Raw genomic sequence first — 56,348 nt, 5'->3', positions numbered from 1 at the left:
TTCTTGAGCTGGGCGTCGATTCGTCGGAGCGCGGCCAAAAGGTGCCGGGCGATGTCACGTCGGCAGGCGTCGGTTGCGTTTGCCGGACGCACGCCTCGTAGGGCTGTGGCGGCTTTGTCGGCGGACAGGCCGGTGGGCGCGCCGCCAGGGACCAGGTCCCGCAGGAGCCCGTGCAGGCGGTTGAGGATGCGGGTGCGTTCGTGGGTGAGGTCGTCGCGGTGCTCGGTCAGCAGCCGCAAGATGGTGCTCTGATCCTCGGGTTGCACGGGATTGAGCCGGTGGTGGTGCAGGGCGACTCGGGCGACGCTGGCAGCGTCGGTGGCGTCGGTCTTGCGGCCGCCGCCGGTGGTCAGTAGCCGTGCCCGGGCGGCGAGGGTTGCGGGGACGTCGACGACGTTCGCGCCGGCGGCGGCCAACCCCAACCCAAGAGGGGCGGCAATCGACTGGGATGCCCCGATCAGCGCCAAGGAACATGCGGATCTGAGCCGACCGGCGCACTGGACGCTATGGCTGCAGGCCCTCGCGTCTGCCCCCGAGTCAACAGTCAGGGACACGGCCACCGGTGCTGTTGGGGTCGGTCTCTTCGTAACGTGGGTGCCGGCAGTCCGACGCTCAGGCCCCGGCGGCCGATGCAGGTGACAGGGTGTGGGAGGCGTGGGGTGCACGGCGACTACGGCGTGTTCCTCGGGTCGGACGTCGGCAAGGACGGTCACCACGCGGTCGGGTTAACCTCGGACGGCAGACGGCTGCACGACGCGGCGTCGCCGAACACTGAGGTCAGGCTGAGCAGCTGCTCGACGAGCTCGGCCGCCACGGCCGGGATTCCGGTGGTGGTCGACCAGCCGTCCTCGATCGGTGCCCTGCCGGTCGCAGTTGCCCGGGCGTGCGGTCGCGCCCTCTTCCTCGCCGCGTTCATCCGCGCCTACTACGACTGCAAACGCGCCGAAGGCAAACGCCACAACGCCGCCCTCATCCGTCTCGTGTGGTGTCGGTCGACCGAGGCGCAAGGCGATGCGCCCGGCCATCCCGGCAAGCGTGGCGACGAACGAGACACAGCGCAATCGGCGGCCACCCTTCCCGACGCCCCCACGCGGCGATCGCGGCACAGCAGCGGTGGCAGGCGGCAGAGGCATAAAGCCACATCGGACGGCCAGCCTGGGATGGCAACCAAGCTGACCGTCCGAGCGGGTCATGCCCGTCGTGCCGCCACCGGCAGCGACGCTGCTACTGCCGATCGCGCATGCCAGACACAGTCCCGACGGTGCCTGGCCCTGCGCGGTCCACCGTCAGCCGGTCTGCGCCGGCGCCGGGCACCTTACGTCGGCGCGCGGCAGATCACCGCTGGTCAGGTAGCGGTTTGCCCGGTCCTTGAGACAGTCGCCGCCGAAGAACGGATACAGCTCGTGACCGCGGGAGTCCTCGACAACGAGGCGGGATCCGCGCAGCGCGGTGGCGACCGCACGGACGTTCGACAGTGGGACGATCGAGTTGCGGGTCGCACCGAGAACCAGTACAGGCGGAGTGTGCCGACTGCCCAGCGTCACCCGGTTGTCCTTGCGCGACGACCAGAACGCGCAGGGGAAGATGTTGGCGGCGGCGACGCCGAAGTTCGGGAACGGCGGCACGTACCTCTGCAGGTCCCGCCAGTACGACTCGACATTGCTCCGCCAGGGGCTCTCGGCGCACATGTACGCGGTGCTCACGGCAGTGTGGTTGTCGATTGGCACACCCAACACGCCGGGGCGGACGGTGGGGTAGAGCCCCCACTGCACGGGTGGCGCATCGCCGCGGCGGATCGCGGACAGATTGGCCGCCATCCGCCACTCGAACGCCTCGAAGAAGACGCCGAGGATCGTGTAGTAGACCAGTTCATCACCCGTCCACCAACGGCCACCGGCGTACCATGGAGCGTTTTCCCACATCTCCGCCACATTCCGCTCGACCTGCGCCGCCGTGTCGCCCAGACCGAACTCGTCGTCACGGTCGGCAATCCAGGCGGAGAACTCATCGAGACCGTCCTCCATCAACGCGATTCGCTCAAGCCTCGACGACTGCCACAGCTTGGTCGGGTCGAGCGGATTGTCCAGCACGAACCGGTCGGTCTGGCGCGGGAAGAGGGTGGCGTAGATGGCACCGACAGTGCCCAGGGCATCCGCACCGAGGAAGCTGATCCGCCGTTCGCCAAGGGCGGTCCGGATGACGTCCATGTCTCGGGCGATGTTCTCCAGGGTGGCGTGCGGCAGCGCCCAGCCGGCGTGCTTCTGGCAGTCCCGGGCGTACTGGCGTGCCTCGACCACATGCAGCTCGAACTCGGACCGGGACTGGGCGCCCCGATTCCAGAACCCCTCCGGCTCCTCGCTCGGATACCCACAGGTGATCGGGGTGCTCTGCTCCAGGAAGCGCACGTCGAACCCGATGAGGTCGTAGCGCGCCCGCACCTCGGGCGCCATGAGGACCGCATAGTCCTCGGGCAGGTAAATCCCGCCGCCCTGGCCTGGTCCGCCACGGGCACTGAGCAGCACGCCGCGCCGCTTGGCCGGGTCGGTGGCAGGCAGCCGCGAGACCATCACCTCGATCTTGCGTCCCCGCGGGTTGCGGTGGTCCAGCGGTACCTTCACACGAGCGCAGCGCAGCTCGGTGGTGCTGCTGCCGGCGCAGGCGCCCCACTTCAGTCGCTGCGCCGGCGGCTGGGCAGCACCCGGCGCGGCCGATGCCGGTGCGATCAGGGATGCGCCCAACAGCACCGCGGCCAACGCGGCGCCGAGCACGGATCTCCAACGGGTCATTTGGTTCCTCCTGTCTGGATCCATCAGTCAGCGGCGGCGCCGCGACCTCACGGAGTCATCTGGGCCGGACATCCGGCTACCGGTCACCGGTAGGCCCAAGCGTTGATGGCGACGAGTTCGGCGTAAGGACCGGACCCGGCGCTGAGAGTCGCGTGGTCGCCGGTCTCGACGACCCGTCCGTCCCGCACCACGATGATGAGGTCTGCCGTCCGGACGGTGGAGAACCGATGGGAGACCAACAGGGTGATCGCCCCGGTTTCCTGGCTGACCCGGCTTGCCTGCTCGGCGTAGTGCTCGAACATGGCTAGCTCGGCTTCCGGGTCCATTGCCGTGGTGGGCTCGTCGAGCACCAGCAGCAACGGCGCCGGACGGGCCAGCGCGCGGGCCAGGGCCACCTTCTGCCACTGGCCGCCGGACAGTTCTGCGCCGCTGCCACCCTTGCCGAGCACCGTGTCGAGGCCGTCGGGTAGTTGGCGCAGCACGTCGTCGGCCCGGGCCAGCCGCAGCGCGTCGCGTACCGGCTGATCGGCGAAACCGCTGTCCAGATCGCCTATACCGACGGCGTGGCGGGTCCGAAACTCGTAGCGCACCGCGTCCTGGAAGGCGACGGAGATGCGCTCGCGCCACCCGTCGGGCCGGAGCCGGTGCAGGTCCTCATGGTCGAGGAGGATGCGGCCGCCACTCGGGCGGTACAACCCGCAGAGCAGCTTCACCAGGGTCGACTTGCCGGCGCCGTTCTCCCCCACCACCGCCACCGTGCTGCCGGCCGGCAGCGTCACCGTGACGTCGCGCAGCACCGTCCTGCCGGTTCCGGGGTAACTGAACGAGACGTCCTGCAGGGCGATGCCGTGCCGCAGCCGGTCCGGCGCAGGCAGGTCGCCGGGGTCAGCGTCGCGCACGGCGGCGCGCAGCTGCGCCATCCGACCGTAGAGCGCCGCCATCCGTTGCAGATCGCGTAGGAGGGTGACGGTGGCGGTCACCTGCTGGTTGATCTGGGCGGCGAGGACCACGACCAGGATGACGTCGCCGACGCCGCGCCGGCCGTCAACGGCGGCCCGGACGAGCAGCAGTACGGAGCCGACGTAGGCCAGCGCGAACGTCACCTGACCGGCGGTACGTAGCACGACCGCTCGCAGGTCGGCCCGAAACAGCCGGGCGGTCACGTCCGACCAATGGCCGGCGTGCCGGCGGCGCAACTCGTCGGCGAGCCCGAACACCCGCAGCTCGCTGGCCGAGGGCAGTTGAGTGGTCAGGTTGAACAGGTGCAGCGCCGTGCGGGTGGTCTCCGCCGTGTCCGTCTTCGCCTTGTCCACCAGGTACTCAGCCCGCCGACTCAGGTAGAGCGACGGAACCGCCGCCAGCGGCAGCAGCAGAAGAAGCGGGTGCATCCGTACCAGCAGCACCACGGTGATGCCCACGGCGATCGCCAGGCCGAGGCCGTTGAGCAGCGCTTCCAGCCCTCGGCCGAACTGCCGGATCTCACGTTGCAGCACGGTCACCGTGTCGCTGGTCGCCGCATGCTCGTGATGGGCGATCCCGACCGAGCCGTTGGAAAGGGTGATGAGCTGCTCGTCGAAGTCGAGTTCGGCCTGTTCGGCCAGTTCGACGTAGGCAAGGTGGGCGAAGTGGCCGAAGGTGACGGTGGCAAACGCCAGGACGCCGGCAAGCAGCCCGGCCAGCAGCACCACACGTGTGTTCCCGGCGACCACCGCGTCGGTCATCGAGCCCAGCACCAGCGCGAGCAGTGGCGCCGCCGACGCGCCCGCCACGACGAAGAAGATCGCGGTAACCGTCTTGCCGCGGTGCATCCGCCACGCCGTGGCGAGCATCCGCCAGCTACCGGCGAACGTCGCGCTCACCTGAGCACCTCCCGGGCATCGACGTCGTCCGAGGGAGCCTCCTCCGGACCCAGCACCCGGTCGGACTGCATCCGGAACAGCCGCGCGTACCGGCCGCCGGTTGCCATCAACTCCTCGTGGCTGCCCCGCTCGACCACCCGCCCGTGTTCGAGGACGACGATCACGTCGGCATGTCGGACGGTGGAGAACCGATGGGAGATCAGCAGGCTGGTGACGCCTCGGGTCAACTCGGCGAACTGGTCGAAGAAGCGTGCCTCGGCGCGCACGTCGAGGTTCGCGGTGGGTTCGTCAAGGACCACGATCGGCGCGCCGTGCTGGACGGCGAAGATCGCCCGGGCCAACGCCACCCGCTGCCATTGACCGCCGGAGAGCTCCGCTCCGTCGGCGATGTGTCGCGCCAGCGGGGTGTCCAGGCCGGCGGGAAGCCGGTCCAGATCGTCGGTCAGTCCCACGGACGCGACGGCCCTACGCACCCCGGCCCGGTCGTCACGGTGATGGACCGCGCCGAAGGCGATGTTGTCGGCGACCGAGGTCTCGTATCGCAGGAAGTCCTGGAAGATGACGCCGATCGCGGCACGCCACTCGGAGACGGGAAACGAGCGGATGTCCACCCCATCGGCCCGGATCACGCCACCGGTCGGCTCGTAGAGCCGGGCCAGAAGCTTGACCAGCGTGGTCTTGCCGGCACCGTTGACGCCGACGATCGCCGTACACTTCCCGACCGGGATCCGCAGGTCCAGTTCATCAAGGACCGCGCGGTCCTGGCCGGGGTAGCGGAAGCTCACCCGGTCGAAGTGCAGTTCCCCGCGTAGCGACGGCAGCGGACGCGTTGGCACCGGCGGGGTGGCGGGCCCGGTCGCCGCCAGACGACCCACGAAGCGGCGTACGTCGTCGTAGGCGGAGATACCGACGGCGGTCTGCACGTCGGCCTCGGCGTAGTAGCTGCCGAGCGCGATCGCGCCCAGCGTCGCCTGCACCACGAGGGCGAACTGCGTGAGCGTCAGCGTCGCGGGGGCGGCCACGCCCACCGCCGCAAACACCGCGACGCCTACCGCGAGGCTCGGCCCGGCGAAGATCAGGTACCGCCAAAGCAGGATCCGCCGACGGTAGGCCCACAGCGGTCGCAGCCACATCAGGTACACCCGGCGGTACGTCGCGGTCAGCCAGCCGACGAGGCCGAACACCCGGATTTCCTTGCCTGCGAGGGGTTCGACAGCAAGCCCTCGCAGGTAGTGCACCCGGCGCTCGGCGCGGCTCAACCGCTGCCGCGCCTCGGCATAGCGACTCAGCCCGCCCCGGGTGCTGTGTCGCACCAGCAGCACCGACAGGATCAGACCCGCCGCCGCGAGCCAGGAGAACGCCACACCGATCACCACGGCGTACGCAAGCAACTGTGTGTACCGGGCCAGCAGGGCGAGCAGACCCGCGCACGCATCGCCCGGCGTCTGCACGGCGAACTGCAGTTTCAGCGCCGCCACCCGCAGCCGGTCCTGGTTCTGCTCGTCCTCCAGAGGCGCGATGCCCACCGGGGACAGCGCCGCCGCCATCAACTCGTCGTGCACCTGCTGATCGACCCGGCGGCTCAACAGATCCCCGAGCGAGGTCCGCAGGGGGGTGATCACCTGCTGCGCGACGAAGGCCAGGGCCGCTCCGAGGAAGACCGTCACCAGCGAGTCCCAGGCCGCGGAGTTCAGGCCGCCGCTGACGGCCGCCGGAACCTGCCCGAGCAGGATGCTGGTCGCCACGATGAACAGCACGGGCAGCACACCCAGCAGCAGGTTGGTCAGGACCAGGACGGTAACCAGGACGGCACCACCCCGACGCAGCAGGCGCACGGTCTGCCAACGGGCACGCAGCAGGTTCGCTGGATTGCTGGCCATCGTGTCGGGGCTCTCATGCAAGGGCACCTCGACCGGGAGATCCAGCCTGTGATCGCGCACCACACCTCCAGCTCGCCCTGGTCCGCCCACGCTCCGGAGGCGCGGGTGCGGTGGTGCGCCGGACGGGCAGCGAACCCGCCGACCGGACGCGAGTCCGTTCAGCCGTCGTCGCCGGGGCCGACATCACCTCCAGCCCGGCGACCCTGACCGACGGCGAACGGCGTACGGAGCGGGTAGGACGGGCCTAGCGTCCATGCTGGAGGGCAGGGGACAGAGCCCGCATCTTTCAACATGCGTTTGGGCCAGCGGTCAGGCGCCGGAGTGCCGACGGTGGCGGTGCAGCTCGGCCAGCCGGCGGCGGGCGTACACCGGCTCGGCCCGCCAGCACGTCGCCGTCTCCCACGCGAGGCCGGCGGCACGCAACTGCGCCCGGTCGCCCGGCCACGGCGTCGTCACCTCGTCGGGCAGGAGGGCGTAGTCGAACCAGGGCACGTCCACCCGTGCCTCGTCCCAATCCAGCAGCGTAACCCGGGCGCCGTCGACCAGCACGTTGGTGGGGCCGACGTCGCCGTGCACCACGCAACGCGGTCCCTGCTGCACCGGCAGCCAGGCTGACCGCACCAGCCGGGCCACCGAAGCAGGCATCGCGTCCAGCCGCACGTCTCCACCCCGTCCCGCGTCGAGCAGCATCCCGCTGGCGGCGAACCCGGGGCGCTGCGGCCAGCCGGTCGTCGCCGTGTGCAGCACCGCGAGCTGGTCGACGACCCGCCGCCAGTCGGCGGGTCCGGCCGGATGCCGGCCGGGGACGAATTCGCTGACCAGCATCCCGTCGACGTGCCGACGGCCGTCGTCGGTGGGTACCAGCTCCGGTGCCGCCACCCCGCGGTCACGCAGATGCTCCAGCAGGTCCAGCTCCCAATCCAGGGCGGCGCGGGACCGGATCGAGCGGCGGACCACCAGCGGAACCCCGGCCCGCTCGGCGAGCATCACCACGTTGCGGTGCCCGCCGGGCAGTGGGCGGAGAAGCTCAACGCCTGCCCACGCCGCAAGCCCGCTCCATCCCTCGCCGGGCGCAGAGTCGTCCACATTGCCTCCCTCGTCGTCAGTCATGACGGCCCACGCTAGCCGAGCAGGATCGGACGGGGCCGGGCCGCGACCCCGCCGGTTGGGGCAACCCTCGTGCTGCCCGCATGGGTACGCCCGCACGGGCAGATGTCACTTGCCCGCATCGATGGAAACACTGAGAGGCATGAGTATCGAGGCGGCTCCAGACACGGAGCTGTTCGGCGTCGCCCGGACCGCCCGTTGGACCGCGGCAGCGCGGGCGCGGGAATCGGCGCGCCCGGACCGACTCTTCGACGACCCGTTCGCCGCTCTGCTCGCCGGCACCGACGGGGACACCCTGCTGCGACACTTCCACACCGAGCGATCCGCTCCCGATGGCAACCCGGTGCTGCCGATCCGTACCCGGTGGTTCGACGACTTCCTGCGCGCCAGCGTCACCCCCCAGTGCCAGGTGGTCGGTCTGGGCGCCGGCCTGGACACCCGCGCATACCGGCTGAACTGGCCACCGGGTGTCGTGGTGTTCGAGGTGGACCAGGGAACGGTACTGAGGTACAAGCGACAGCGGCTCTCCCAGGCCGTCGACGTGCCGCGGTGCGAGCGCCGGACCGTCGCGGCCGACTTCACGGGTGAGTGGGGGTCGGCGCTGCTCGACGCCGGTTTCGACCCGACGGCGCCGACCGTGTGGTTCGCCGAGGGGCTGTTGTTCTACCTGCCGGCGCCGGTGGCCGCCGCGGTGGCGACCCAGGCTGCCGACCTCTCCACTGGTGGCAGCCGAATCGCGGTGGACCTCATCGGTACGGGGATCTTCCGGATGCGCTACATGCGACCGTTCCTCGACAAGCTGGCCGACTCCGGCAGCCCGTGGCTATTCGGCACGGACGCCCCAGCCGAGTTCCTCCGGCAGGCCGGTTGGAACGTTGAACAGGTTACCGAGCCCGGCACGGCTGGAACCGACTACGGACGCTGGCCGCAGGGCGCACCGCCGGTGGACTTCCCGAACCTGCCGCGCAGCTATCTCGTCACCGCCAGCCGTCGCCCCGACGGTCCTGGCCCCACATCCGCCGGTGCCGCTGCGCCGTCGGACGTCCATCGCTGAGACAGGAGTTGGTCCCGATGCCCGTCCAGTTCTCCGGAGAGACGCATGGCTGTTACTCCGACTCGCTCCAGATGGCCCTCGGCGACGAGGGTCCCGGCGAGGCCGTGATCGAGGTGCTGACCGGGTCGGCCTTCGGCATGTACCTACACCACGACGGACGTCCCTTCTTCGCCCCGGGCGGCTGGAACCCGGAGAAGGGCATCGCCAACGTGCTGGACCTGCTCGGTTGGACGTGCGAGCGGATCGTAGGCTCTCCGGACGAGGTGCTCCGGGCGCTGGAGAAGGTGGACGACCAGCACCGGGCGATGGCCGGCCCGGTGGAGATGGGACTGCTTCCGCACCATCCGGGGCTGGGTCAGCCCATCGGGGTCGACCACTATCTGGTGGTCGTCGGCTTCGACGGGGAGAACGTCGTGATCCACGACCCGCGCGCTCACCCGTACACCGTGCTGCCGGTGCAGAAGCTGCTCGACGCTTGGCGCACCAAGACGCTGTCCTACACCGTCCCGGACTTCAATCTGCGCACCGCATTCCGGCGGGTACGCGAGGTCGACACTGCCGAGGCGTTGCGCCGACTGCTGCCGATCGCCGCCGACCTGGTCGCACCGGATGCCTCCGCGGAGGCGGCCGAGGGCGCGGCGAAGGTGCTCGACGGCGGCCTGAGCACCCCACTCTTCTTCCATCTGGCCGACTTCATGGTGTGCGCTGGCGCACGACGACGCAACGACGCGGCCGTGATGTTCGGCCGGCACGGCTACACCCGAGTCGCGGAGGTGTTGGACCAGCAGGCCCGGCTCATCGGTTCGATGGAGTACCCACTGGTGGCCGGGGACTACGCCGTCGCCGCGAAGACGATGCGCGAGCTCGCGCCCACATTCATCGCATTGGAGACCGAACTGCGGGCGGCGGTCCGGGCGTGAGGCACGGCACAGCGGCAGGGGCACGTCCGCACCCGGACGGGACCCTCGTCCGAGGAACGGGAGGCTGACGATGCACGCGATCCTGCTCGTGGGGGGCCGAGGCACCCGCCTCATGCCACACACCAGCAACCGCCCCAAGGCACTGATGCCGATGGGACAGCACTCCCTGCTGGAGATCAGCCTGCGCCGGCTGCACGCCTGCGGGTTCACCCGGGCGACGCTGTGCGTCTCGCACCTGGGCTCGATGATCCGGTCCGCGATCGGCGACGGATCCCAGCTCGGCCTGCGGGTGGACTACTGCACCGACGAACGACCGTTGGGGACCGCAGCACCGCTGCTGCTCGTGCCGGACTGGACCGAGCCCGCCGTGGTGATGAACGGCGACCTGCTGACCTCACTCGACTTCGGGGACCTGCATCGGCGACACGTGGCCAGCGGCGCCGGATTCACTGTGGCGTACCAACGCTACTGGGTCTCCACCGGGGTCGGGCTGCTGCGCACCGACGGTGACCGGATCCGACGGGTGCACGAGAAGCCGACCTTCGAGTGGAGCGTCTGCTGCGGAATCTACGTGGCCGACCCGGACGTCCGGTCGTACATCCGTGCCGGCGAGCCGACCGACATGCCCGCCCTCATCAACGCGCTGACCGGCGCCGGCAGACCGGTAAACGGCTATGCCTTCAACGAGTCCTGGCACGATGTGGGCACGCCCGCCCGCTATGAGCAGGCGCGAGCGGACTTCCTGGCGGATCCCGACCGCTACCTGCGGTTGACGCCGTCCGCGCCAACGGCGGACCGGTCTCGCCCCGAACTCGATGTCGTCTTTCTTGACGAGCCGGTGACAGGCGGCGCCACGATCGAGACGTGGACGTGAGCGGCGGCACCGGCGAGGTCCTCGTGGTCTTCGACGGCTACGGGCAAGCACGGGCAGGAGCGGAGCGGATGGCGGTGCGCGCGGCGGCGGGCCTGGCCGCACGATCGCGGCGGGTGACGGCGCTGGCGTCCACCGCCCATTCGGAGAGCGTGGCCAGTCTGCGCACGGCCGGTGTGCCGCTTTACAACGACGCCGCCCAACTGCTCCAGGACCGTCCAGACTTCGCCCCGTCGGTGGTGCACGCCTTCGACCTGGCCCGCCCCGACGCACCGGCCGAGGCGGTGCGGCTGGCGCGCCGGTACGGCGCCCGACTGGTCCTGACCCCCTGTTCGGCACCACAGGTGTGGCCCGACCCTGTCCTGGCCGGCGAGGTCTGTCGGGCCGCCGACGTGGTCTTCGCCCTGACGGTCACGGAGATGACCGCGCTGAGCGATCTGGGTGTGCGGGGCGATCAGCTCCGCCGGCTGCCGTCCGCCTCGGATCTCACCGGGCCGGTCGACACCGCAGAGTTTCGACGCCGCCACGGCATCGACGGGCCGTTCGTACTCTTCGTCGGGCGGCGGATGGTCAGCAAGGGGTACCGGACACTGCTGGAGGCGATGGCCACGGTGTGGCACCGGTTGCCCGCTACCCGGTTCGTCTTCATCGGTCCGGACGTCGATCCCGACGCGTCCGCCCACTTCGCCGCCCACGCCGATCCGCGCCTGCACGACCTGGGAACGGTCGACGAGCAGACCAAACACGACGCGATCGCGGCCTGCGAACTACTCTGCCTGCCCAGCGTCGCGGACGTGTTTCCGCTGGTCTTCGTCGAGGCCTGGACCTGCGGCCGGCCGGTGGTCAGCGGAGCGTTCGCCGGCGCGCACCAGGTGGTGCGTGAGGGTGTGGACGGGCTCGTCGTACCGCCAGGTCCAGAGAGCGTGGCCGCCGCGCTGATCGAGCTGCTCGCCAACGACGTTCGACGCAGGCGGCTCGGGGCCGCGGGCCGGCGGCGCGCCGAGCGGTCGTTCGGCTGGGATCGGGTCATCGACGCATACGAGTCGAGCTACGCGCCCCCGCCCAGCCCGGCCGCACCGACTGCGCTACCACGGTGAGCGGCACCAACCACCTGCCCACCGCCTGAAAGGACGCACCGATGAGCGCACCGACCGCCCCGCGTTGGCGGGTCACCCTGGCCGACAACACCGTCGACGAGCAGGAGATCGCCGCGGTCACCGAGGTTCTGCGCTCGCGCTGGCTCTCGGCCGGCGCGCAGACCGCTGCCTTCGAGCGGGAGTTCGCCGACCGGATCGGCGCCGACGACGCGGTCGCGGTCAGCAGTGGTACGGCCGCGCTGCACCTGGCGGTGATGGCCCTCGACCTGGGACCGGCCGATGAGGTGATCATGCCGGCGTTGACGTTCGTGGCCTCCGCCGCGGTGGTGGCGCTGGCCGGCGCCACCCCGGTTCTCGCCGACGTGTGCGCCCCGGACGACCTCACCGTGGATCCGGTGGACGTGGCGCGGCTAATCACCGCACGGACCCGAGCCGTCGTCGCGATGCACTACGCCGGCTACCCGGCGGACCTGGCCGCGCTGCGGATGGTCTGCGACCGGCACGGCGCGGTCCTGATCGAGGACGCCGCACACGCCCCGGTCGTCGAGTACGACGGGCGGATGCTCGGGACGCACGGTGACATCGGCTGCTTCAGCTTCTTCGCCACCAAGAACGTCACCAGCGGCGAGGGTGGCATGGTGCTCGCCCGCGACCAGGCGGTCCGGGACCGGATCCGGCTGGCCCGCTCACACCACCTGACCACCTCCACCTGGGACCGGCTCAGCACGGGCGACGCCAGCTACGACGTCGCCGGGATCGGGCTGAACTACCGGCCGACGGAGGTCTCGGCCGCGTTGGGGCGAGTCCAGTTGGGCCGGCTCGACCGGGACCGGCAGCGGCGCCGGGAACTGGTCGCGACGTACCGGGAGGTGCTCGCGGCGGCACCCGAGCTGGTGCTGCCGTTCGCCGGGAGGACCGGCGACTCCGCGCTGCACCTGATGCCGGTCGTGCTGCCCGAGGGGACCGACCGGGGCGCGGTACGCGAGGTACTCGCCGCCGCCGGCATCCAGACCTCGGTGCACTATCCCCCGGTGCACCACCTGTCGGCCTACCGGGACAGCGCGGGCGCGGGTCGTTCGGCGCTGACCGTGACCGACGCGGTGGCGCCGCGGCTGCTGTCGCTGCCGCTGCACAGCCGGATGTCCGACGACGACGCCGTACTGGCCGGGCGGGCGCTGCTGAGTTGTCTGCGGGAGCGCTGAATGGCGCCGCCCGCACCCGGGACACCTCCGCGCTGCCGGTCCCAGCCCGACCAACCGAACCCCCATCGACTGGACGGAGCACATCATGATCTCCCCACCCACTGCCGCCTCGGTCGAGGCGACCATCATCCGGCTGCTGATCGAGATGACACGGATCGATGCGGCGAGGCTGACCGGCGACACCAGGATCTTCATGGAGCTCGGCCTGAACTCGGCCATGATCCTCGAACTGTTGATGCGGCTGGAGGAAGACCTCGGCCGGCCGATGGTCGGCCAGGTGGACTGGTTGCACATGGAGACCGTCGCCGACCTGGCGGGGTTCGTCGCCGGACGGCAGGACGACGGCGCGTCCCGGTCCTGAACCGGGTGGTGCCAGCTCCGGCTGTCGGGGCCGGCACCACCGCGGATCCTCAGGCGTAGTTGTGCACCAGCACCTGCGCGACGCAGACCGGTACCCGGCGCCGATCCGTCTCGAAGGTCAGGCTCAGGGCCAGCCGGACGCCGCTGCGCAGCGGCCGGACCTCACGCAGCCGGACCCCCGCCCGGATCCGGGAGCCGACGAGCACGGGCGACAGGAAGCGGACCCGGTCACAGCCGTAGTTCACCTTCATGCGTACGCCCTCGGGGACGAGTACCTGCTCCAGTACCCGGGAGGTCAGGGCGAGGATGAGGAACCCGTGGACGACGGTGCCGCCGAACGGGCCGTCGGCGGCCCGCTTCGGATCGACGTGAATCCACTGGTGGTCGCCGATCGCCTCGGCGAAGCGGTCCACCTGTTCCTGGTCGATCGACATCCACTCGCTGAAGCCGAGATGCTGCCCCACCAGATCGCGCAGGGGCTCGGCCTCGCTACCGACAATGATCATGTTGCCCTCTCCTCGGGTCGGGTGATCGGACGGCCAGGGGTCACCGGGTCACTGGACGAGGAAGTAGGCCGGCCCCAGCCGCTCAGGCGCCGACGCACCGCCGGTCGCGCCCACATGGCGCAGGAACGGGACATCCAGGCCCAGGTCCACCCGCCAGTACGCGTCGCCGGGGCTGCGGTGGGCGGGCCAGTCGTCGCCGAGCAGTCCCCAGCCCACCAGCGTGTGGAGGAAGAACGGGTCCGCCGGCCACCAGCGGCCCTCGGCGTCCCGCAGCTCCAGCCAGTGGTGCCGGTTGGCGAAAGGGCGCGACAGGCACAGTCCGGTGGCCGCCCGGACCGGCACGCCGAGTTCGCCGCCCCGGGAAACCAGGTGGCGCACTGCGAGGGTGCAGTCGGCCAGGCCGGTCTCCCGCACGAATCCGAGATCGGTGGTGAGTCCCGGTGGCAGCAGGTGGAACCGCAGCTGCGCCGCCTCGGCGAAGAGGCGCCGTTGCCCGGGAGTGGGCGCCGTGGGTGCGGCGGCCGGGGCGAGGTCGAGGTCGACCTCGAACCGGGCCGCCTCGGGTCGCCGGGTCGCGACGACCTGCGGCGCGGACGTCACCGCCGGGTCCAGGTGGAAAGAACAGCCGGTGCAGTGCTCCCGTGCCGGGCAGTACGCGCGCACGATCACCGTACGGCGCGTGGTGGCCGCGGCCCCGTTGGCCCGCAGAGCCGCCGCCATCGCCTCGTACGTGGACCGCTGTGGTGACCGCACACCCAGCTGAAGTGCCGCGTTACGCAAGTCGTACCGGTCGAAGAGCAGGCCGTCGGCGTTCGACGAGTGCGGGAAACCCAGCTCGACCAGCTGCTCCAGGCAGGCCCGGGGCAGCCGGTGGAACTGGGCCGCGTGCTCCAGCGACGTCTCAAAGGCCCGATGCTCGTCGGGTACCCGGCTGGCCTGTCGCACCACGGACTCGAGCGTCGTCGAGGTAACGGCCTGTTCGGGGGTGGACATCGGCGTCCTACCGGGCGGGCTTGCGGGCGAGGAACAGTCCGTTGCCGGGTGCGCTGCGCACCGCGTGGAACTCCACGTCGACCAGCCCGGCGGCGGTGAGCCAGTCGCGTACCTCGTCGAGCGGGTACGTCTGCTGGCCGACGCTGTTGAACATGCTCAGCGCCATCATGGCGCCGAAGCTACGTCCGATCGGACCCAGTTCCGGGGCGGGGAACTGGTCGAGAAGCACCAGCAGGCCGCCGGGCTGCAGGGCGGCGGCGGTGCGGGCGACCAGTTCCCGATTCTGGCGGTGGCTCTTGGAGTGGATGACGTTGAACAGCAGCGCCATGGAGGTGCTGCCCAGGTCGTCGGTGAAGAAGTCGCCGGCCCGGAAGTCGATCCGGTCGGCCATGTCGTTCTCGACGATGGCCCGGTTGGCGAGCCGTTGCATCTCCGGGATCTCGAAGATGGTCGCGCGCAGCTGTGGGTGCCGGCGGCAGATCGCGATGCTGTAGAGCCCGTAGCCGCCACCGAGATCCAGCAGGTGCCCCGCCGGATCCGGCACCGGTATCCGCTCCAGCACCTCGTCGATGTTCATGTTGGTGAGGGCCACCATGCCGTCCTGGAACACCCGCCACTCCTTGGCCAGCCAGCGCGGCGTACGCGGCTGCTCCGGCTCGAACGCAAGGGTCAGGTCGCCGCGCAGGCGGCTCTCAAGGTTCGCCCAGTCAGTGAAGACGATCTTCTCGAAGTACGGGATGCCCATGCTGATCATCGGCAGTAACTCGTTGGTCGTGTCGGTGGCCGCGTACCGGTCACCGACCTGGGAGACGTAGCCCAGGCAGTCGAGACAGTCGAGCAGGAACGCCGTGCCGCGGGGATCGAGGCCCGCCCGGTCGGCCACCTGCTCGGCGGTCAGCTCCTCGTCGGCGAGCGCCGCCAGCACACCGGTGCGGAAGGCCAGGGTGACGGCCCGGAAACCCCAGGCCGAGAGCATGTCGAACATGAAGGCGGGCACCGCGTTCTCGGCTCCGGCCAGGGACCGCTCGCCGGGGACAGTGATGGGCATGGTGGTCTCCAATCGATGAAGCATCCCCGCTCGGCGGCGGACGCGGGTCAGTGCGGGGCTGGCTGTTCGTGGACGGACGCAACGTCGTCGGGTCGCAGCTCGCGCGGCCCGGCGAGCAGCCGCCAGTCCTTGCCGTCGAGGACCACCTCCTGGCACACCGGTCGGCCGGCGGGCGGCTGCCAACGCAGTTGGACGCGGCGCACGGTCGGCGCGTGGTTGACCAACAGCACCTCGTGCGGGTCGCCGGCCCGCCCGGGCAGGATTTCCACGTCCGGATCGGCGCAGTCGACCTCGGGCGCCAGCCCCGCCAGCGTGGCGACCTGCCGGTACAGGCCCTCCCAGGCGGCGGCGGTGAGCCGACCGGGCACGTCGAGCTGGCGCTCGAACGGAGCCGCGCAGAACACCACCTGACCGGCGCCGACCGCGTTGCGTACCAGGGCCGGGGTGCCGTCCGGGTAGCGACCGAGCACCTGCCCGGTGGTCACCGAAAGCACCGACGGCCGGACTCCGGCACCGGCCCAGTCGATCGCCCACCGATCGGCGTCCCACTCGACGTACTCGCGTCCGGCCGCGAGCAGGGTGTAGTCGACCGGTTCGGCACCGGCCAGGTCGGACCCCGGAAACCCGTGCAGGTGGTCGGCCATCGAGTAGTACACGGTCGCGCCGTGGCGGGCCGCGCCGGCCAGCCGGTCCAGGTCGGTCAGGGTGACGTGACCGACCGACGGGCAGACCACCAGCCGGTAGCCGGTCAGGTCACCGGCGACGATGTCGACGTCCAGGTGTGCCCGTTTGAGCAGGAGGTAGGCGTAGAAGGTGGCCACCGTGCCGACCCCCGTGTCCAGGTACGACCCGCCGTCGACGCGGGCCCGTTCCGGCAGGTAGAGCGCGACCGGAGCCCGGCGCGGGCCGGGTCGCAGCCGGGAAGCCGCCCGCAGCGCCCGGCGTAGCCCGGCCATCGCCGGCCGGGGTGTCCCGTCGAGCCGGTGCAGACCCACGAAGCGCTCACCGGGTCGCTGCTGGTAGGGCTCCGCAGTGGAGGCGATGTCCTGCCAGCACCAGGCCAGCACGCCGGCAGCGCCGTTGCCCAGGGCGGAGGCCGTGGCGGCACGCAGGTAGGCCGCCGTGGTGGCCTCGTCGGTGCCGTAGCTGGTCAGCTCGTCGACGAGCGGCACCCCGAACGCCCGCGCGTAGCGGACCAGGAACGGCACCAGGCTGGTCGCCTTGTAGCAGCTGGTCGACTCGATCGACACCGGCGCCCAGGTGGGGAAGCCGTGCAGCGCGATCAGGTCCAGCCCGGTGGCGTTGTCCGGACCGAACGGCGCGGCGCCGAGCACCCCGGAGGCGTCGTTGGCCTGTGTCACCAGCAACCCGGGAAGCTCCGCGCGCAACGTCTCGGCCAGCCCGGTCTGCCATGCGGCGACGGTTTCCCGGGGCAGCCGGGCGGCACCGGGGTCGACGTTGGCGATCTCGTCACCGAGGTCCACGGCCAGCACGTTGCCGGCCCCGCGTAACGCGAGGGCTACCCGCCGGGCGTAGGCCCGTTGCCGCTCCAGCAGTTGCGCGTCGTCGAAAAAGCCACGGCCCGGCCGCCAGGACAACTCCAGGCGCTGCCCATTCATCCAGATCGTCAACAGGGAGAGCACACAGGCCAACCCGGCTTCGGCGGCCAGGTCGACGGCGGTACGCAGCCGGTCGAGGACGACCGGGTCGTGCCGGCCGGGCGCCGGTTCGAAGTCCCGCCAGAACAGGAAGAGCCGTACGGTGTTCAGTCCCGCGTCGACCATCGCCCGGAAGTCGCGGCGCAGGGCCGATGGATCCCAGTCGGTCCAGATCCGGCAGCCGGCCGCCGACGGGTGGTAGTCGACCCCGGCGACGGAGAACGGTGCGCCGTCGCGCCACAGCTCACCGTCGCGGATCTCGAAGCTCATGAGTGGTCCCTGACGAGCGCCGGCGCGGCGGGGGTCGGGTCGGCGGTGAGGGTGGCCGCGTACCAGTCGAAGGTCTGCCGCAGCCCTCGGTCCAGGTTGACGCGAGGTGCGTACCCGAGGGTGCCTCGCAGCCGGCCGAGGTCGGGTAGCCGCCGGTCCGGGGAGCCGGGCGGGGGGTCGAAGACCTCGAAGGTGGGGGTATAGCCGGCCAGTCGGCTGACACGCTCGGCCAGTTCCCGGATCACGATCTCCTCGGTGTCGTTGCCGATGTTGGCCACGACCGGTTCGGAGCCGGGCAGGCGGGTCAGGCCGATAGTCGCGTCGACGGCGTCGTCGATGTGACAGAAGGCGCGGGTCTGGGTCGCCCCGTAGATGGGGAAGGGATCCTTGCGGGCCAGTGCCCGGGCCACGAAGTGGGGTATCACGTGGTCGTGCCCCATCCGGGGACCGTAGATGTTGTGGTAGCGGCCGATCCTTACCGGAAACAGGTCGGCGCACTGGCGCAGCAGCGTCTCGGCGACGATCTTGCTGAGCCCGTAGGAGGCCCGGGGCAGCGACGGGTCGGGCAGTACGAAGGGCACGTCCTCCGGCACCGGGAACGGCGCCAAGCCGAGGCGGGCGGCGCCGTCGGCGACCTCGCTCGTGGAGCTGAGGTAGACCCGCCCGGGTGGGCGACGCCGGCACCAGTCGATCAGGTTCAGCACGGCCCGCAGGTTCACGTTGAGTGCCAGCGACGGGTTCTCGCTGTTCTGCCGTACCCCGACGACCGCGGCCAGGTGGTAGACCTCGTCGAAGTCGTCGATCAGCAGGTCCGCGGGGATCGGGGTGGTCAGGTCGTGCCGGACCAGGCGGGCGTCGGCGCGGACCTGGTCGAGGTCCCGGTCGGCCCGGCCACGGGACAGGTCGTCGAGTAGGGTCACGTCCGCTCCGTCGCGCAGCAGACGGCGGGCGAGGTGCAGGCCGACGAAACCGGCTCCGCCGGTGATCAGGATCCGGTCAGCCACGGCCCAGCCCCCGGTAGTCCACCTCGGCCACCCCGGACAGCGACGACGCCAGGTCGCCCCAGACGTCGACCACCAGCGCGGGACGGTTCATGGTGCGACGCAGCAGCGCGGCGTCGATCTCGGCGCGGTAGCGCGGGTGGTCCACCAGGAGCACCAGGGCGTCTGCGCCGGCCAAACCGTCGGCGAGGGACATCGGGATGTACCCGAGCCCGGCGGTGACGGTGTCGGAGACCAGGTAGTCGTGGCCGGCCAGCAGCCGCACCCGCTCGCGCAGGCCGTCCGCGACGACCGTGGCGGCCGAGCCCCGCACGTCGTCGGTCTCCGGCCGGCCCTTGTAGGCCATCCCGCAGACCAGGACCTTCGCGTCGGCCGGCACCCGGCCGGTGGCGGCCAGGGCCTTGAGAACCCGTTCGGTCACCAGGTGCGGCACCTGCTCGTTGACGGCGCGGGCGGCGGCCACCAGCGTCGGGTGGTATCCGGCGGTTCCGGCCGAGTACATCAGCAGGTACGGGTCCTTGGTCAGGCAGCTGCCACCGACGAACCCGGGCCGGGCCAGGTCGGGCCGGGGATAGTTCAGGTTCGCGGCGGCGATGACCTCGGTGGCGTCCACGCCGAGCGCCTCGGCGATCATCGCCAGCTCGTTGCCGAAGCCGTACAGCAGGTCGGTGTGGGCGTTGCAGGCCAGCTTGACCAGCTCGGCCGTCTCCAGATCGGCGGTGCCGACCTGTTCGGGAGTGAGCCGGGCGAACAGCCGCCGGGCACGGTCGGCGGAGCGGTCGTCCAAACCGCCGACGACCTGCGGAAGGCTGGCCAGTTCGGCCAGCGCGCGGCCCTGAATGGTGCGTTCGGGGCAGAAGGCGAGCAGCGGCTCGTCGACCCGGGCGCGCAGCAGCGGCAGCAGGACGCGCCGGGTCGTCCCGACCGGGACGGTGCTGCGCACCACGACGAGGGTGTCCGCGGTGGTGGCGGCGGCGGCGGTCTCAGCGGCGGCGGTGAAGTGGCGCAGGTCCGGCCGGCCGGTGCCGGTGTCGAGCGGGGTGCCGACACAGATGACGATCGCGGACGGCGTGACGCCGGCCAACGTGTCGGTGACGGTCAGCCGGTCCGCCGGCAGGCTGCGCAGCAGTTCGTCGACACCGGGCTCGAACAGTGCCGGTGTTCCGGCCCGCAACGCCGCCCGGGTCCTCGGGTCGGCCTCCACGCCGACGACGGACACGCCCGCCCGGGCCAGGCTCACCGCCAGGGTCAGGCCGACGTACCCGAGGCCGATGACGGCGACGGGGCCGTCCGGCCCGTCGGCGGGAGTCCACGGTCGTGGGAACGTGGGGTGGGTCATCTCAAACCTCGCTTCCGATCGGTACGGCGGTCACGGCCGCGATGACGGCCTGCCGGTCGACCTTGCCCATCGCGGTCCGGGGCAGCCGGTCCAGCGGATGGAGTTCGTGCGGCACCTCGTACGGGGCCAGACCACGCGCCCGGCAGTGTTCGGCGAGGTCCGCCCGGTCGGTGCCGGGTCCGAGCACCACCGCCGCGTGCACCCGCTGCTCCCCGTCGGCGTCGGTCAGGCCGAAGACGAAGGCCTCCCGCACCTCGGGGTGCTCGCCGAGGATCCGCGCCACCCGCGTCGGGTTGACCTTGCGGCCGCCGACGTTGACGAAGGTGTCCTTGCGGCCGAGCAGGTGCAGCCGGCCGTCGGCGTCGAGGCGGGCCAGGTCACCGGTGTCGTAGAACCCGTCCGGTGTGCACACCGGACCGGACCCGCCGAGATAGCCGTGGAACAGCGTCGGCGTGTACACCGACAGCTGGCCGGCGCCGGTCGGGTCGTCCGGCTCCGCGCGGGTCAGCCGCAGCCGTACCCCGGGCACCGGTACGCCGACCGACGGGTCGGGCAGCTCGCCGTCGAGGTCCGGCTGGTAGCTGATCAGGCCGGTTTCGGTGCTGCCGTAGAACTGGCGCACCGGTACACCGAGCACCGCGCGCGCCCGGACGCCGAGGTCGGCGGAAAGTGGTCCGCCCGACGACACCGCGGCCCGCAGCCGGGCCGGCGTGGGGCGGCGGTGCATGACCGGGGTGAGCAGCCGGTACACCTGCGGGGTGCCGAACAGCACGGTCGCCTCGGCGGCGAGCATGTCGGCGAGCCGACCCGGCTGGAACCGCTGCGTGGTACGCAGTTCGGCGCCGGAGACGATCGCCGCGGTGAGCGCGCCGACCAGGCCGAACGAGTGCGCCAACGGCACCGCGGCGACGACCACGTCGGCCGGGGTCAGGTCGAGGATCTGGCGGTAGGTGTGCCCGCCCTGCCACACGTTGGCCAGCGAATGACGAACGATCTTGGGTTCGCCGGCCGAACCGGAGGTCAGCTGGAGCACCTCGCCGAGGCGGCGGGCCCGGGGTGCGCTGGCTTCGTCGGGCTGGGCCCGGCAGCGCTCGTAGCGCAGGAAGGCGATCCCCGCGGGCTGGGTGCCGGCGGCGCGGGCCGGGCCGACCACGGTCCGTACGCCCGGGTTGCGGCTGGGCGCGAGCAGGTCGGCCAGGTGGGAGCTGACCTCCTCGACCGGCAGTACGTCCACACCGGCGGCGGTCAGCCCGATCAGGGTCGCCGCGCTGGCCGGGGTGTTGTCCACGATCAGCAGCACCGGGGCGGCCGGCTCCAGCGTCGCGGCGAAGCCCCGCACGGCGGACGCGGCGTCGTGCAGCTGCGCCCAGGTGGCGAGGTGGCCGCCGGTCGCCGTCGCGGTCCGCAGGGCCGCCGCATCGGCGCGCTCGTCGCTGCGTCGGCGCAGCTCGGTCAGCAGCTCGCCCGGGGCCGCACCGGTGCCGTCAATGACGCTGCCCTCCGCCGACCGGCCCCGGCACTGTCGCGTGGGCGGCGCAGACCGCCGCCAACCCGGCCGGGGTCGCGTCCTCGAAGATGGTCTCCAACAGAGTGGATCGCAGCGCCTCGGCGGCCTCCGGCCCGGCCGGCCGGCAGACGTCGACGAGTCGTTGCAGCACGTCGACGGCTCGGACGGAGTCGCCGCCGCAGTCGAAGAAGTCCTCGTCGGGGGCGAGCGGGTCGCGCAGCAGCGCCTCGCCCATCAGCTCACCAATCGTGGCGCTGACATCGGGTTGTCCGTTGCGCATATCGTCCCCGATCAGTTCGTGGTGGTGGGTGCACTCGGCGCCGGTGGCCGGGTGGGCGCGCCCCGACGCCGTATGCGTGCCCGGCCTCCCCGGGCGCCGTGCCACCAAGGTTCGCCCGCGCCGGGCTAGGGCAGAAGACGCGACTGAGCGCGCCACTGCCCTGCGCGAACGGGTATGGCGCAGGGGCGTCGACCGGTGTTCCGGTAGCTGCCCGCCCTGACCGTCCGAGCGCCCGTTGGCGGCTTGTCCTGGGCGGTACAGCGCCAAGAATGGCCAGGGACGGCAGAACCCGGGAGGCGGTGGCATGGCAGACGATGTCGACGTGCAGGGAGTGCGGTACGAGGAACTCGCGGCGCGGTACGGCACCCCGCTGTATGTATACGACTCGGCGGTGCTGGATGCCCAGTTCAGCCAGCTGCGGGCGGCGCTGGATCCCCGACTAGACTTCTTCTTCTCCCTGAAGGCAAACCCCAATGTGGCGATCTGCGCCCGGCTCGCCGGCCTCGGCGCGCACGCCGAGGTCTCGTCCCTCACCGAACTGCTCACCGCCCGCCGGGCCGGGGTGCGCCCGGAGAACATCATCTTCCTCGGCCCGGGTAAGAGCGCCGAGGAGTTGCAGGCCTGCCTGGCCCAGCGGATCCACGCGATCGTCTGCGAGTCCCTCGGTGAGCTGCGGCTCATCGACAGCCTGGCCCGGGCGGCGGGCACGATCGCTCCGGTGGCGCTACGGGTCAATCCGAACTTCAGCGTCAAGGGTTCGGGCCTGACCATGGGCGGACGGCCACGGCAGTTCGGCATCGACGAGGACGAGCTGATGCGGCAGAACGGGCTGAGCAGCCGCTACCCCGGTGTCCGGCTGATGGGCGTACACGTCTACATGGGGACCCGCATCCTCGACCCAGGGGTGGTCGCGGACAACAGCCGGCGCATCTTCGAGCTGGCCGAGCGGCTCTCCGCGCGGCTCGACTTCCCGCTGGAACTGGTCGACGTCGGCGGCGGTCTGGGGGTCGCGTACTTCGACAACGAACAGGACCTCGACGTCGACACCCTCGCCGGTCTGCTCAACCCGGTGCTCGGCGAGTTCCGGGCCCGGCACCCCGGTACCCGGTTGGTGATGGAACTGGGGCGCTACCTGACCGCACCGAGCGGCATCTACGTGGTCCGGGTCCGCTACCTCAAGAGTTCGCTCGGTCAACGGTTCGCGGTCACCGACGGCGGCACCCACCACCACATGGCGGCGGTCGGCATCGGCTCCTACGTCAAGCGCAACTTCCCGATCCGGTTGCTGGGCACGGCCACCGGAGCGGCGGAGCCGTGGCAGGTGACCGGGCCGCTGTGTACGCCCAACGACACGCTCGGCAAGAACGTCATGCTTCCGCCGCTGCGTACCGGCGATCTGCTCGGTGTGCTCCGGTCCGGAGCGTACGGGCCGACCGCCTCACCAGTGCAGTTCCTCAGCCACGGCTACCCCGCGGAGGTCCTGGTCCACGATGGACGGCCCTACCTGGTGCGCGAGCGCGACCGCCCCGAGGACATGATGCGCCGCCAGCACCTGCCGGGCGCGCTGCGGGCCCGACCGGCCGTGCCGGTGCGCTGACGGCGGGGTCGGCCGGTGATCGGCCTCGCCAGCGGGCGGCCGGTCACGGCGGACATCGGCGGGTGACCTGGGGTCACCCGCCGAACGCGTCGTTGTTTGGCGACGCGAGCACCGCGCCGGTCGACACCCGGGCGAGGTCCACCGGGCGGCAGTGCCGGTACTCGATGTCGAACGGCTCGGTGCCGGCCAGCGCGACGCTGCCCCGGTAGCCGGGTGGCACCCGCAGGTCGCGTACCCGCCACGGGCCCGGGAGCCGTCCGCCGGGCTGCTGCACGAGCAGCCCGTCGGGGCCCGCCACCGGTAGGTCGAGCCCGTTCAACAGGCGGTCCCCAGCGGCCTTGACGCACGCCTCCTTGCGGGTCCAGAGCGTCAGGTGCAGCGCGGTCCGCTCGGCCGGTGCGGCCGTGGCGACCAACCGCGCCTCGGCCGGCGGAAAGTAGCGGCGGGCGAACGGCTCGACCAGTCGGCCGGGACGGGCCTGTTCGACGTCGACGCCGACGTCGCGTTCGGCGCTCACCGCCAGCAGCGCGCACCGTCCGGAGTGCGAAATGTTGAAGCGCGGCCCGTCGTCGTCAAGCAACGGCTTGCCCCATCGCCCGGTACGCAGCGGCACCCGCGCGGCCGGTTCTGTCCGGTAGGCGCCGAGGATGACCCGCAGCGACCCGTACACGGCCAGGAAGCGGCGCCGTAAGGCCCGGTCGGCGTAGCCGTCCCGGCGGGCCCGTTCGGCCGGGCTCAGCAGTTCATCGAAGACCCGGGCCTGCGACGCGGGCAGTTCCAGCCCGAGCCGCCAGACGTGTACCACGCCGGGTGCGGTCACCGGCCACCCGTCGTGGCGGCGGCGCCGGCGGACGGGTACCCGTCGAAGGCGCCACGGTCCAGTGCGGCCGCCACCGCCAGCCGTTGCACGTTGCCGGTGCCCTCCATGTACTCCAGCGCCCCGGCGTCCCGCGCGAACTTGTCCAGCAGCGGCTGGTCGAGTCGGGCGCCCGGCCCAAAGCTGCCCAGCGCCCACCTGGTCACACCGATGGCCAACCGGGTGGCCCGCAGCTTCGCGGCCGAGGCGAGGTGCCCGCTGCCGCTGTCGGCGTCGACCGCCACGGCCGCCCGGCGGGTCAGCCGGCGTACCCCCTCGATCTCCCCCGCGACCCGCGCCAGCACGTCGCGTTCGTCCGGGCGCAGCACGCGGCGGTGTTCGCGGACGTAGTCGCAGGCGGCCTGTGCCAGTCCCACGGCCATCGCCGCCACCGTGGGACGCAGCAGGTTGAACGTCCGCTGCCAGCCCCAACTGCCCCGGCGCATCGGTGAGAGGTGCCGCCCGAGCAACTGCTCGGCGGCGATCGGCACCGCGTCGAGGTGCAGCGCGCCGAGCTGGGCGCCACGCACCCCGAGGGTGGGCACGGCGGTGGCGGTGAAGCCGGCGGCGGTGGTGTCGACCAGCGCCGCGCCGAGGCCGAGGGGCCCATCGCCGGTGCGGTGGAACACCACTCCCATGGACGCGCGCAGGGCGTTGCTGATGTAGCGCTTGCGCCCGGTCAGGCGCCAACCGGAACCGTCGGTAGACTCGGTGGCACGGGTACGCAGACCGGCGGCGTCGGTGCCGCCGTCAGGCTCGGTGAGGGCGAAGAAGGTCCAGGTGGGTCGGGCCAGGAGCCGGCCGTAGAACCATTCCTGCTGGCTGCGGTCGCCGATGGCGGCGACGAGTACGCCGGACATCGACGCGCCGGGTAGCGCCAGCATCATGCCCAGGTCGCCGCGGGCGATCTCCTCGCAGAACACCACCCGCTCCAGCGCCGAGGTGAGCAGGAAGCGTTCACCCGCCAGGACCAGCGGCGCCGGGTTGAACGCGGCCGGGATCTGCAGGTGGGCCGCGTGGTGGAACGCGGGCGCGTCGAGCAGCCGCAGCACCACGTCGGGATCGCCGTCCAGGTCCAGGGCGTACGGGCGCAACTCGGCGGCCCAACCACGGGCGTGCCGGCGCAGCAGCCGCAGCCGGTCGTCGAGCTGGGGCACGGGTGGTCACCTCCTCACGTCGGCGGCCGCACGTCGTGGTGGGCCGGCAGGTACACGTCGGCGAGCAGGTGGGACAGGTACACGGCCCGTCCGGGGCCGTCCTGGGTGAACCCGGCGGCGCCGAGTACCGGCAGCAGCGCGTGGTCCGCGGCGGTCAGCTGGTGGTGCGCCTGCACCAGGTCGGCGACCGATTCGGCGGACGGGTCCGGGTCGGATTCGGCGGGCCGGTCCGCGTCGGTCAGCAGCGCCTGGACGGTGAGCTGGTCGGTGACCGCCTCGGCGAGGGCGGCCTGCACGAGCTGCTGGCGCAGCAGGGGACCGTCGGCGGCCCGCCGGCCGGCCAGGTGGGCGCGGATCCTGTCCAGCAGCCCCGCCGAGCTGCCCAGCCGCAGCCAAGCCAGGCCGAGCAGCCAGATCCGGTACGACGCCCACCCGGACCGGTCCGGGCCGGGCAGTCCGCGCAAGGCCGTCAGGTCGGCGTCGCGCACCGGCGCGGGCAGGGCGACGGTGGTGACACCGGCGAGCCCGCGCAGCGGTGTCCCGCCGGGCCACACCCGCTCGGCGGCGCGGCCGACCGGACCTGGTGCCAGTGCCTGACCGGTGGGTCCGGCGACCAGCGAACCCCCGGCGATCCGGTCGTAGAGGTCGGCGAGAGCGGCCTCGACACCGTACGACCGGGCCCGGTCGTACGGTCGGGTCCACTGGGCCACGGCATCGACAGTCATCCCTTTCCCCCGGCCGGGACGTCAAGCAGGCAGGTGGCGAGCCGCTCCTGGTCGGCGTCGTGGTCGGCGATCAGGACGCGCGCCCCGTCGACCTGCCACTGTGGCAGCCGGGCGGCCACCTCCTGCCAGACTCCGGTGACCGGTTGCCCGAGCGGCGCCGGCAGCACCAGGGTGTCGTCCGGCACCGTGGGCAGTCGCCCGGCCAGGCCCGCCCCCGTTACGAGTACCTGCGGTTTCTGTTCGGCCAGAGCCTCGGCGAGGGCCGCCTGCGGCGTCCGGGACACCGTCGGCGCACTGCTCGGCGGGTACAGCCGGCCGCCGTCGGCCACGGGGTCGAACGCCAGCACGACCACCGCGTCGCGCGCGACGCGCAGCCGCTGCGGCACCGGCAGGTCGTGCAGCAACACAGACTGATCGACCACGACGAGTAGCAGCCGGCCAGCACCGTCGCGGCGGGACCGGTTGGCCAGCACCTGTAGCGCCGTGAACGCGGTGACCAGGCCCTGGTCGAGTACGGCGAAGGCGAGCCCGGCGTCGGGCACCAGGTTGCTCAGGTGGCACATCGGGAAGCCCGGCTGCGAGTCGGGGGTGGCGGCGGCGAGGACGGCCAGGTCGAACCCGTCGGCGTACGGACGCAGCCGGGGCAGGACCGCGGTGAGCATGTCGGTGAAGGAGTTGCGTCGCCCCTCGAACGCGTCGGGCGGGCAGGTCGTGCCGTAGGAACGCATCAGGTCCGGGTAGTAGATGTGGTCGTCGTTGCCGAACGGCCCACCGGGACCGAACACCTGGTGCACCGCCCGGGCGAGGCCGAGTGGTGCGGCATGCCCCAGCGGGGTGCCGGTCTGCGACCGACGCCCCGGCGCGGTGACGTACATCAGGCGTTCTCCTCAACCTGGCCGGCGACGTAGGCGACGAGCGCGCCGACGGTCTCGAAGTCGGCCGGTTCCAGGGTGTCGGTGTCGAACTCGACGTCCAGCTCCGCCTCCAGTTGGATGAGCAGTTCCAGCACGCTGGTGGAGTCGAAGGAGAGGTCTTCGAAGAGCCGTAGCTGGGTGGAGATGCTCGCCGGGTCGCGGCTCAACATCTGCCCGAGGGCACCGACCACCACGTTAGTGATGTCACCGGCGACAGCCTGCGGAGCAGCACCGATGGTCGCGTCGCTCATGTCGTCTCCCTGTCTGGTCGCGGTCCCCGCCGAGCGGACGGGACCGGTGGGGTGGGCCGATGCGGGGCGCATCGGCCCGGGGTACGGCGGAGCTGATCGGCCGACGCCGATCGGCTGGTGGCTAGGATTGCGCGACGGTCGCGGAGCAGTTCCGCAACCGTTCGGTGACCTCCCGGTCGAGGGCGGCGACCTGCTGGGCGGAGTCGGCGGCCACCACGCCGTAGAGCCGACCGCCGAAGTCGGTACCCGCACCGCTGGCGGCGTTCACGGTGGCGAAATTGTTGATCACCAGGCCGGGCCGGTCCGGCCGGTCGGCGAGTACGCCGTCCAGCAGTGCCCGCAGCTCGCCGAAGGGCAGCGCTCTGGTCAGCCGCAGGGGGTACTGCCGGGCCAACGCGACCGTGTCCGGGCCGAACCAGGTCCGCCGCAGCCGCTCCTGGTAGGTGGACATGTTGTTGCGCGCGTTGATCTCGATCATCGGGTAGAGCCGGCCGTCGGTGGTGGTCAGGGCGTCCACCCCGACCACCCCGAAGTACCCGTCGGCGGCCAGGCGGCGGCCGATCGCCGCGGCGGCGGAACGTACCTGCCGGTGCTGCGGTTCCGTCAGGGGCGCCGGCATGCGATGCCCCTGGTGCACGCCGTCGCTGGTGATCGCCTCCTTGATCACGTCGAAGTGCACGTCACCGGCGCGGTCGACGGTCAGCTGGTAGTTGAGGTCGTGGCGCTTGGGCAGCCATTCCTCCATGACCAGGCCGACCCGGCCGGCGTCGCGGCGGGCCCGGCGGGCGATCAGCGCGTGCAGTTGCGCGAGTCGCCGGGTGTCGCGGACCACCATGATGCCCCGGCCGGAGACACCGAAGGCGTCCTTGAGGACGACCGGCCGTCCGGCGTCCAACCAGCTGCCGGCGCGTCGGATCGCACGGTCCAGCTCGTCGAGGTCGCGGCAGACCGTGCCCTCCGGCTGCGGCAGCCCCACCTCGTCGGCGAGCAACCGGCTATAGATCTTGCTGTTGACCCGCTTGCAGACGGCGGCCGTCGGTGCCGCCAGCGGCAGCCCGGCGAGTTCCGCCAGGCGTTCCTCGACCACCGACACGCCGTGCGGCCACAGGTGCGCACCGGTAGCGACCAACCCGCCGAGCGTGGCCACCAGCCGCGGATCGGCCACTGCGTCCTCGCTCACCGTGCGCTGCGGCTGCCCGGTGGCGACGGTCAGGATCCGGGGCAGCGCCAGTCCCAGGCCGCCGAGGTAGCGCAGGTACTCCTCGTCGGGCGCGGCCTTGAGCACGACGTGGTCGTCCGGGCCGGCGAGCAACAGCGCGCATTCGTCCATCCGGTTCACGATGACCCGGCTGGCGGGCATCACGATCCCGGGCAGGCCCGCTTCGCCCTTCGCCCAGTGGTCCTCGACCTCGAAGTTACCGAGCAGCACGAGGGGACGGTCGGCGGCGCCGGTCAGCGCGGTACGCAACAGCGCGAGGACATCACCGCTGAGTGTGTGCGTATGCACGTGTCGCTCTCCAGGCTCGGGGGGTTCAGTGGACGAGGACCATGGCGGAGACGGTGGCGCCGAGCCCCACCGACGTCATCAGGTACGGGTCGCCGGGCGCGAGCCGGCCCTGTTCGCAGGCCAGCTGGTAGGCGGCGAAGGAGTCCGCGGCGAAGCAGTGCCCGGTGCTCGGGAGGTTGTCCAGAACCAGCCGCTCGGCGCTGCGGATGTTCAGCAGCCGGAGCACCCGCAGCCAGGACAGCCGGTTGACGTTGTGCGGCAGGATCGTCCCGATCTGGTCGAGGTCCAGACCGGACTCCTCGACCGCGGCCCGCACCACCTCGGCGACCATGACCGGGTAGTCGTCCCGGAAGGCCGCCGCGTCCGGCTCCGACATCCACGGTCCGGCGGAAAACCGGCCGTAGGTGCCGGCCGCGTAGGAGAGCACCCGGTCCCGCCGGCCGTGCGCGCTGACCAGCACCGCCGAACAGCCCTCCCCCATCACGCCGGTGCCGGAGATGACCTGGGCGGAGGCGGTGAAGGCCTTCTCTCCGGTGAGCACCAGCGCCAGTGCCGCGGGGTCGGGGTCGTCGGCCAGCAGCGTGCCGGCGAGGTCGACGGCGAGCAGGCCGGACGCGCAGGCATGCTGGCTGACGGTGAACGTGGTGGCGTGGGCCAGGCCCAGCCGGCGGGCGGCCTCCCGTACCGGGTTGACCGGGTACGGCGCCACCACCGGCATGGTCCGGGCGTGCAGTACGTAGCGGACCAGGTGCTCCCGGCCGGCCAGCTCGGCCATCCCGGCGCCCCCGCCGACCAGCAGGTCGGCCAGGCTGCCCTGCGGGTCGAGTCGCACCTCGCGGAAGCCGTAGAACCGCTCGTGCATCCGGATCTGCGCCGCCGAGAACCCGTAGTCGGCCAGGCAGTCGCCCACCGGCACCCGATTCGGTGGCAGGTACGTGTGCACTGCCTCGATGGACGTCACCTGGCCCCCTTCCGCCGATGCCGGCCCGTTCGAGGTAGCGGCGGCGCCGGGCCGGGACCGCCGTACGCCACTGACCCTCCCGCGCACCGGGTGCACCGGAAAGCCGCCGACGGGCGCTCCAAACCCCTAGCCGGACGAGCATGCCCGCAAGCGGGGTTCCTGGGCGCGGTGATCGACGCGAAGACTGGCCTGGTCCGCCGACCGGGCCGGCCAGGCCAGTGGGGAGAGTGTCCGTGATCATTCCGATGACCATCGCGGGACGTTCGGCGCACTCCCCCGATCGGATGCCGGTGGAGAACCCAGCCACCACCGAGCTTTTCACCGAGGCGCCACGGTGCACGGCCACACAGCTCGACGACGCGGTCCTGGGTGCCACCGCCGCCTTTGGCCACTGGTCCCGTACCGACGCCGACTCGCGGCGGGCGGCGCTGCTGGCCTGCGGCGCGGCGTTGGCGCGGGCGGGCGACGAGGTGGCCGAGCTGCTCACCGCCGAACAGGGCAAGCCGTTACGGCAGGCCCGGGCGGAGGTCACGCTCGCCGCCGACTGGTTCGGCCACACCGCCGAGCTGTCGTTACCCCGGCAGGAGCTGGTCGCCGAGGAGACCGTCGAGGCCACGATGGACCGGACGCCGGTGGGACCAGTCGCGGCGATCGCCCCCAGCAACTATCCGATCATCCTGGCCGTCACCAAGATCGCACCGGCGCTGTTGGCCGGCAACACGGTGGTACTCAAACCGTCACCGGTCACCCCGCTGTCCAGCCTGCGGATGGGACAGTTGCTGGCCGAGGCGCTGCCGCCGGGCGTACTGAACACGATCAGCGGAGACGGTGCCCTCGGACCGGCGTTGGTGGAGCACCCGGCGATCCGGATGATCTCCTTCACCGGTTCGGTCCGCTCCGGGCGGGCCATCGCGCGCCGCGCCGCCGACTCATTCAAGCGGGTGGTCCTGGAGCTGGGCGGGAACGACCCGTGCATCGTGCTGCCCGGCACTCGGATCGACCGGGTCGCCGGGGAAATCTTTCGGCGCGCCACCGTCAACAGTGGTCAGTTCTGCGCAGCGATCAAGCGGGTGTACGTGTCGGCCGGGCAGGCGGCCGAGCTGACCGAGGCGCTGCACGCCGAGGCGAAGGCGGCGGTGGTCGGCGACGGTCGTGATCCGCGCACCGACCTCGGTCCGCTGGTCAGCCAGGCCCAGCTCGCGCACGTACACCGGTTGGTGGAGTCGGCGGCGGGAGCCGGCGCCCGGGTGGTGACCGGCGGCGGGGCACTGCCCCGTGCCGGACACTTCTATCCGCCGACCGTGGTGAGCGACCTGCCCCCGGGCACCGACCTGGAGCAGGACGAGCAGTTCGGGCCGGTGGTGCCGGTCATCGGCTACCACGACCTCGACGAGGCGTTGGCCCGGGCCAACGGCACCCGTTTCGCCCTGGGTGGTTCGGTCTGGGGCGAGCCGGCCGTGGCCCGGGCCCTGGCCGCCCGCCTCGAGTGCGGCACCGCCTGGGTCAACACCCACGGTGACCTGCGCCACGACGTCCCCTTCGGCGGTCTCCGGGAATCCGGCAGCGGCGTGGAGTACGGCCTCTGGGGGCTGTTGGAGTACACCAACATCAAGATCACCCATGCCGTGCGACGGCCCTGAACAGCGGGAACCCGCCGCCGGCCCATCCCTCCTGGAGGTCAACCTTGTCCAGCGCAGTCACCTCGTCAGATCCCCAGCCGTATCCGGAGTCGGACGACATCAGCTCCAACCCGTCCAGTAACCGGCTCTTCCAGGACGTGGTCGCCACCCGGCTGTCCCGCCGTACCGCGCTGACCGGCGGCGTCGTGGCGGCCGCCGGCTTCCTGGGCGCGGGCGTAGCCGGCCCCGGTACGGCGGCCGCCGCCGGGGCGCGGCACCGCCGACGGCTGCTGAACTTCCCGGCGGTCCCGATCAGCTCCGCGGACACCCTCACCGTCGCCGACGGATACACCGCGGAGGTCCTCATCCCCTGGGGCACCCCGATCCGGGCGAACGGGCCGGCCTGGCGCCGAGACGCCTCGAACTCCGCGGCCGACCAGGCCAGGCAGATCGGCATGGGCCACGACGGCATGCAGTACTTCCCGTTGGGCCCCGACCGTGGCCTGCTGGTCCTCAACCACGAGTACGCCGACCAGGTGCTGCTCTTCCCCGACGGCGACGCGGTCATGACCCCGGAGAAGGTGGCCAAGTCGCTGGCGGCGCACGGCGTCAGCGTGGTGGAGATCGCGCTGCGCCGGGGACGGTGGCAACTGGTGGACTCCCGGTACAACCGGCGGATCACCACGGACACCCCGGTACGTTTCTCCGGCCCGCTCTCGGGCAATCACCCCGCCTTGCAGACCGGGGCCGAGCCGCGCGGCACGCTGAACAACTGCTCGTGCGGCGCCACCCCGTGGGGCACCTACCTGACCTGCGAGGAGAACTTCAACGAGTACTTCGCCACCGAGGACCCGACCTGGGAGCCCACGCCGGAGCAGGCCCGGTACGGCGTGACCCGGTGGGGCTACGGGTACCGGTGGCACCACGGGAATCCGCGCTTCGACCTCGCGGCGACCCCCAACGAGCCGAACCGATTTGGCTGGGTGGTAGAGATCGACCCGCGCGACCCGAACAGCAAGCCGGTGAAGCGCACCGCGCTGGGACGGATCAAGCACGAGACAGCCACGGTGACGGAGTCCCGGGGCCGGGTGGTGGTCTACACCGGCGACGACCAGGTCGGCGAGTACATCTACAAGTTCGTCAGCTCCGGCCGGTGGCGGACCATGCGGGCGACCGGCCGGCACCCGCTGGACCACGGCACCCTCTACGTGGCCCGCTTCGACGACGACGGCACCGGTCGCTGGTTGCCGCTCAAGCACGGCACCGGCCCGCTGACCACGGCCAACGGCTGGCGCGACCAGGCCGACGTGCTGCTGCGAACCCGGCAGGCCGCCGACGCGGTCGGTGCCACGCCAATGGACCGGCCGGAGTGGATCGCGGTACACCCGAACACCAACGACGTGTACGTCACGCTGAGCAACGGCACCGGGTTCCCGAACGCGGCCAATCCCCGGCGGCCCAACCCGTTCGGTCACATCGTCCGGTGGCGGGAGCGGCACGCGGACGCCACCGCCACCTCCTTCGAGTGGGACATCTTCCTCCTGGCGGGCGATCCCGAATTCGACCCGAGCGTGCCGCTCGACGCGACGAGCAAGTTCGGCTCGCCGGACGGCCTGGCCATCGACCGCGACGGACGGATGTGGATCCAGAGCGACATCTCCAACTCGTCGCTGAGCAATCCCCAGACGTACTACGTCTACCTGGGCAACAACGCGCTGTTGGCGGCCGACCCGGTCACCGGCGAGGTCCGCCGCTTCGCGGTCGGTCCGCGCGGCTGCGAGCTGTCCGGCATCGCCTTCACCCCGGACCACCGGACCATGTTCATCAATGTGCAGCACCCGGGTGAGGCGGTGCCCACCCTGGAACGGCCCTCGCCGGCGAACCCCCAGTCGGTGAGCAGCTGGCCCGACCGTGACCCGAAGGGGCGTCCCCGCTCGGCGACCGTGGCGATCCGGCGCCGCGACGGCGGCGTGATCGGCCGCTGATCCCGCACACCGCAGCGGGCCGGGGGACACCACTCCCGCGGCCCGCTGCGGTCACCCGGCCGATGGCACCGCGGCGGCGGTCGGCCGGCGGACCCGCTCCCCGCCGCCGACCGCGGCGGTCAACTCCCGCGCGGCGTCCTCGACGACCTGCCGCGCCTGCGCCGCATCGGTTCCCGGAGCCATCAGGGACAGCGCCGGCTGCCGAAAGCCCAGCCCGCGCACCGACGTCGGATGGATCCGCACTCCGGCATCCCAGAGCCGGGCGAGCACCGGCCGCACGTCGCCGAGATAGGACAGTGGCCCGCGGGTGCCGAGCGTGACCGCGTCGTGGGAGAAGACCACCTGGTCGGTGGCGCCCCACCGCCGCAGCATGGCGATCGCCGCCATGGCACCGCTGCGCCGGGCGTTGATCTCGGTCACGTAGTAGGTGCCGTCGTCGGCGAGGACGAAGTCCACGCACATCCAGCCGCGGAAGCCCCGGGCGTGCGCGGCGGCCCCGATGTCGCGGCCGATCCGGGTCATCCGGTCCGCCTCGGCCGCGGGCACCGAGGCGGTTCCGACGTGTACGCCCCGGACCCGGGAGACGTCCACCGCCATCGCGGTGGGCACGATCTCCCGGACCCCGTCGTCGTCGATCCGCAGGTCCACCGCGGGGCAGCCGACGCCGGGCCGGTGCGCCACGAACTGCTGCACCAGCAGCGGGAAGGTCCGCAGGAAAGGGTCCCGCTCCACGGCGCTCCACAGCGCCCCGACGCCTCGGGCGTCGTGCTGCAACACCACCGAGCCGTCGCCGCCGACGCCGTACGGGCTGCGCACGATGACCCGCTCGTGCCGGGTCAACAGGTGCTCAACCGCGCCCCGCAGCTCCGTGTTGTCGACCACCAACAGGCCGGGCGGCACCCGCACCTCGGACACCTCACGGGCCAGGTCGAGGCAGCTCAGCTTCGAATCCAGGTACCGGCTGACCCAGTAGTCGCGTTCCGGCACCCCGTCGAGGCGTACCGCCAGCCCCCACCCCCGCAGGGTCGCCGCGAGCAGGTAGACCTCCGCGGTCGCCCCCCAGGTGACCAGCCGCGCCTCGTCGTGGCCGGTCAACAGCGAGCGGAGACGGGCCAGCGCGGCGCCGTCGGCGAGCAGGTCCCGGGCCACCATTCCGCTGACGGGGGCCGGCGAGACGACCGGCGGCGCCGGCTCGTCCAGCAGCCGGTGTACGTCGGCGTACCAGTGCCGGTCATACCCCTCGGGCAGCACCAGCACCCGTCGCCGGCTGCTCCAGTAGACCGCGTAGTCGCCGAGATGCCCGGCCAGGCGGGTGACGACGTCGGTGACGGCTGGGCCCAGGGAGACGGCCGGGTTGCGGGTGTTGAACTCGGCCACATTGGGCACGACGACGTCGATCGGCTCTGTCATGCGGACCTTCCCAGTCAGTGCTGCCCTGCCGGCAGCTCGTCGGCGGTCACCACGGTCAGCTCGGGGTGGCCGATGGGTGGCAGGACCGTGGCGAGTCGGCGGGCCACCGCCAGCGTCGTGCGATCCTGGAGGTAGTCGCCGGCCACCGCGATACCGATCGGCAGGCCCCGCGAGTCGACGCGGACCGGCACCACCGTGGACGGCAGGTAACTGACCCCGGTCAGGCCCGCCCAGACGATCTGGTCCCAGTACGGGCGCGGCACCCCGTCGACCGTGACGGTGCGGTCTTCGAAGGAGCGGTGGTCGTGCCGGGCGGCCAGGTTGGGGGCCACCGGCAGCAGGATCGCGTCGTAGCCGCCGAAGAACTGCCGCCACCGGGTCCGCAGGCGGGTCCGCTGGTCGTCGGCCTCCGTCCAGTCACGGTAGCGCTGGGCGACGTACTCGCCGCCCAGTACCGCCCGGGGTGGACGTCGTCCGGCGGCGATGTCATCGATATCGTCGGCGGTGTGTTCGGGCATCGCCACCGACGCCAGCAACCGGCGGAAGACGTGGTCGCTGGCGGCGAGCCGTACCCCAGAGGGGCGGGCCTCCTCGACCTGAACGCCGCTGTCGGCGAGCCGGTCCGCAGCCTCGCGCAGCGCGGCCCGGACCTCGGCGTCCACCGGGCAGTACGGGTCGTCGAACCAGGTCGCCACACGGCGCACCGGACGCGGCGGCGGCAGCGACAGCCGCCAGGCCGGCGCGTCCCACGGGTGCGGTACGGCGATCGCCGTCAGGGCGGTCTCCAGATCCTCGACAGTACGGGAGATCGGGCCGACCACCGCGATGTCCGCCTCCCGGGGCTTGAACGGGTACGGCGGCACGTGGCCGACCATCGGCACCGCGCGGTAGCTGGGTTTATGGCCGAACACGCCGCAGGCACCGGCGGGTACCCGGATCGAGCCGGCCACGTCGGTGCCGAGTTCGAGAGGGGTGAACCCGGCGGCGACCGCACCGGCCGCACCGCCGGAGGATCCGCTGGTGGTGTACTCCGGATGCCATGGGTTGCGGGCCACGCCGAACAGCTCGTTGTAGGACTGTAGGTCGCCCGAGCCCGACGGTACGTTGGTCTTGCCGAACACGATAACTCCGGCGTCGCGCAGCGCGGCCACCGCCGTGGCGTCCTCCCGGGGCTGGTACGTCCGCAGGTCGGCCAGGCCACCGGTGGTCCGCAGGCCAGCGGTGGCGAGACAGTCCTTGATGGTCATGGCGACGCCGTGCAGCGGCCCTCGCCGTTCCCCCCGGACGGTCGCCTCGTCGGCCTGCCGGGCGTACTCCCGAGCCCGCTCGTCGATAGTGACGACCAGCCCCAACCCGGCGTTGAACTGCTCGATCCGAGCGAGCTGGAGGTCGAGGTACTCCCGGGCCGAAATCCGCCGGGCGGCGATCGCGTCGGCCACCTGCCGCGCCGACCACCAGCACGGATCCGGGCCGGGCTGTCCAGCATCGGGCACCGTACGCCACCTCATTCCGTCGTCGTCGGCAGATCGCCGCCTGCCCAGTCTTCGCGTCGCAGACCGGCCCGCGTACCCCTCTCTTCAGCCCTCGATCGGCCATGGCCAGGCGGGCCCCGGGCGGCAGCCGACCGGCCGACCATCGCGCCAGGGCGCCACGGGTGACCGTCGGAGCAGGGCCGATCGACCGCCCGTCGGAGCAGGGCGGATCGGCGGCCGTCGGCGGTTGGTCGGCGGCGGGCCGCCTGGCCCAGGATCGCAGCGACCCCCACCAACTGCCGGTACGGTGCCCCGTGCCAGCCCAGTCGGGAAGGTGCGCTGATGACCATGCCAGGAACACGGGCCACGGAGCCCGGACGCCGTGGGAACCCGACCATGCGGGCGGTCGTCTATCACGGCCCGGGTTCGGTACGCGTCGACGAGGTGGAACTGCCCCGGATACAGCATCCGCGTGACGTGATCGTGCGGGTCACCCGCACCGCCGTGTGCGGTACCGACCTGCACCCGTACCGGGGAGAGCTGCCGAAATTCACGCCCGGCACGGTGCTGGGGCACGAGTTCGCCGGCACCGTCCACGAGGCGGGGTCACAGGCCCCCTTTGCCGTCGGCACCAGGGTCTTCGCCTCCGACGTGGTCGCCTGCGGGCGCTGCGACGCGTGTGCGCGTGGCTGGCACTACCAGTGTCCGAAGGTCACCCTCTTCGGGTACGCCGACGTGGTGGGGGCGCCGCTGCCCGGTGGGCAGGCCGAGTTCGTCCGGGTGCCCTTCGCCGACGTGGTGCTGGCCGCCACCCCGGACGATGTCACCGACGAACAGGCGCTCTTCGCGGGCGACGTGCTGACGACCGGGCTGGCCGCGGTGCACGGGGCGCAGGTGGCTCCCGGTGCCCTCGTCGCGGTGGTTGGCGCGGGCCCGCTCGGTCTGCTCGCCGGGCTGTGCGCGGTGACGGCCGGCGCCGCGCGGGTGGTGATCGCCGACCCGACGCCGGCGCGGCGGACGCGGGCGGCCGACCTCGGGTTCACCGCTGTCACCCCGGAACAGCTCGACGAGGTGGTACGCGACGACGGTGGCCGCGGCGCAGACGCGGTCATCGAGGCGGTGGGCAGCGACGCGGCGTTGGCCTGTGCGATCCGGGCAGCAGCCGCACACGCCACAGTCTGCGCGGTGGGCGCACACCATTCCGCCGCGATGCCCTTCCCCACCGGGCTCGCGTTCGCCCGCGAGCTGACGGTGCGGTTCGCTGTCGGTGACCCGATCCGGATGCGGGACCCGGTGCTGGCGCTGATCCGGTCCGGCCGGCTGGATCCGAGCCGGATCGTCACGCACCGGATGCCGCTGGGCGAGGCCGCTGCGGCGTACAGACTCTTCGACCGGCAGGACGCGTTCAAGGTTGTCCTCAGCGTCGACGGCGCCACCCCGACGGCCTGACCGCCCGCCGTCGGGCGGCCCGGGCCGCCGCGCCGCCCGAGCGGACACGGTCGGCCCACCGCCCGCGCCCTACCGGGCGCGGGCGGTGGGCACCAGCCGACCCGCCCTCAGACAGCCAGCGGAATGGGTACGACCGCACGCTCGGCGAGAAAGTCCGGGCGCGGATTCTCCACCGGCCGGGGCGCGTTGCGGACGCCGTTGTAGACCATCAACAGCATGCCCCTGTCGAACGGCGACAGATTGGGCGACGAGGCATGCAGCACGTTCGGGTGGAACATCAGCACGGATCCGGCCGGCCCCTTGGGACTGACCAGCCCGCCCGCCTCGGCCAGCCGACGGATGACGGTCCGGTCGACCTGAAACTTCTCGGTGGCGGTGAGGGTCGCCATCCAGTTCGGCTCGTCCTCGTAGCCGGCCGGCATGCTGTCGGTGTCCGTGCCGTCGAGCAGCCCGTGCCGGTGGGAGCCGGGGATGAACGTCAGCGGGCCGTTGAACTCGTTGACCTCGTTGAGGAACACCGTGACGTTGACCAGGTCCGGCCGCGGAATCCCGTCCCGATCCCGCCAGTTGATGTAGTCCTGATGCCACTCCCACTGGTCTCCCGCGAAGGCGGCCTTGAGGTTGACCTTTGACTGGTGCACGTACACCTCGTCGTCGAGCAGTTGCCGGGCCGCCCCAGCAAGCTCCGGCGACCGGCTGACCCGGGCCACCACCGGATCGGTACGGTGCGGTCCATACACCGATCGCACTGTCACCCCGTCGCGTTCCAGTACCCGCTGCGGCCCCTCCTGGGCCAGGATCAGCGGGGCGGCCTCGATCAGTTCAGCCAGTACGTCGGCGGGCAGGTGGTCCCCGGGCAACAGCAGGAACCCGTCGCGGTGGTAGTCCGCCACCATCCCGGCGGTCAGCGGCGCGGGCCCTGCGGTGGTTCGCGCAGCATCGATCCCGGCCATCTGCGCTCCCTTCTCGTGTGCGAACGGACCCCGCCGGTGTCCGACGGTGGTCCAGCGGTCGGGGCCAGCGTCACAACGCGACACCACCCCGGGATACCCGCTAGTCAAACTCGACTGCCACGCCTGGGTCTGCTCCTCATTGCGACCTGGTCAGCTGGCCAGGTCGACCGCCCGCGCCTCCTGCGCTTCCGTCGGCCGGCTCACCCGCCGAAGGTGGAACGTGACGCGTCAGGGCCTGCTGGTCCGCTGATGCCTGAGCAATCTCGCCCGGAGAGTGAGTCAGATGAGCAGGATGGAGCTCGATGCCGGCGACCTCGATGAGGTCACCCTGACCCATGACGAGGCCGTGCTGATGCGCAGCCTGTGCGCCGAGGTCGTCGAAGCCCTCGGCGAGGCAGACCTGAGCACCCAGGCGGCGATGACCACTGTCGAACTGATCGGCTGCCGGCTGCCCGAGCGCCTGGTCGCGGCCCTGGTGTCCTTCCGCTGCAACAGCAGCTCGTCTGGATCTCTGCTGGTGCGCAACGTGCCGGTCGACGAACGGCTACCCGCCACGCCCGCAGACGGCTACCTGCCCGACTGGCGTTCGGTCGGCATCGCGACGGCCGCCCAGTTGATGGCCATGTCCCACCTGGGCGACATCATCGGGTACGCCGACGAAAAGCACGGTCGGGTCGTCCAGGACGTGGCCCCTATCGCCGGTGCCGAGAACCAGCAGGAGAACAGCGGATCCGCCTACCTCGAGTTGCACACCGAGAACGGGTTCCACCCGTACAAGCCGGATTTCCTGAGCCTGCTCTGCCTACGCCCCGACCACGATCGCAGCGGGCGCACGTTGACCGGCACGGTGAAGCGCGTGCACCCGCGGCTGTCCAAGTCCTGTGTGGCCACCCTGCGCCAACCGCTGTTCCGGATCCAGTTCAGCAGTTCGTTCGCCCAGCTCGGCTCAAGCGGCTACTCCGAGCCGGTCGCGGTGCTGGCCGGTCCCGTGGACGATCCGGAACTGACTGCGGACTTCCACGCGATGGAGCCGATGACCGACCAGGCGCGCCAGGCCCTCGATGAGTTGGAGGCCGTGCTCACCCCGTCGCTGGACTCGGTCGTGCTGGACACCGGCAATCTGCTGGTGGTCGACAACTGGCGCGCCGTGCACGGACGTTCCAGCTTCACCGCCCGCCACGACGGCACCGACCGCTGGCTGCGCCGATGCTTCGCCGTGGCAGACCTGCGGCGCTCTCGGGGGGTCCGGCTGGCCGGCTCACGGGTGCTCGCGCCGCTGACCACCATCCTGGCCGACCGGCCTACCGCACCGGCGTCGATGCCGCTGCCCGACGTCACCCACTCGGTCTCCCCACGGTAAGGGCTCCCGATGCGCCGTTTCATCACCACGCTGGACGAGTTGATCGCCCGGCCGCCCCGGCACCTGGTGCTGTTGTACTCGGGCGGTCTGGACGGCACCTACCTGCTCCACCTGCTCAAGGACGCGCCGGTCCGGACGACGGCGCTGAACGTCCGCATCGGGGCGCCGGACGACGGCAGGGCCGGGGACCTGGCCGTCCGGTTCGGCGCGTCGTACCAGGTGGTCGACGTGACCGAAGAGTTCTTCACCGAGGCGGTGCCCGCCGCGATCCACGCCGACGCCTACTACCAGGGACAGTTCCCGGTCGGGTCCACGCTGAGCCGGCCGTTGATGGCCCGGGCGGCGGTCCGCGTGGCCCGGGACGTCGGCGGCGACGCCGTCGGGCACACCGCGACGTACATGCAGAACAGCACGGCCCGGCTGGGTCGCTCCGTCGTCGCGCTGGAACCGACACTGCACGTCGTCGCGCCGTTCCTGGGCTCCAACGTGACCCGGGAGGAGAAGCAGGCCAGGCTGGCGGAGGTCGGCGTCGACCTGCCCGATGCGGTGCACAGCATCGACGTCAACCCGTGGGCGCGGGTCATCGAGAACGGCAGCCTGGAGAGTCCGGAAAACCGCCTGGACGAGTCGGTCTTCACCCTCACCCGGCACCCGGTCGACTGCCCCGCCGAACCGGCCGAGCTGAGCCTGACCTTCGCGGCAGGGTTGCCCGTTGCTCTGGACGGCACCGCGCTGCCGCTGCACGAGATGGTGACCGGGCTGAACGAGTTGGCCGGCCGACACGGCGTCGGCCGCTACGCCGGGCTGGAGGACACCGCGTTCGGGGTGAAGAACCACGAGGTCCGGGAGTCGCCGGCGGCAGCGGTCATCACGACCGCCCACCGCGCGCTGGCCAACGCCGTCCTCGACCCGCGCGAACACACCGTACGGACGCTGCTCTCGACTGAGTGGACCACCACGGCGGTGCAGGGCGGCTGGTTCAGCCACCTCGGACGTACGCTTCAGCGGTGCCTGGCCGAGCTGGACGAGCCGTTGACCGGCACTGTCGAACTGCGGCTTTACCGGGGTTCGGTGTCGGTGCTGAGGCTGGACACGCCACACGGGCTGCATTACGCCCGGCTCGGCGTCGACTTCCACGACTGGATGGACGACTACGGGTACGCCTCTTGGCACCACCTGATGACCCTCGCCGACACCGTCCGCACTGCGGTCGACGGCGACCCACCACATCGGAGGTAACCTCGATGAACAGAGCGGTGGCACCGCAGCCCCACCCCACCGGATCCGGGTCAGGTGCCCGTCTGGTCGACTTGTCGCACGTCGTACAGCACGGCATGACGACGTACCCGGGTCTACCCGGCCCGTACATCGAGGATCACCTGTCGCGGGAGGAGTCCCGCGCCCGGTACGCGCCGGGCACCGAGTTCCAGATTGGCCGGGTGACCCTGGTCGCCAACACCGGCACCTATCTGGACGCGCCGTTCCATCGTTTCGCCGACGGTGACGACCTGTCCCAGGTGCCGCTGTCGCGGCTGGTGGACGTCCCGGGTGTGCTCGTCGACGTCAGCGCCTCGTCGACGCCGGCTATCGGCGCGGATGTCTTCGACGGCCTGGCCGTCAGCGGCAGGGCGGTGCTCATCCGCACCGGCTGGGACCGGCACTGGGGCACCGCGGACTACGGCGCGGCGGGCCATCCGTTCCTCACCGCCGAGGCAGTCTCCTGGCTGGTGTCACAGGCCCCGGCGGTGGTCGGCATCGACTCGGTAAACATCGACGACATGGCCGACCTGCACCGGCCGGCGCACACCGGACTGCTGGCCGCGGGCATCCCGATCGTCGAGCATCTGTGCAGACTCGACGGGCTGCCGGCCGCAGGCTTCCGCTTCCACGCCGCGCCGGTCGCCGTCGCGGGCATGGGCACCTTCCCGATCCGGGCGTACGGGCTGATCGACCCCGTCTGACCCATACCGTCACCAGCCGGTGGGCCGCCATTCTCGAGCGATGGCGGCCCACCGGCTATTGCGGAGAAAGAGGCTGTTCAGCCACTGCGCACGTCAGGAGATGGACCGTCGCGGTCACCAATAGCACCATGAGCCTGTAGCCGATGGAGGTCGGCGGAGACGGCACACGCCGTCAAGCGGTCGACGTGACAGACGATCCGGACGACGCCTCGTCTCACGACAACGGCCACCGAGGCCGAAGGCGGACTCTCCGCGGCGACGCGGTTACCACCCTAGCCCAGGCACCTGCGCGGCGCCGCCTCATCCATCGGGCCTAGCCGATCGACGAGGGTACGACGTCCACGAGCTGACACCGCACAACCCAGCAACACAGCGGAGGTAGTGACATGCACAGCATGCTCGAGATTGACCGCGGCACACTTACCGTTGCGGTCCTGGTGGACAACGAAGTGTTCGGCCGGGGCATCGAGGCGGTGCTCGGTAGCGTGCCGGAGGTCTCGACCGTGCACCGCTGCGGCTCGCGAGAGGAGTACGAGATGCTGTCGCAGTTCGGCGGCGTCGACTTCCTCATCGTGGCGCTACCCGAGGCGCACTGGCTCGAGAAGGATGGTCGGGCGGTACGCGGCAGCACCCACGTCATCCTGCTCGTCGATGAGGCGGCTATCACCGACGTCACTCAGCTGGCCTCGATGCCGGTGGACGGCTTCGTGTCCCAGCAGCGCCTCACCGCCAACCTGCTCAGCGACACCTTGCAACGGATTCGTCGCGGCGAGCTGCCGATGCCACCCACGCTGACCCGTGCCCTGCTCGCCCGCGCCGACGAGCCGGGGCCGAGCACCCGTACGCGCACGGTGAACCTGACTGCTCGTGAGACCGAGGCGCTCAACCTGCTGGTGAAGGGGTTGAGCAACAAGCAGATCGCACGGCGACTCGCTATCTCCAGCCACGGCGCGAAGCGCCTGGTCGCGAGCATCATGCTCAAGTTGGACTCACCCAACCGCACGACCGCTGCGATCAACGCCATCCGGGCCGGTCTGGTGGACTACGACTGACCAGCGCCACCGCACGCCTGCCGAAAACCGCGCCCGATCACTGCTCGATGTCGTCGACAGGGAAGTTGAGCACCGCGTATGTGGCTGGTTGGTGATCCTCCCTGGGATACACGAGCACCTCACTGCCGGTCGCCCTGCCTCGCCGCGAGAGACGCCTCGCCGCGGCCATCCACCAGCATCTCAAACCCGCCGAAGTCGGGAGATCCTGACGGTGTCTCCACCGGGGCGAAGGCGGCGACGTACCAGGCGCGCAACCGTTCCGCGTCGGCCGTGCCGAGCAGGATGCCGCCGAGCCGGAGTCGTCCTATCCGCTTCTCCTCCTGACGCTTCCTGCGGACTATCATCCACCTATAACGCGGCGGGCGGGCACTCCCGCACGGCGCAGAGCTCGAGCTCCCCGATCACCAGCCCGTGCGTCCGGCTGGGATAGCCGGGACGGCTATGGGTGGCCGGTGATGCCGGCCCTCGCCGAGAGTTCCTGGATCACCCACTCCCTCGTCAGGGTGCTACCGGCGGAGCCTGGTGGCGATGATCTCCGAGGTGTCGGCGTGCCGAGCCTGCGCCGCTGCTGGCAACGGGACGAGGGTGTCGGGCTGGGCGTCGTTTCGTCCCGTTGCCAGGATGAGGATCAGGCGCCGGCGTACGCGGTGGCGACGTCGAGGATCCAGGTGATGCCGAAGCGGTCGGTCAGCATCCCGAACGCCGGCGCCCACTGCGCCGGGCCGTAGGCCTCGACGACCGTGGCGCCGTCCGCCAACTTCTCCCACAGCGCGCCGACCTCCTCGACGGTCTCCCCGCGAACGGACAGGAAGAATGGCTCGCCGGTCAGCGTCATACCGTTCTCGCGCCGGGTCGAGTGCTGCGACGCGCCGCCGGCGACAGTCTGGCCGGGCACGTCGTAGGCCATGACGCGGAAGCCGTCGGCGGCCGCGATCTGACCCCACACGACCTTGCCGGCGTCGGGCAGTCCCTTCGGCATCCCGAAATCGCCGTACGTGATGACCATGATCTCGCCGCCGAACACCGACTGGTAGAACTCCAACGCCTCCCGGGCGTTGCCCCGGAAGTTGAGGTGGGCGGTAGTGGTGATGCTCATGAGACTCCTGGTGAGAATCCCGGCCGGAGCGTCCGGCCGGCGTCGCCCCAAGACTCGACAACTGTGGTGACAGGTTGTGTCACCTACTGCGGTTAGTTTCGCACCCATGCCGAAGACCTCCGCGCGACTGCTGGCGCTGCTGTCGCTGCTGCAGACGCGCCGAGAGTGGCCGGGTGCGCTGCTGGCCGAGCGGCTCGACGTCAGCCTGCGAACGGTGCGCCGTGACATCGATCGGCTGCGTGAGCTCGGCTACCCCATCGCCGCGGTCAGGGGCCCCGACGGCGGCTACCGACTCAGCGCCGGCACCGAACTCCCGCCGCTGCTCTTCGACGACGAGCAGGCCGTCGCCGTCATCGTCGCGTTGCAGGTCGCCGCCACGACGCTGGGCGACCGCACCGGGGAAGCGGCAGTCCGGGCGTTGACCACCGTCCGGCAGGTCATGCCGTCGCGGCTGCGGCACCGCGTCAAAGCTCTTCAGATCACCGCCGTCGACCGGCCTGCCACCCGACCAGCAGCCCGGATCGACACCGGCGTGCTCCTGGCGGTCAGTTCCGCCGTGCACGCGCGCGAGATCCTCCGCTTCGACTACGGCCCCGAGGCCGCCGAGCAGCCACCGCGCCGCGTCGAGCCACATCACGTCGTCACCTGGGACGGGCGGTGGTACCTCGTCGCGTGGGACCTCGGCCGGTCGGATTGGCGCACCTTTCGCGTCGACGGGATCAGCCTGCGCACCCCCAACGGGCCCCGCTTCACGCCCAGGCAGCTACCCGGAGGTGATGTGGGCACCTTCGTCACCGGCAGGTTCCGCGGCGCAGCCGACGGCGTCACCGGTTGGCCCTGCCAGGGCACCGCGATCCTCGACCTGCCCGCGGCCGCAGTGGCCCGCTACTCCCGCGAGGGGATCGTCGAGGAGGTCGGCCCGAACCGCTGCCGGCTCACGCTCGGCTCCTGGTCCTGGCCCAGCCTCGCCGCCGCCCTCGCCCGCTTCGACACCGAGATCGAGGTCGTCGGCCCCGCCGAGCTCACCGATGCCTTCGGCCACCTGGCCCGCCGCTTCGCCAGGACGGCCACCGGCCCGCCCTCGGTGGGGCCTGTCGATCAGGTTCGCGCTCGTCGCCTCTGACCGCTTCGTCGTTGGTCTCACCCACAGAATCTTTCGTTGACAGCGAAACAATCATGAACGATTGTGATATCGACGCAGGTCACTTCGCGACCGTGCTGAGCCACAGTCGACCGAAGGGGCACCCCCTCTCACACCGGGGCCCACCGACCAACGTCTCCGGTGGTCGTTCGCCGACGAGCGCCGGGCGATCCCCACGCGGTCGGTTCTGGGCGCGTGGCCCTCGCCAGGGAAGGTAGACATGACACCGGCTGGACAACGTAGTCGCTCCCTGCTCCGCTCAGGCATCGTGGCCGCAGCGATCGTGCTGGCCCTCACCGCAGCCGCCGCGCCCGCGGTGACCGCCCCGGCCGAGGGGCAGATCCTCGCCGCGGGCGGCCCGAGCGCCGTGACCGGCTCCTACATCGTCGTGTTGCGGGATGCCGCCGTCGGAGCCAAGGCCGTGGACACCACCGCCCGTACCCTCGCCGAACGGCAGGGCGGCAACGTCGGCCAGGTCTACCGGCACGCCCTGCGGGGCTTCGAGGCCCGACTCTCCGAACGCGGTGCACGCCGGCTCGCCGCCAACCCGGCGGTGGCCTCGGTGACGCAGAACCACACGGTCTCCGTGGCGGACGTGCAGAGCCCCACCCCGTCCTGGGGTCTGGACCGCATCGACCAGCGCGCGTTGCCGCTGGACAACTCGTTCACCTACCCCCGGGTCACACCGGCCGTACGGGCGTACGTCATCGACTCCGGCATCAACGCGACCCACACCGACTTCGGTGGGCGGGCCGTGTCCGGCTGGGACTTCGTCGACAACGATGCCGAGGCCAACGACTGCTACGGCCACGGCACCCACGTGGCCGGCACACTCGGCGGCACCACCTACGGGGTGGCCAAGGACGTGCAACTGGTGGCCGTACGGGTGTTCAACTGCATCGGCCGGGGCACCTCCGCACAGGTGATCGCCGGGGTCGACTGGGTGACCGGCGACCACGACCCGGGCGAACTGGCGGTGGCGAACATGAGCCTCGGCGGCGTGGCGTACCAGCCCATGGTCGACGCCGTGCAACGGTCGATCGCCGACGGCGTGACCTACGTGGTGTCGGCGGGCAACGAGGACGGCGCCGACGCGTGCACAACCACCCCGGCCTCCGTCCCCGAGGCGATCACCGTGGCCGCCACCGGCCCCAACGATGCACGCGCAGCCTTCTCCAACATCGGTACGTGTGTGGACCTGTTCGCACCCGGCGTCGACATCCCCTCGGCGTTCATCGACAGCAACACCGCCACCCGAACCGCCTCCGGTACGTCGATGGCTGCCCCGCACGTCGCCGGGGCCGCCGCGCTCGTCCTGGCCAACAACCCCACCTACACCCCGGCGCAGGTGACCCAGGCGCTCCTGGACGACGCCACCCCCGGCGTGGTGACCGACGCGGGCATCGGCTCACCGAACCGGCTGCTCCACGTCAGCGCCACAGTCCCGGCTGACGACTTCACCCTGACCGCCACCCCGGCCGAGGGCGCCGTCACGCCCGGTGGCACCGTCTCGACCACGATCACCGGCACTGTCACCCGGGGCGCCGCCCAACCGGTCTCACTGGCGGTCAGCGGCCTGCCCGACGGTGTGACGGCCACCTTCAACCCACCGAACATCTCGTCGAACGGAAGCACCACACTCACGATCAGCACCGCAGCGACCATGCTGGCCGGCAGCTACACCATCTCGGTGATCGGCACCGGAACCAGCGCGATCCGGCCGCTGGCCTACCAGTTGCGCATCGACAATACGCCCGGCTGCGTCGCATCGGACGGCACCGACCGCGTGATCAGCGAGAGCTACAACCTGCGCGCCCCCATCACCATCACCGGCTGTCCCGGTGCCGCCGCCCGCAACAGCACGATCGAGGTGCACATCGCCCACGCCAACGTCAGTCAACTCGACGTGCGGCTGATCTCACCCAGCGGCGACTGGTACTACCTGTTGGATCACACCGGCGGAGACGCCACGCGCGTCGACTACACGTTCACCAACGACCTGTCGTCGGAGACGGCGAACGGCACCTGGCAGCTCTACGTCAGCGACAACATGAACCAGGGCACCGGGTTCCTCGACTCGTGGACACTCAACCTGGCGGGCGTCGACCTCCCGCCGCCGGCCTGCGGCGGTATCGCCACCGCCGACGTACGGATCCCGGAGAACGGCACGATCGAATCGCCGATCAGCGTGACCGACTGCGGCCGGGCACCGTCCACCACCAGCTACGTCGAAACCAACATCACTCACCAGTACAACCGGGACCTCCGACTCTCCCTCATCGCGCCGGACGGACAGGCCTTCCTGCTCAAGGAAAGCCTCGTCGGGTCGTATCGGGCACACTCCCGCGAAGCCTTCATCCTCGATCTGTCGAGCAAGCCGACACCCGGCACCTGGAAGCTACGGGTCGAGAATGTCGCCCCGTACGCAGGCATGCTTGACGGCTGGAAGCTGACGCTCGACGGCGGTCCGCCGGCCACCACCCCGCCGCCCACCACGCCTCCCCCGACCACGCCTCCGCCCACCACGCCTCCCCCGACCACCCCGCCGCCCACCACACCACCTCCGACCACCCCACCCCCGACCACCCCACCGCCGGGCGCGTCCTGCACCGCGGTCTACATAGTCCAGGACCAGTGGAACGGCGGATTCGTCGCCAACGTGACCGTCACTGCGGGAACCACCGCGCTCAACGGCTGGCGAGTCACCCTCACCCTGCCGAGCGGCGCGTCGGTGGTCAATGTCTGGAACGGCGTCCGCAGCGGTACGAGCGGCACCGTCACCGTCACGAACGAGCAGTACAACGGACGACTGACCGCAGGTCAGACCACCAGTTTCGGATTCCAGGGCGCCGGTAACGGCAGCGGAACCACCGCCACCTGCACCGGAAGCTGAAATCCCACGACTGCCGAGCCATCCTCGTCCTACGCACCGACGGGTTCACCGGGGCGCAGGACGAGGATGGCTGGTCACCGGCGCCGTACGAGCCGCCAGCCCAGCAACCCGTACCAGATCATGACGGGTAGCTGGAGGGCGTAGCCGAGTTGTTCCAGGGTTGGTGACATGCCGTTGGTCCCGGTGGTCCACACAACGGCGACGGCGGCGAGGCCAGCCAGTGCGGCCAGCACTCCGGCGAGGCGGAGCCGGTCCGGTAGGTCGACGCCGACCGCGCTGACCGCGGTGGCGGCCGCCCAGAGCAGCCCGGCAAGATTGACCGTCCACTTCGCGGTGAGCAACACCGCGCCGGCCGGCCAGCACCAGCCCCGCCGCGGTCAACGCCTTGGAGGCAAAGCAGGCGCTGCCCGCACGGGGGAACGGGCAGCGCCTGAGCGGCAATGATAACCCAGGGCGTCAGCTCTGGCTCGCGACGGCAGCCCGTACCGCCGGCAATGCTGAACTTCCACCCGGGCCGCAGGTCGAAGCCCCTGTGGACCCCACCCTCCCCACAACATCAGGGCCGCGCCCTCTCCCCGGAGGCGGGCTCACCGGAGAACCGGGCGACGGTTTCACGTACCAATGGCTCAGACAGCGAGATCGATATCAACGCCAGCCTACGGGCGTCGGCCTCGACGTCGACATGCGCAACCTTCGCCGGCTGCGGCTCAAGGTCAGGTTCAACCTCACGTCGAACGACACGACCTTGTTCGAGACGCCGTACGGCAACCAGAATCGCCGCCGCCTCACCAGCCGCTGCCGCCCGGGCCTCGTCCCAGCCGAGTTCAGCCGCCCGGCCTGAAGCGGCGGTCCTCACCTGGGCATCCTGCGGCCCCAGGGCCTGGATGCCATCACCGATCTCCACACATCGCCGGTACAGCCGCTGCTCCACGCCGAACACCCACCACGGATCCCGCTTGGGCCGCCGCGGCGTCACCAGCACGATGTCCGGAACCGCCTGGTACAGCAGATACCACAACGCGTGCAGGTCCCGGTACATCGCGCTTCGACGAGGCCAGGCTCGAACGCCGTCCACCGCCTTCCACAACGTCGCCAGAACGAAGCTCGAACAGATCAACACCACCGAGAACGTGACAAGTGTCTGGGTGACCACCGGCTCTGGCCACGGAGGTGCGAGGTCGGCCAACTTCAGTCCGAGGAACAGCGCCTTGTGCGAGACGAACGCCGCGCCGAACGCCGCACCAGCGCTGAGCAACCCCATGATGATCTTCAGCCGGGTACCGGCATAGCGCGCGTATCCGACCGACATCCGCAGGATGTCCACAACGGTCACCCCGAGGTAGAGCAGGAACGCGAGCATGTAGATCGAGACCTGCGGCATGTCCCCGTAGCGTTCGGCGAAATGCAGCGGCTCCGACTCAGGAAAGCCTGCGGCGTGGAACATCGCGATCATGACAGCCAGCACGACGCCCAGGAACACCAGCCGCCGTGGCATCAACCTGCGCGCCTTCTCCGGGTCACCCAGATGAAGGAACAGGAACTGGATCGCGGTGGCCGCGATCAGCGCCGACCCGTGCTCAATCGGCTTCGCCAGGTTCGCCACACCCGAGACCCTGTCGATCAGGCTGTGGACAGGAGCCCAGCCGGCCGTCACCGCGATCCCGCATCCCAGACAGATACCCGCCTTCGCCAGGATCCTCCGGTTACCTGGATCTCGATGCAATGCCCAGAGCTTCACGATCAGAGCCACCGCGGCGACCACAGCCGCCACTACATGTCCGGCTGCTACCACCACGAGCCTTCTCCCCGTCTACTCCGCCAGAACGGCAGCTATGCGGTACATCACCGCTGCCGTTGCGTCCGCCAGATCCTCAAAGGCGCCTACCTGATCCCCGCCGTCGAGCCGGGCACCCAGGTAGGTTGCCAACAGCTCTGCGTCGTGCTCCTGCTGCTCGCCGAAGGCCGAAGTCGAACGCGCGAGCACGACTTCCGTCGGCGTGTCACCAAAGCCGCCGACCTGGCCCGTCCCCCGCGAGAGAGCTGCATAGCCGGCATGCCGCAGTGCGATGTGCATCAGCTCGTGCAGGATCGTCTGGAGCCGGAGAATCGGCGGCGAGTCGCGGCCGTAGAGGACATAGTCGGCTTCGGCCGTAGCCACCCACAGTCCACATGGCCCCGTCTGCTCGACGTTCATGGCGACGAACTGAATGCGACGATGTCGTACCGTCTCCAGGGTCGCCACCAGTGCCTGTACCGTCAGCGGCATCGGCAGGTCGAACTCAAGCTGGCGCAGGAGGCGATGTATTCGACGTTGTTGGTGCCACATCGCCTACTGTCACTCCCCCCGCGTAGAGAGCCCCGCATCGGAACACCGTCTTGCCGCTTGTTCAGGTGTCCTGGTAGGGCGCTCGATTGTTCAGCCGAGCGGACAACCACAACGGTGGCAGACGCAAGCTGGCAGCTTAGCTAGACGAAGCCGGTTCCGGGGAGTTCCATCGAGCGATAGTTCGTGGAGGTTCGACCGCTGGGAGCAGAATGCAGATGTGACCGTAGCTATCAGCAGTCAGGCTCGACGACCGGCCCACCGTGTGGCTCGCATCGCGACCGAAGTGCTCGCGCCTGCCCTCCTGGCCGCTGTCATGCCCGTTGTGGTCGGAACGGCCAGCGCTCCGTCGATCCGTGAAGGCCTGCCATGGGCGCTGACCGGAGCGCTTTTCTGCGCCGTCATCCCGAACAGTCTGATCTGGTGGGGCGTACGTCGTGGTCGGCTGACGGACCATCACATTCGGGTCCGTGAGCAGCGGCGAACTCCGCTGGTCTACGGATTGTTGTCGGTCATCACCGGCATTGCCCTGATGGTCAGCTTCGACGCTCCCCGACGACTCCTCGCCATGGTTGTCGTGATGCTCGCCATCGGCGTGGCAGTCACCGTCGTCAACCTCTTCTGGAAACTCAGCATCCACGCGGCGGTGGCCGCGAGCTCCGCCGCGGTACTTGTGATCGAGTTCGGTCCGACGCTCCTGGTGTCGGTGCCCGTGGTGGCGCTCGTCGGCTGGTCACGGGTCCAGTTGGGCGAGCACACCACCGGTCAGGTCCTCGCCGGCACCATCGTCGGTCTGCTCGTCGCAGTGCCGACGTTCATTCTGCTGCGCTGAGGCCCGGCCTACTCTGGCTGGTTTCGCCGACCCGATGCCTTGCTCTGCGCCTCCAGTGCGGCGACCTGTTCGACTATCGCGCGCAGGCTCGCCCGAGACGGCCCGGCAGGCATCCGTCGGGCGAGCACCGTGATGGTCTCAAGGTCAGGATCGGCCTCCATCTCGACGTTCGCGCTGACGGCGTCCGGTGCGACCGAGTCGAAGAAATAGTTCGGCTGCACTCGGAAGAAGTTCGCTAACTGCTGGATAGCCGACCGCGTGGGATTGTCTCTCTGCCCATTGAGGAGGTAGTTGACATAGCTGGTCGACAACCCCGTTGCCTTTGCCACCTCGTCCGGTGTGTACGGCTTGCCTGTGCCGGGCTTGCGACAGGTGTCGAACAGGTGCCGTAGCCGGGCCGCGAACGACCCGTTGGCACAGTCGGCCATGGCCCCCTCCTGATCAAACCCCGCGCACCACCATTGTGGTCGAGTGCGGGCGCTCTATCCACAATGGTTGCGATTGGCGCCGCTCACGTGCTTGACTGGCCGCACCCGACCACTGTTGTGGCAGTGACACCGTAGCGGACAACCATAGTGAAGCAACAGGTGAACCCGACATCAGGTATGTCGACGCCACATACCGCATAGTCGGGCGGTGACGCCGATCGCGGAGGGGACGAAACGGGGGATGCGCAAGCCAGCCCAGAGTCCGCACCACAGAACTCTGGCACCGGCAATGGGGGGTTGAGAGCCGGTACGGCCGCAGCGCATCAGGGGGGATCGTGACCCGACGCGAATCGGCAAGCGTGGCCCCGGGCCTTTGACCGCCCGGGGCCACCACAACCGGTCGGCTTTCGGGAATCCGCCTGCGAAACCGGATCGTACGGTGCCTCCGCCTCCGTCAGGCGGAGCGGTGCGGATTCTCGCTCGATGACGCCGCCTCGGCCGGCCGAACCGCAGACAGATCCGGGCGGGTGCCGGCAATTCCGGCTGCCTGCTCGTGTGCTCGGTTCAGGATCGCTTCGGCCTCCTGTCGGGCGGAAGTCACGATCGCCTCGCTCTCGCGCTGCGCCTCGGCACGGTGGTCATTGGCCTGCTCCTCGGCGAGTTTGAGGATCTGTTCCACCCGGGTGCCCAGGCCGCTGAGGGTGGGTCGTTGGCGGTTCTGCCGTTGTGGGGCAGCGCCTGCGTTCGTCGTGTCGCCGGGCCCCCCGGCGTCCCCGTCGTGGTCCACCAGGCCGTCCCCGACGAGGTCGGATTCGCCCGTACCGACCATGCCGAGCGCGAGACCGAGCACAACGATCACGGCACCCGACCAGACAGCGACCGGGCCGAGGGCGGGACCGATTGCGACGCCGACACCGAGCCCGACAAGGACGGCGGCAGTCTTGACCGGCTTGCGCATAGCTTCTCCTCGCCTGATCCGGAGATGGGCGTGCGGAATCAGCATGGCGAACATGTCAACCGGATCGCCCTGGACCGGGTGCCGCGTCGGTGTCGGCCGGCGCATGTCGAGCGTCATCTGGCACCATGGCAACGTGCGGCGAGATCCCCCCAGGCCACCGACCTCCGTGCTGGCGGACGCCGACGTGGTGCTCGTGGGCCTGTTCTCGGCGAAGGACACCGGGATCGGCGCGAAGCTCGATCTACTGGCGACGTCGGTGCAGGCGTACGGTGGGCGGGTCGTGAGTCGGCACGTCCAGCGGCGCGGTGTCTCACACGGCGGTGCGGCGAAGATGAGCCTGCCGTTCTCCCGGCGGACGCTGCTCAGCCCTGGCAAGGCACGCGAGATCGCGACAGCATGCCGGGCTGCGCAGGTCGGCGTCGCGGTCTTCGTGAACCCGCTGACGACACACCAGCAGAGCGTCCTCAGCGAGATGTTCGGGTGCTTCGTGATCAGCGGTGAGGACCTTCCCGCCACCGGCCGGTGAACACTCCACATGCTGCCGACTGTGCAACGCACGACAGATGGTCCGCTGCGGTCAGGTAAGTACGGTGGCGTCGTCGAACACCAACGGTGACCACTGCGGTGCGCCATCGCGTCCGTGTTGGGGGTCGACGCCGAAGGGCGGGGGCTCGGCCGCGTGCAGCCAGGAGTCGTACAGATCCGGGCCCGCCTCGGCCCACAGCGGTCCGCGTTCGTGCCACAGGATGTCCTCGGGCCGGGTGTTGAGCAGCTCCGCGGTGGTGGCAGCGGCCACCGGCTCACCCAGCTTCCGCCACGCGTCGACGGCCAGACCGGCGTGCGTGACCAGGAGTTCTTCTCCGTCGGCGGTGCGCACTGCGGCGGCGCCCCGCAGGCGATCCCGTAGCCACCAGCTTTTCAGCAGTGCGGCGTCCTCGTCGGGCAGCCGCTGCGGCCAGAACATCTCCGCACCCAGGTACTGCGATTCGTGGTTACCGACGAGCTGGATCCACCGCCGCGGATCCTCCAGCCGTCGCCGAACGAAGGCCAGCACGCCGGGGCTGTCCGGCCCACGGTCGATCAGGTCGCCGACCTGGATCACCACGGCATCCGGGTCGACCTGCGCGGACGCCACCGCCTGAGACAGCTGATCGGCACATCCGCCGACATCACCAATGATCACGACCTTCGCCATGCCGTCCTCCGTACGCCTGGTGCCCCGGCTGGCAGCGGTGCCGCCGGTTCCTGATTGACTCACCCCATGGAGCTGGTTGTCGATGCCGGCGACGTGTCCCTGCCGGCCACGCTGGACGGGCCGGCGCGCGGCGCGATCGTCGTCCTGCACGGCTCCGGCGAGCCGCGACGCTCGTACTTCCTCTACGAACACCTGGCGCGGGTGTTCCCGGCGGCCGGCGTGGCGGTGCTGCGCTTCGACCGTCGTCCGCGTGAACGGGGCGACGTGCCGTACACCGTCCAGGCCGACGACGCCCTGGCGGCCGTCGCCCAGATGCGTCGTCACGTCGGCGACGTTCCCGTGGGGTTGTGGGCGTGGAGCCAGGGCGCCTGGCCCGCGTCCGCGGTCGCGGCCCGTCGGCCCGAGCTGATCTCGTTCCTCGTGCTGGTCGCCGGTAGCGGGGTGAGCCCGGCCGCCCAGATGCGGTACGGGACCGCGCAGCAGTTGCTCCTGAACGGCTACGCAAGCGCGGAACTCGCCGACCTGGCCCGCCTGCGAGACACCCTGGAGAACGCCGTACGCGGGCACATCGACCGCACGACCGCGCAGGCGGTCATCGACGGGTACGCCGACCGGCCGTGGTTTCCCCTCGCCCACGTCCCACGCGACCTGGACGACCATCCCGGCACCTGGGAGGACATGGACCACGACCCGGAGCCTGTCATCGCGCAGGTGCGCTGCCCGACGTTGCTGTTCTACGGCGAGGCCGACGAGTGGACTCCCGCCGACGACAGCATCGCCGTATGGCGGCGCGCCGCCGCCACCGACGACCTGACCGTGCACCGGCTCGCCGGCTGCACCCACCTGCCGACCGCAGGCGGGGCCGAAACGCTCGAATCGATCAGCTCCGACCACCACAACACGATGCCCACCTGGGTCCAGCAACAAGTGCGTCGTTGACCCGTCAGCGTCAGCACAGGCCCTAGACCAGACGACGCCGTACCCGCCACACCACCACGCCGATCAGGATCGCCGCGACGGCGACGAACAGTGCTGCCTCGATGAGCTGGAACGTCCAGAACCGGTCGGCCGGGTGGTATACCCCGAACTGCTGGATGCCCCGGGCGTGCAGGAACTGGTTGAGGTTGGTGCCGGCCTGGTTGGCGGCCTCCTCCAACTCGTAGTACTCGGTCGAGCTCAGCCTGCGCCCGGTGGCGTCCGCGTAGCCACGTTCGATCGTCCAGTCGGCGACGCTGTGCACAGGCCGGTACCCCGCCTGGTCCTTCGTGCCGCCGACGGGGACCGGGGCCATGGTGGTGAGCGGCGTGGCGTACGCGGGACGGGCCAGCAGCGCCACCGACATCCGGGCGGCGAGAAACGCCCCGAACGCGACGCCGAACGCGGGCAGGCTGCGTCGCAGGATCGCCCCTGCGGCGGTGGCGACGCCGAACGCGAACAGCGCGTACGCCATCGGAACGAGTCCCTCCAGGTCGAAGGCGTCGTACTGGAACCGTCCTTCCCACGCGTCGAACGGCTGACGGAACCAGGTGAGCACCACGGTGAACATCCCGGTGAGCGCGACGGTGACGCCGGCCAGTGCCACGAGCTTGGCCGCCAGCCAGCGCATCCGCGGCACGGCCTGCGTCCAGGCGAGCTGCCAGGTGCCGTCCTCCAGTTCGCGCGCGAGCAGCGGCGCACCGAGGAACGCACCGATGACGACGGGGACCAGGTAGAAGGCCGCCAGGAGGTTCTCCAGGTACCCGTACTCCTCGTCGAGCCGGCGGAACGCGGCCGTGCAGGCCTCGTCGACACCCGCCTCGCCCGCACAGCGGGCGGGACCACCGGGGAACAGGTCGTGGGCCTGTGTCCCGAGCACGAGCAGGGCGACGCCGAACAGGCCGACGAGCAGACCCAGGACGCAGACCTCGGTGCGGTGCTGACGCCAGTTCAACCACCTCATACCGCCACCTCCGACCAGACCGTGCCGCTCGGCTCGGACGACCGGCGCAGATACGCCAGCACCAGCTCCTCCAGCGCGACCGGCTGGGCCTGCCAGCCGGGCGCGGCCGGAAGCCCACCGTCGCGTACCAGCAGGGTCGTCTGCCGGTCGCTGTGGACGGCCTGCACGACGGTGCCGGCCCGGTCGAGGTCGGTGGCCGTACGCGGGCCGACGAGCAGCCGGTGCTCGGCGAGGAGGGTGTCGATGTCACCGGTGAGCGTGACTCGGCCGCGGTTGAGCACGACCAGGTGGTCGCAGACACGTTCCAGCTCGTGCACGACGTGCGAGGAGAACAGGACGGTCACCCCGCCTTCGGCCACCGCACCCATGAGGACCTGGAGAAACTCGTGCCGAGCCAGCGGATCGAGGCTGGCCACCGGCTCGTCGAGGACGAGCAGGTCCGGCCGCTTCGCCAGCGCCAGAGCCAGCGCGACCTGGGCCTGCTGCCCGCCGGAGAGCGTGCCGGCCCGGCGGTCGAGCGGGATGCCCAGCTTCGCCAGCCGGCGCTCGGCCAGCCCCTGGTCGAACCGCAGGTTG

Annotated in this window: 51 protein-coding genes and 2 pseudogenes (2 of these 53 running past the window's edge); 20 read left to right on the top strand and 33 right to left on the bottom strand. The window is 71.0% G+C overall.

Annotation, left to right across the window (positions count from 1 at the left end; genetic code table 11):
• On the bottom strand, positions 1–560 hold the 5' portion of the coding sequence (locus Vgi01_RS09490) for an IS110 family RNA-guided transposase (RefSeq protein WP_239088852.1). The gene continues 418 nt to the left of window position 1, outside the view; 560 of the gene's 978 nt are visible here — the first part of the coding sequence; it begins with the start codon at positions 558–560; the stop codon falls past the left edge of the window.
• Between the two features lie 99 nt (positions 561–659).
• Between Vgi01_RS09490 and Vgi01_RS30550 the strand changes: the two are divergent.
• Positions 660–890, top strand: a pseudogene (locus Vgi01_RS30550) (IS110 family transposase); the annotation flags it as partial.
• Positions 891–1,286: 396 nt separating this feature from the next.
• On the opposite strand, the gene Vgi01_RS09485 reads toward Vgi01_RS30550, so the two are convergent.
• From Vgi01_RS09485 to Vgi01_RS09470, 4 genes are all read right to left on the bottom strand, one after another.
• Entirely contained in the window at positions 1,287–2,786 is a 1,500-nt protein-coding gene (locus Vgi01_RS09485; protein WP_204290737.1) for an alpha/beta fold hydrolase, read from the bottom strand.
• Positions 2,787–2,869: 83 nt separating this feature from the next.
• Entirely contained in the window at positions 2,870–4,645 is a 1,776-nt protein-coding gene (locus Vgi01_RS09480) for an ABC transporter ATP-binding protein (protein ID WP_233196921.1), read from the bottom strand.
• Positions 4,642–6,525 carry an ABC transporter ATP-binding protein gene (locus Vgi01_RS09475; protein WP_102659356.1) on the bottom strand — a complete coding sequence of 628 codons (1,884 nt, stop codon included), beginning with the start codon at positions 6,523–6,525 and terminating at the stop codon, positions 4,642–4,644. The genes Vgi01_RS09480 and Vgi01_RS09475 overlap by 4 nt, the downstream gene beginning before the upstream one ends.
• 309 nt (positions 6,526–6,834) lie before the next feature.
• A complete protein-coding gene (locus Vgi01_RS09470) occupies positions 6,835–7,635 on the bottom strand; it encodes a phosphotransferase (protein ID WP_204290736.1) in 801 nt (266 codons plus the stop codon).
• A 139-nt stretch (positions 7,636–7,774) separates the two neighbouring features.
• Between Vgi01_RS09470 and Vgi01_RS09465 the strand changes: the two genes are divergently transcribed.
• From Vgi01_RS09465 to Vgi01_RS09440, 6 genes are all read left to right on the top strand, one after another.
• On the top strand, positions 7,775–8,686 hold the full coding sequence (locus tag Vgi01_RS09465; RefSeq protein ID WP_158244921.1) for a class I SAM-dependent methyltransferase: 912 nt from the start codon (positions 7,775–7,777) through the stop codon (positions 8,684–8,686).
• Positions 8,687–8,703: 17 nt separating this feature from the next.
• Entirely contained in the window at positions 8,704–9,606 is a 903-nt protein-coding gene (locus Vgi01_RS09460; RefSeq protein ID WP_146017588.1) for a YobF C-terminal domain-containing protein, read from the top strand.
• A 70-nt stretch (positions 9,607–9,676) separates the two neighbouring features.
• Positions 9,677–10,480, top strand: coding sequence for a nucleotidyltransferase family protein (locus Vgi01_RS09455; RefSeq protein WP_102659345.1), 804 nt, complete (start codon positions 9,677–9,679; stop codon positions 10,478–10,480).
• Positions 10,471–11,574 (top strand): glycosyltransferase family 4 protein, encoded by a 1,104-nt coding sequence (locus Vgi01_RS09450; protein ID WP_204290735.1) that lies wholly within the window; start codon positions 10,471–10,473, stop codon positions 11,572–11,574. Before Vgi01_RS09455 ends, Vgi01_RS09450 begins: the two co-directional genes overlap by 10 nt.
• A 41-nt stretch (positions 11,575–11,615) precedes the next feature.
• Positions 11,616–12,776 (top strand): DegT/DnrJ/EryC1/StrS family aminotransferase, encoded by a 1,161-nt coding sequence (locus tag Vgi01_RS09445; protein WP_204290734.1) that lies wholly within the window; start codon positions 11,616–11,618, stop codon positions 12,774–12,776.
• Between the two features lie 85 nt (positions 12,777–12,861).
• Complete coding sequence (locus Vgi01_RS09440; RefSeq protein ID WP_102659342.1) at positions 12,862–13,137, top strand: acyl carrier protein; 276 nt, start codon at positions 12,862–12,864, stop codon at positions 13,135–13,137.
• A gap of 49 nt (positions 13,138–13,186) precedes the next feature.
• Here the strand turns inward: Vgi01_RS09440 and Vgi01_RS09435 are convergent, their stop codons facing one another.
• Genes Vgi01_RS09435 through Vgi01_RS09400 form a run of 8 tightly spaced genes read right to left on the bottom strand, consistent with a single transcriptional unit; the run spans position 13,187 to position 21,693 of the window.
• On the bottom strand, positions 13,187–13,642 hold the full coding sequence (locus Vgi01_RS09435; protein WP_102659341.1) for a MaoC family dehydratase: 456 nt from the start codon (positions 13,640–13,642) through the stop codon (positions 13,187–13,189).
• A 48-nt stretch (positions 13,643–13,690) separates the two neighbouring features.
• Positions 13,691–14,635: a hypothetical protein gene (locus tag Vgi01_RS09430; protein ID WP_204290733.1), complete on the bottom strand. Its 945-nt coding sequence runs from the start codon at positions 14,633–14,635 to the stop codon at positions 13,691–13,693.
• Between the two features lie 7 nt (positions 14,636–14,642).
• A complete protein-coding gene (locus tag Vgi01_RS09425) occupies positions 14,643–15,683 on the bottom strand; it encodes a methyltransferase (protein ID WP_158244919.1) in 1,041 nt (346 codons plus the stop codon).
• A 47-nt stretch (positions 15,684–15,730) separates the two neighbouring features.
• A complete protein-coding gene (locus tag Vgi01_RS09420; RefSeq protein ID WP_204290732.1) occupies positions 15,731–17,611 on the bottom strand; it encodes a beta-galactosidase trimerization domain-containing protein in 1,881 nt (626 codons plus the stop codon).
• Positions 17,608–18,615: an NAD-dependent epimerase/dehydratase family protein gene (locus Vgi01_RS09415; protein WP_102659337.1), complete on the bottom strand. Its 1,008-nt coding sequence runs from the start codon at positions 18,613–18,615 to the stop codon at positions 17,608–17,610. Before Vgi01_RS09415 ends, Vgi01_RS09420 begins: the two co-directional genes overlap by 4 nt.
• Complete coding sequence (locus Vgi01_RS09410; protein WP_204290731.1) at positions 18,608–19,951, bottom strand: nucleotide sugar dehydrogenase; 1,344 nt, start codon at positions 19,949–19,951, stop codon at positions 18,608–18,610. The genes Vgi01_RS09415 and Vgi01_RS09410 overlap by 8 nt, the downstream gene beginning before the upstream one ends.
• A gap of 1 nt (position 19,952) precedes the next feature.
• Positions 19,953–21,398, bottom strand: a complete 1,446-nt coding sequence (locus Vgi01_RS09405; RefSeq protein WP_275409899.1) for a class I adenylate-forming enzyme family protein — start codon at positions 21,396–21,398, stop codon at positions 19,953–19,955.
• A 37-nt stretch (positions 21,399–21,435) separates the two neighbouring features.
• Positions 21,436–21,693, bottom strand: coding sequence for an acyl carrier protein (locus Vgi01_RS09400; protein WP_233196920.1), 258 nt, complete (start codon positions 21,691–21,693; stop codon positions 21,436–21,438).
• Between the two features lie 349 nt (positions 21,694–22,042).
• Here Vgi01_RS09400 and Vgi01_RS09395 point away from each other — a divergent pair, with 349 nt between their 5' ends.
• Entirely contained in the window at positions 22,043–23,335 is a 1,293-nt protein-coding gene (locus tag Vgi01_RS09395; RefSeq protein ID WP_102659333.1) for a type III PLP-dependent enzyme, read from the top strand.
• Between the two features lie 73 nt (positions 23,336–23,408).
• Here Vgi01_RS09395 and Vgi01_RS09390 read toward each other — a convergent pair whose 3' ends face one another.
• From Vgi01_RS09390 to Vgi01_RS09360, 7 genes are all read right to left on the bottom strand, one after another.
• Positions 23,409–24,155: a 4'-phosphopantetheinyl transferase family protein gene (locus Vgi01_RS09390; RefSeq protein WP_204290729.1), complete on the bottom strand. Its 747-nt coding sequence runs from the start codon at positions 24,153–24,155 to the stop codon at positions 23,409–23,411.
• A complete protein-coding gene (locus Vgi01_RS09385; protein ID WP_102659331.1) occupies positions 24,152–25,348 on the bottom strand; it encodes an acyl-CoA dehydrogenase family protein in 1,197 nt (398 codons plus the stop codon). The genes Vgi01_RS09390 and Vgi01_RS09385 overlap by 4 nt, the downstream gene beginning before the upstream one ends.
• A gap of 14 nt (positions 25,349–25,362) precedes the next feature.
• Positions 25,363–26,073 carry an acyl-CoA dehydrogenase family protein gene (locus Vgi01_RS09380; RefSeq protein ID WP_102659330.1) on the bottom strand — a complete coding sequence of 237 codons (711 nt, stop codon included), beginning with the start codon at positions 26,071–26,073 and terminating at the stop codon, positions 25,363–25,365.
• On the bottom strand, positions 26,070–26,948 hold the full coding sequence (locus tag Vgi01_RS09375; protein ID WP_204290728.1) for a hypothetical protein: 879 nt from the start codon (positions 26,946–26,948) through the stop codon (positions 26,070–26,072). Before Vgi01_RS09375 ends, Vgi01_RS09380 begins: the two co-directional genes overlap by 4 nt.
• Positions 26,948–27,238 carry an acyl carrier protein gene (locus tag Vgi01_RS09370; protein WP_102659328.1) on the bottom strand — a complete coding sequence of 97 codons (291 nt, stop codon included), beginning with the start codon at positions 27,236–27,238 and terminating at the stop codon, positions 26,948–26,950. The genes Vgi01_RS09375 and Vgi01_RS09370 overlap by 1 nt, the downstream gene beginning before the upstream one ends.
• A gap of 121 nt (positions 27,239–27,359) precedes the next feature.
• A complete protein-coding gene (locus tag Vgi01_RS09365; RefSeq protein ID WP_102659327.1) occupies positions 27,360–28,745 on the bottom strand; it encodes a preATP grasp domain-containing protein in 1,386 nt (461 codons plus the stop codon).
• 25 nt (positions 28,746–28,770) lie between these two features.
• The gene (locus tag Vgi01_RS09360; RefSeq protein WP_102659326.1) at positions 28,771–29,706 is read right to left on the bottom strand and encodes a 3-oxoacyl-[acyl-carrier-protein] synthase III C-terminal domain-containing protein; all 936 of its coding nucleotides are present in this window, start codon (positions 29,704–29,706) and stop codon (positions 28,771–28,773) included.
• 233 nt (positions 29,707–29,939) lie between these two features.
• On the opposite strand from Vgi01_RS09360, the gene Vgi01_RS09355 reads away from it, so the two are divergent.
• Positions 29,940–31,346 carry an aldehyde dehydrogenase family protein gene (locus tag Vgi01_RS09355; protein ID WP_239088851.1) on the top strand — a complete coding sequence of 469 codons (1,407 nt, stop codon included), beginning with the start codon at positions 29,940–29,942 and terminating at the stop codon, positions 31,344–31,346.
• A 44-nt stretch (positions 31,347–31,390) separates the two neighbouring features.
• Complete coding sequence (locus Vgi01_RS09350; RefSeq protein WP_204290727.1) at positions 31,391–33,310, top strand: PhoX family protein; 1,920 nt, start codon at positions 31,391–31,393, stop codon at positions 33,308–33,310.
• Positions 33,311–33,361: 51 nt separating this feature from the next.
• Here Vgi01_RS09350 and Vgi01_RS09345 read toward each other — a convergent pair whose 3' ends face one another.
• Both Vgi01_RS09345 and Vgi01_RS09340 read right to left on the bottom strand, forming a co-directional pair.
• The gene (locus Vgi01_RS09345) at positions 33,362–34,720 is read right to left on the bottom strand and encodes a preATP grasp domain-containing protein (protein ID WP_204290726.1); all 1,359 of its coding nucleotides are present in this window, start codon (positions 34,718–34,720) and stop codon (positions 33,362–33,364) included.
• Positions 34,721–34,734: 14 nt separating this feature from the next.
• Positions 34,735–36,213, bottom strand: coding sequence for an amidase family protein (locus Vgi01_RS09340; protein WP_158244918.1), 1,479 nt, complete (start codon positions 36,211–36,213; stop codon positions 34,735–34,737).
• A 321-nt stretch (positions 36,214–36,534) separates the two neighbouring features.
• Between Vgi01_RS09340 and Vgi01_RS09335 the strand changes: the two genes are divergently transcribed.
• On the top strand, positions 36,535–37,641 hold the full coding sequence (locus tag Vgi01_RS09335) for an alcohol dehydrogenase catalytic domain-containing protein (RefSeq protein ID WP_102659323.1): 1,107 nt from the start codon (positions 36,535–36,537) through the stop codon (positions 37,639–37,641).
• Between the two features lie 107 nt (positions 37,642–37,748).
• Here the strand turns inward: Vgi01_RS09335 and Vgi01_RS09330 are convergent, their stop codons facing one another.
• Entirely contained in the window at positions 37,749–38,594 is an 846-nt protein-coding gene (locus tag Vgi01_RS09330) for a phytanoyl-CoA dioxygenase family protein (protein ID WP_146017586.1), read from the bottom strand.
• Between the two features lie 283 nt (positions 38,595–38,877).
• Between Vgi01_RS09330 and Vgi01_RS09325 the strand changes: the two genes are divergently transcribed.
• From Vgi01_RS09325 to Vgi01_RS09310, 4 genes are all read left to right on the top strand, one after another.
• A complete protein-coding gene (locus Vgi01_RS09325) occupies positions 38,878–39,954 on the top strand; it encodes a TauD/TfdA family dioxygenase (RefSeq protein ID WP_204290725.1) in 1,077 nt (358 codons plus the stop codon).
• Between the two features lie 9 nt (positions 39,955–39,963).
• Complete coding sequence (locus tag Vgi01_RS09320; protein ID WP_102659320.1) at positions 39,964–41,193, top strand: argininosuccinate synthase domain-containing protein; 1,230 nt, start codon at positions 39,964–39,966, stop codon at positions 41,191–41,193.
• Positions 41,194–41,198: 5 nt separating this feature from the next.
• A complete protein-coding gene (locus tag Vgi01_RS09315; protein ID WP_204290724.1) occupies positions 41,199–41,915 on the top strand; it encodes a cyclase family protein in 717 nt (238 codons plus the stop codon).
• Positions 41,916–42,310: 395 nt separating this feature from the next.
• Positions 42,311–42,967, top strand: coding sequence for a helix-turn-helix transcriptional regulator (locus tag Vgi01_RS09310; RefSeq protein WP_158244917.1), 657 nt, complete (start codon positions 42,311–42,313; stop codon positions 42,965–42,967).
• 119 nt (positions 42,968–43,086) lie between these two features.
• Here Vgi01_RS09310 and Vgi01_RS09305 read toward each other — a convergent pair whose 3' ends face one another.
• Positions 43,087–43,311 (bottom strand): hypothetical protein, encoded by a 225-nt coding sequence (locus Vgi01_RS09305; RefSeq protein WP_102659317.1) that lies wholly within the window; start codon positions 43,309–43,311, stop codon positions 43,087–43,089.
• A 284-nt stretch (positions 43,312–43,595) separates the two neighbouring features.
• Entirely contained in the window at positions 43,596–44,063 is a 468-nt protein-coding gene (locus Vgi01_RS09300) for a VOC family protein (RefSeq protein ID WP_204290723.1), read from the bottom strand.
• Positions 44,064–44,169: 106 nt separating this feature from the next.
• Here Vgi01_RS09300 and Vgi01_RS09295 point away from each other — a divergent pair, with 106 nt between their 5' ends.
• Together Vgi01_RS09295 and Vgi01_RS09290 are read left to right on the top strand one after the other, a co-directional pair.
• Entirely contained in the window at positions 44,170–45,186 is a 1,017-nt protein-coding gene (locus tag Vgi01_RS09295; protein ID WP_204290722.1) for a helix-turn-helix transcriptional regulator, read from the top strand.
• A gap of 286 nt (positions 45,187–45,472) precedes the next feature.
• Positions 45,473–48,097 (top strand): S8 family serine peptidase, encoded by a 2,625-nt coding sequence (locus tag Vgi01_RS09290; protein WP_239088850.1) that lies wholly within the window; start codon positions 45,473–45,475, stop codon positions 48,095–48,097.
• Positions 48,098–48,171: 74 nt separating this feature from the next.
• Here Vgi01_RS09290 and Vgi01_RS09285 read toward each other — a convergent pair whose 3' ends face one another.
• The 3 genes from Vgi01_RS09285 to Vgi01_RS09275 all read right to left on the bottom strand — a co-directional run bounded on the left by Vgi01_RS09285 (position 48,172) and on the right by Vgi01_RS09275 (position 50,423).
• Positions 48,172–48,441 (bottom strand): hypothetical protein, encoded by a 270-nt coding sequence (locus Vgi01_RS09285; protein ID WP_199180146.1) that lies wholly within the window; start codon positions 48,439–48,441, stop codon positions 48,172–48,174.
• A 212-nt stretch (positions 48,442–48,653) separates the two neighbouring features.
• Entirely contained in the window at positions 48,654–49,859 is a 1,206-nt protein-coding gene (locus Vgi01_RS09280) for an MAB_1171c family putative transporter (RefSeq protein ID WP_308441768.1), read from the bottom strand.
• 48 nt (positions 49,860–49,907) lie between these two features.
• Positions 49,908–50,423: a hypothetical protein gene (locus tag Vgi01_RS09275; RefSeq protein ID WP_204290719.1), complete on the bottom strand. Its 516-nt coding sequence runs from the start codon at positions 50,421–50,423 to the stop codon at positions 49,908–49,910.
• Between the two features lie 313 nt (positions 50,424–50,736).
• Between Vgi01_RS09275 and Vgi01_RS09270 the strand changes: the two genes are divergently transcribed.
• Positions 50,737–51,252 (top strand): phosphatase PAP2 family protein, encoded by a 516-nt coding sequence (locus tag Vgi01_RS09270; RefSeq protein WP_239088849.1) that lies wholly within the window; start codon positions 50,737–50,739, stop codon positions 51,250–51,252.
• Between the two features lie 8 nt (positions 51,253–51,260).
• On the opposite strand, the gene Vgi01_RS09265 is transcribed toward Vgi01_RS09270, so the two are convergent.
• Both Vgi01_RS09265 and Vgi01_RS09260 read right to left on the bottom strand, forming a co-directional pair.
• Entirely contained in the window at positions 51,261–51,680 is a 420-nt protein-coding gene (locus Vgi01_RS09265; RefSeq protein ID WP_204290718.1) for a helix-turn-helix domain-containing protein, read from the bottom strand.
• Positions 51,681–52,247: 567 nt separating this feature from the next.
• Positions 52,248–52,392 (bottom strand): annotated as a pseudogene (locus tag Vgi01_RS09260) (cell division protein DivIVA); the annotation flags it as partial.
• Positions 52,393–52,771: 379 nt separating this feature from the next.
• On the opposite strand from Vgi01_RS09260, the gene Vgi01_RS09255 reads away from it, so the two are divergent.
• Positions 52,772–53,164, top strand: a complete 393-nt coding sequence (locus Vgi01_RS09255; RefSeq protein ID WP_204290717.1) for an HflX-like GTP-binding protein — start codon at positions 52,772–52,774, stop codon at positions 53,162–53,164.
• A gap of 51 nt (positions 53,165–53,215) precedes the next feature.
• On the opposite strand, the gene Vgi01_RS09250 is transcribed toward Vgi01_RS09255, so the two are convergent.
• Positions 53,216–53,833 (bottom strand): metallophosphoesterase, encoded by a 618-nt coding sequence (locus Vgi01_RS09250; protein WP_204290716.1) that lies wholly within the window; start codon positions 53,831–53,833, stop codon positions 53,216–53,218.
• Positions 53,834–53,899: 66 nt separating this feature from the next.
• On the opposite strand from Vgi01_RS09250, the gene Vgi01_RS09245 reads away from it, so the two are divergent.
• The gene (locus Vgi01_RS09245) at positions 53,900–54,772 is read left to right on the top strand and encodes an alpha/beta hydrolase (protein ID WP_204290715.1); all 873 of its coding nucleotides are present in this window, start codon (positions 53,900–53,902) and stop codon (positions 54,770–54,772) included.
• A 22-nt stretch (positions 54,773–54,794) separates the two neighbouring features.
• On the opposite strand, the gene Vgi01_RS09240 is transcribed toward Vgi01_RS09245, so the two are convergent.
• On the bottom strand, positions 54,795–55,772 hold the full coding sequence (locus Vgi01_RS09240) for an ABC-2 membrane transporter-related protein (RefSeq protein WP_204290714.1): 978 nt from the start codon (positions 55,770–55,772) through the stop codon (positions 54,795–54,797).
• Positions 55,769–56,348, bottom strand: the 3' portion of a protein-coding gene (locus tag Vgi01_RS09235; protein WP_204290713.1) for an ABC transporter ATP-binding protein. It continues 320 nt past the right edge of the window; 580 of the gene's 900 nt are visible here — the last part of the coding sequence; the start codon falls outside the window, past its right edge; it ends in the stop codon at positions 55,769–55,771. Before Vgi01_RS09235 ends, Vgi01_RS09240 begins: the two co-directional genes overlap by 4 nt.

This window comes from Micromonospora gifhornensis, from assembly GCF_016863515.1.
Taxonomy (GTDB): domain Bacteria; phylum Actinomycetota; class Actinomycetes; order Mycobacteriales; family Micromonosporaceae; genus Micromonospora; species Micromonospora gifhornensis.
This window is presented reverse-complemented; position numbering and strand designations above follow the sequence as displayed.

What these genes read in the sequence shown, in the direction of transcription:
- Vgi01_RS09485 (WP_204290737.1), bottom strand. Translation starts at nt 2,786, where the DNA reads ATGACCCGTTGGAGATCCGTGCTCGGCGCCGCGTTGGCCGCGGTGCTG.
- Vgi01_RS09475 (WP_102659356.1), bottom strand. Translation starts at nt 6,525, where the DNA reads ATGGCCAGCAATCCAGCGAACCTGCTGCGTGCCCGTTGGCAGACCGTG.
- Vgi01_RS09470 (WP_204290736.1), bottom strand. Translation starts at nt 7,635, where the DNA reads ATGACTGACGACGAGGGAGGCAATGTGGACGACTCTGCGCCCGGCGAG.
- Vgi01_RS09465 (WP_158244921.1), top strand. Translation starts at nt 7,775, where the DNA reads ATGAGTATCGAGGCGGCTCCAGACACGGAGCTGTTCGGCGTCGCCCGG.
- Vgi01_RS09460 (WP_146017588.1), top strand. Translation starts at nt 8,704, where the DNA reads ATGCCCGTCCAGTTCTCCGGAGAGACGCATGGCTGTTACTCCGACTCG.
- Vgi01_RS09455 (WP_102659345.1), top strand. Translation starts at nt 9,677, where the DNA reads ATGCACGCGATCCTGCTCGTGGGGGGCCGAGGCACCCGCCTCATGCCA.
- Vgi01_RS09445 (WP_204290734.1), top strand. Translation starts at nt 11,616, where the DNA reads ATGAGCGCACCGACCGCCCCGCGTTGGCGGGTCACCCTGGCCGACAAC.
- Vgi01_RS09440 (WP_102659342.1), top strand. Translation starts at nt 12,862, where the DNA reads ATGATCTCCCCACCCACTGCCGCCTCGGTCGAGGCGACCATCATCCGG.
- Vgi01_RS09435 (WP_102659341.1), bottom strand. Translation starts at nt 13,642, where the DNA reads ATGATCATTGTCGGTAGCGAGGCCGAGCCCCTGCGCGATCTGGTGGGG.
- Vgi01_RS09430 (WP_204290733.1), bottom strand. Translation starts at nt 14,635, where the DNA reads ATGTCCACCCCCGAACAGGCCGTTACCTCGACGACGCTCGAGTCCGTG.
- Vgi01_RS09425 (WP_158244919.1), bottom strand. Translation starts at nt 15,683, where the DNA reads ATGCCCATCACTGTCCCCGGCGAGCGGTCCCTGGCCGGAGCCGAGAAC.
- Vgi01_RS09420 (WP_204290732.1), bottom strand. Translation starts at nt 17,611, where the DNA reads ATGAGCTTCGAGATCCGCGACGGTGAGCTGTGGCGCGACGGCGCACCG.
- Vgi01_RS09410 (WP_204290731.1), bottom strand. Translation starts at nt 19,951, where the DNA reads ATGACCCACCCCACGTTCCCACGACCGTGGACTCCCGCCGACGGGCCG.
- Vgi01_RS09400 (WP_233196920.1), bottom strand. Translation starts at nt 21,693, where the DNA reads ATGGGCGAGGCGCTGCTGCGCGACCCGCTCGCCCCCGACGAGGACTTC.
- Vgi01_RS09395 (WP_102659333.1), top strand. Translation starts at nt 22,043, where the DNA reads ATGGCAGACGATGTCGACGTGCAGGGAGTGCGGTACGAGGAACTCGCG.
- Vgi01_RS09380 (WP_102659330.1), bottom strand. Translation starts at nt 26,073, where the DNA reads ATGACTGTCGATGCCGTGGCCCAGTGGACCCGACCGTACGACCGGGCC.
- Vgi01_RS09375 (WP_204290728.1), bottom strand. Translation starts at nt 26,948, where the DNA reads ATGTACGTCACCGCGCCGGGGCGTCGGTCGCAGACCGGCACCCCGCTG.
- Vgi01_RS09370 (WP_102659328.1), bottom strand. Translation starts at nt 27,238, where the DNA reads ATGAGCGACGCGACCATCGGTGCTGCTCCGCAGGCTGTCGCCGGTGAC.
- Vgi01_RS09345 (WP_204290726.1), bottom strand. Translation starts at nt 34,720, where the DNA reads ATGACAGAGCCGATCGACGTCGTCGTGCCCAATGTGGCCGAGTTCAAC.
- Vgi01_RS09335 (WP_102659323.1), top strand. Translation starts at nt 36,535, where the DNA reads ATGACCATGCCAGGAACACGGGCCACGGAGCCCGGACGCCGTGGGAAC.
- Vgi01_RS09330 (WP_146017586.1), bottom strand. Translation starts at nt 38,594, where the DNA reads ATGGCCGGGATCGATGCTGCGCGAACCACCGCAGGGCCCGCGCCGCTG.
- Vgi01_RS09325 (WP_204290725.1), top strand. Translation starts at nt 38,878, where the DNA reads ATGAGCAGGATGGAGCTCGATGCCGGCGACCTCGATGAGGTCACCCTG.
- Vgi01_RS09320 (WP_102659320.1), top strand. Translation starts at nt 39,964, where the DNA reads ATGCGCCGTTTCATCACCACGCTGGACGAGTTGATCGCCCGGCCGCCC.
- Vgi01_RS09315 (WP_204290724.1), top strand. Translation starts at nt 41,199, where the DNA reads ATGAACAGAGCGGTGGCACCGCAGCCCCACCCCACCGGATCCGGGTCA.
- Vgi01_RS09310 (WP_158244917.1), top strand. Translation starts at nt 42,311, where the DNA reads ATGCTCGAGATTGACCGCGGCACACTTACCGTTGCGGTCCTGGTGGAC.
- Vgi01_RS09305 (WP_102659317.1), bottom strand. Translation starts at nt 43,311, where the DNA reads ATGATAGTCCGCAGGAAGCGTCAGGAGGAGAAGCGGATAGGACGACTC.
- Vgi01_RS09300 (WP_204290723.1), bottom strand. Translation starts at nt 44,063, where the DNA reads ATGAGCATCACCACTACCGCCCACCTCAACTTCCGGGGCAACGCCCGG.
- Vgi01_RS09295 (WP_204290722.1), top strand. Translation starts at nt 44,170, where the DNA reads ATGCCGAAGACCTCCGCGCGACTGCTGGCGCTGCTGTCGCTGCTGCAG.
- Vgi01_RS09275 (WP_204290719.1), bottom strand. Translation starts at nt 50,423, where the DNA reads ATGTGGCACCAACAACGTCGAATACATCGCCTCCTGCGCCAGCTTGAG.
- Vgi01_RS09270 (WP_239088849.1), top strand. Translation starts at nt 50,737, where the DNA reads ATGCCCGTTGTGGTCGGAACGGCCAGCGCTCCGTCGATCCGTGAAGGC.
- Vgi01_RS09265 (WP_204290718.1), bottom strand. Translation starts at nt 51,680, where the DNA reads ATGGCCGACTGTGCCAACGGGTCGTTCGCGGCCCGGCTACGGCACCTG.
- Vgi01_RS09250 (WP_204290716.1), bottom strand. Translation starts at nt 53,833, where the DNA reads ATGGCGAAGGTCGTGATCATTGGTGATGTCGGCGGATGTGCCGATCAG.
- Vgi01_RS09245 (WP_204290715.1), top strand. Translation starts at nt 53,900, where the DNA reads ATGGAGCTGGTTGTCGATGCCGGCGACGTGTCCCTGCCGGCCACGCTG.
- Vgi01_RS09240 (WP_204290714.1), bottom strand. Translation starts at nt 55,772, where the DNA reads ATGAGGTGGTTGAACTGGCGTCAGCACCGCACCGAGGTCTGCGTCCTG.